This window comes from Bradyrhizobium sp. UFLA05-125 (assembly GCF_059803515.1).
The window spans coordinates 1-57,671 of the sequence record NZ_JBANBJ010000041.1 but is presented as its reverse complement, the minus strand read 5'-3'; the positions used below and the strand labels follow the sequence as shown (position 1 = coordinate 57,671).

Sequence of the window (57,671 nt, the reverse complement as noted above, 5' to 3'; positions counted from 1 at the left end):
TTGCCTCGGTTGGACGCGCGGCGATAAGCCGATACGACTGCGGCTTTCTGGTCCGGTTGACGCGTCAGCATCAGGCGCACATCGCCTTGCACCAATTCCCTCAGATCGGGGTCTGCAAGGGCATCGAAACGGGTAGCAGTGTCCAGCCGGACCGGCATCAGCTCGGCTTCGTTCGGGGCTGTGAAGTAGGCCATCCGGAGCGCTTCGACGGTCGCCGGGCCGTTCGGATCGCGTTGCGCCTCGAGCAATGCCAGGGCAAGCCAAAGTTCTGCGTCGTAGGGGACCCTTGAAAGAGCGTTCGTGAGCTGCGATCGGGCGGTATCGTTTTCACCGCTAGCGCCGGTTGCAGATTGGCCATGCTGGATGGCCTGAAAGGCCAAGTTGAGTGCCTGACTGTTCCGGACGCCGGAATCAAAGAGGGCGAGGAGGCCGGCCCAACTCGGCATCGAAGGAGAGGGCGCCATCGCTTGTTGCGGGTCGCGGGGAAATTTGGGGCGTTCAGAGACAATCATCCCGGCGAGAGGCGATGCGAGTCCATAGGCGCCGATGAACAAAGCGAGGCCAGTCAGAGCGGCGCGGATGGTGTTCGACGAGTTCATTCAATTCTCTGGCGAGCAGCCTTGGCCATGCTGCTCGCATCAAAGCGCAAGCAGGTTATCGTGCTGAATGGTCAACAGTGTCAAATTGCCCGTTGCATAGGCGCCGGTATCGATGTTGGCTCGGTTGGAGCGAATGTCCGGCTGTTGGACCGGGGTATGACCATGAACGATATATTTGCCGAAATTGTCGTCACTCAGGAGAAACTCCTCGCGGATCCATAGCATGTCGCTTTCTTCCTGCTTTGCCAGCGGCACACCCGGACGTACGCCGGCGTGGACGAAAAAAAAGTCGCCGCACACGAAGCGTGGTCGGAGTCCTTGAAAGAACTTCATTTGATGCGACGGAATGGTCTGTGCCAGTTGTTGAATCAGTTCCGCCTGCTCGGCCGGATCAGGGTTGAGCGACGGTCTCAGTCCATAGGATGTCAGCGTTTGGAGCCCGCCAAATTGCCGCCACTCATTCAGGCGGGCGGGGTCCTGCAGGACCTCGAGCAGAAACGCCTCGTGATTGCCCCTCAAGAACACAGACTCGTGCTTCAGGCCGCGTTCGATCAGGAGCTCGATCGTCCGATTGGAGTCCGGACCGCGGTCGATATAGTCGCCAAGAAAAACGTGGATCGCCCGCCGCGAGCCGATCGTGGTGAGGTCACGGTCGATCACGGTAAACATCTGCTGAAGAAGATCGGCGCATCCGTGGACGTCGCTGATCGCATAGATGCGCAGTCCGTCCGGCAGCTTCGGCTTGCGTAGCTTGGATTTTGATCGCGACGATCTTAGCATTTACCGAACTTGATGGTCCTTGCAGCGCTCTGGTGTCAACGCCCGAACAACACCGATGTAAACGAACATAGTAAACGCAATCGCAAAATCGTGCCCAGCTTTTGTCTCTATTTGACTGACCAAAAGCCGCAGAATCTCAAACCGTTACGGGTAGCTTCCTAGCCAATCAGCGTACGGGGAGCAACCAAATGCGCAAGATTTCAAACCTGGCCGTGTTGGCTGTCGTAACCGCTGTTAACTGGTTTGGCCCGGCCCAGGCGGGGCTTTTGGGGATGCCGATGGGCCTCCAATCCGCAATCCAGCGCATCAAGCTCGATACGCCTACCTTGCCGCCGATGGCATACACGCAATTTTGCCTGCACTATCGGGACGAGTGCCGCACGAGGCCGGTCTTTCGGGGCGGCTCCGTCAAGCTTACCGAGCAGCGATGGGCCGATCTCAAGGAAGTCAATCAGACCGTCAATCGTGACATCGCGCCGGAGCGAAATGAACTCGGTTTGGCCGGCGAAAAATGGCTGATCAATCCGGCGCGGGGCGATTGCAACGACTACGCGGTCAGCAAGCGGCATGAACTGCTGGCGCGAGGATGGCCGTCGCGCGCGCTGCTGTTGAGTGAGGTCGTTGTGAATTCGGGCGAGCATCACCTCATTCTCGTCGTCCGCACAACAAACGGAGATCTGGTGCTCGACAACATGACGCAGGTCATCAAGCCGTGGTCGCGCGTTCCCTATCGATGGGTTCGGATGCAGATGCCGAATTCCAAGCTTTGGGCAACCATTGCGGCCAGCCGGGTCTAAGCGCGACCGGCCTAGACACTGCTGGTTCGTCCCGTGCATTGCGCGATGCCGAGCCCGACCATGACCGCGAGAATGATTTGCACGACGGGCGTTAGAAGACCGGGGCCAACAAAGCTTGCACACAGGGCGCAAAGCACGCCGGCCGCAGCCAGTGACGCGAAGAAGGAATCTCGCCCCCGACCGACAGCGCCTCGCAAATTGAAGAAGAAGAGCTGAAGTGCAAGCGCGGCAAGAACGAGCAACGCCGGCCGTCCCCATTCAATCACGATGGAGATGGCGGCTGATGGCGGCATGACGGGTCCGCTGGTGCCGAAATCGCTGTAAACGCGCGAAATCTCCGCGAAGCTGCCGACGCCGTTTCCGACCCATGGTGGGCCCGACAAGGCTCGTTGGGCAACTGCCAACGATTCATCTGAGGATTCGGCGAGCCCGAGCAGATCCGTCGAGGCGCTAGACCGGGCTAGTCCCGCTCCGGTCGCGGCGATCAGGGTGAGCGCGAGAATCCTCGCCAGCCAGGGGCGAAGGCCCAGTCGGCGCACTACTGCTACACATAGCATCAGCGCAAAACCCAGCCCCGCCAGGCTGAGAAGCTGCCTCTGCCCAAGAGCCACGATCGCTCCAACCGAAACCGCAATGCCACAAACACCGAGAAGCATCTGCAACAGACGCGTAGCCGAAACAGGAAAGATCGTTTCGGAGTGATTGAGATGGCGCTCCACGACCATGGCGACTACGGCTCCGTTGGCCAAGGCGGCGAGCAAGGCAGTCAACGCGACCATGCCGCTTGTCGCTGCCAGCTGGTCGGCTCGTCCCAGAAAAAAGGAGAGCGCAACGAGCGTCGCAGCCGCCGTCAAGACCAGCAGGATCAGCTCGGCCCGGCGTCGATCTTTGGTAACTAGAACGGTGGCAACGATCAACGCGAAGATGGCCAGATACCAAACCAGGCTGTGCAATGTGGCGCCGGGATCGATGCTGATGTGCCCTGACAGCGAGGGCGCGTTCAATGCGATTGCCGCGCTCGACCAGATGGGGTTTGCAAGCGAGGAAACGGGAGAGGGGATGATCTGCCCGATCATCCAGATGATCGGAACAAGAATCGCCAGGGCGAACCGTTTCAGGGTTTGCCTGGCCAACGCGATTTCGGGCGAGGGCGCAAACATAGCAGCGAATGCCAGCGTGAGAGCGATCAGGGGGAAAATCGCAGACTGCACGTAGCCGTCATCGGCTATGACGGCCGCCGGAGCCGTGGCCAACAGCGCGACCAGCAAATAAGAGGCGATGGGCAAGGGAGGCTTTTTGATGCGCGAAAGGTTGCCGGCCAGAGAAGGCCCGATCTGAGCACGAGTATCGCATGTGAACTGCGCGTCGCCAAACGCTATCGGGCGGCTGGAAGGTAGCCACTCCCTTGCGCCACGATGTTAGCGAGCCAAGGGCACTGGTCCGCCGAGCGCTATCGCCGTTGATCGAGGGATGCTCTCTTGTAGAGGAGCGCCACGGAGGCTTTGCGCGCAGAGTTAGGTTGCGCAAATCGCGCGAGCAGCGTGCCCTGTGCGATAAGACCAAACGCGTAACCGAGCTGCGGTGCGAGCCCAACCAAAAGGCTATAGCCGAAGGCGGCCGCGATGCTCGTCCCGAGGCTGAGCTCGATCGCGATGGCAGCAATCATTGCGAGCAGGCAGAACGGGAACAGAATCCAGACGCGAAAGGCCCACGCGAGGACTGCACCAACAAGAAACAAGAATATGGCCGCCGGGATCATAAATGTGTCTCCGGCGACCACCCTTTCACCCAAATTCCTAAGGAACCGTCAATCGTTCCCTGCGCTGCCGTGCAGGGTTAGCGAACGGGACAGTTCGTGGTTAGCGCTTTCATTGCTGTGGCAAGACCCTTGATGGGTATGACGCCGCGGATCGGGGCGGGTTTAGCGTCGATCTCAACGGAAAGTTGGGGCGAATTCTGCCACTCATGGACCGCAAGGTCGGATGCAGACTGTGGCAGCAACAGGGCTTCGCCGGCCTGGACAACGGTTGCTTCAAATTCGCTTCGGCTGCCGGTTGCACTCAGCACCACCTTGGGACGGTCACCGCGCGACCTGCGTTCCAGAGTCACCAGAATGACTTCGACGCCTTTTTGACCGCATTGAAGGTTCAGACCGGCAAGGCTCAGGTCTGACTGTGAGGAATCTGCCACATGCATGACCGAGACAGCGTCGGTTCCTCCGGACGGATTTTTGGTGCGGACGAGCTGCCATCCCCCCTCGAGCGCAGTGATGCGGCTGGCGCTCGTGAGCTGCTCGGAGGCCTGCCGGTCGCATAGCCGTTGCTGATCCGCGCTCGCGCCCGAGATACACCCTTTGAGCGGAGGATTTGCCGGTTCGGACTGGGCGGATCCTGCGAGCAACAGCGCGAGCAACGGAGTGAAACTTAGGCTGTTCATGAGTCGCAGTAGCGCCCAAATGGAATGCCAACAAGCCTTGACTGATCGGTTGATGGTTTGGCAGTAGTTGATTCAATCATAAAGAGTTTATTCATTGCAGTACACAATATTTGTTGCAATGCAATATTTTTGATGGTTCTCTCGTTCGGCTTCGATTTACCGTCGGCGCATTGTGGAGGTGATTTTGATCCCTCGAAATCCAATTCCGGCCGTCTCCGCTGAACATGCGGCAGGAGATCAGCCGGAGTCAGACCTTCAGGTCGTCGCCAGACGGTCCGGGCTTCGCATCAAAATTCCCTACTTTGCGCTCCAGCACGTGCTGGCGTCTGTCGACGCTGCGGTGATCGTGCTCGCCAGTATATTCGGAGGAGGGCTGTACCAGATCATTGCGTACGGCGATCTCAATCACGTCGAGCCGGTTCTCGGCGCAGGACCGGTGGCGGCCTTGCTCTACGTTCTTCTCGGGCATTCGACCGGGTCTTATGACCTGCGCGAGGCGCTGGCGAAAAAGAGAAGGGATGTCGGGCGCATCTTTGCGCAATGGTCGTTGGTTGCCCTGTTGCTGGCGCTGCTTGCGTTTCTGATGAAAAGCGGAGCGTCATTCTCCCGCGGATCCGTCATCTGTTTTGGCGGTCTCGCGCTTGTGCTGCTCGTGATGTGCCGTCGGCTGGCGAAGCGGCTCGTATCCGTGATGGTTGCGGAGGGGCAGGTCCAGGGCCGGCGCGCGATCTTGTTGGGCACGCGCGAGGAACTGGCGTCGCTCGGGACAGAAGTGCTGTTGGAGCAGTATGGCCTCAGCGAGCTGGAACGCGTTATTTTCTCCAGCCAGAGCAATGGCGGATTTGCCATGACGGCCGAGGAATCGTCCTCGCTTGAGCGAGCGCTTGCGGTTGCGCGCGACTGGGGTGTTGACGAGATCGTGCTCGCGCTCCCGTGGAGCGATACCCGCAAGATCGAGCTCGTGCGCGACGGCTTGAGGATTTCGCCGCTTCCAGTCCAATTGTTGCCGGACCGACGCATTCGCTCGTTGGCGGGGAATCCGTCGTATCGCCTGCAGAACTCGCTGTCGGTTGAGATTCAGCGCGGGCCGCTGACGCGCACGGAGCAGCTAACCAAACGTGCACTCGACATCATGGGAGCTTCCATCGGTCTGATCCTGCTTGCGCCCTTGATGCTGCTGAGCGCACTCGCGATCAAGCTCGATTCACGAGGGCCCGTGCTGTTCCGCCAGCGACGGAACGGCTTTAATGTGAAGCAGTTCCCGATTTTTAAGTTCAGGACCATGACCGTGATGGAGGACGGTGCAACCGTCGTGCAGGCCCAGCGCTTCGACCCGCGGGTCACCAGGGTCGGGCGGATCCTCCGCCGCACGAGTATCGATGAAATTCCGCAGCTGGTGAACGTGCTGCGAGGAGAAATGTCTTTGGTGGGGCCGCGGCCGCACGCGCTGGCGCATGATAGCCACTTTGGCCAGCTGTTGTCGGATTATGCGTTTCGGCATCACGTCAAGCCGGGCATTACGGGGTGGGCTCAGGTTAAGGGATACCGGGGCGAGACCGCGCGCGTCGAGCAGATGAAGGGGCGCGTGGATTGCGACCTTTGGTACATCAACAATTGGAGCCTGGGGCTGGATCTCAAGATCCTTTTGCTCACCTGCCTCGAGCTTGTGCGCCGCAATAACGCCTATTAGGCGGCGTCTGCTTAACATATCATCGGTGGCTGTAGCCGTCTCGCAACAACGGCGGGTTATCATCGTCTGGATGGGGCTGACTTCGTTGACTCTGTTGGGGAAACGATCGAGTTTGCGGGGGCAGAATTGAAGGGGACACGTGTGACTCGGGGTATTTGGCTTGGGGGGGTATTGGCGGTAACTCTGCTGTCGGCAGGGTGCTCGATCATGCCGATGTCGGGTCCTGAGGATCACGTCATCAAGAGCGAACACACGGTGAACGGTCCGGAATATGGGCTGGTCAAGCTCACGCCCCAGGTCGTCGATATCGTCAGAGAATACGGCCCTGGGGCCATCGCCGGCTCGTTCCCGGACAATCGGCCGCCGCCGTCCATTAAATTTGGTATTGGCGACGTAGTCGCGGTCTCGATCTTCGAGGCGGCGGCGGGCGGTCTGTTCATTCCGGCCGAGGCCGGCGTCCGACCGGGTAACTTCGTATCGCTACCCAATCAGAACGTGGATTCGGCGGGCTTCATTACCGTTCCCTATGCCGGTGCGATCAAGGCGGACGGGCGCACGCCGAGCGAAATCCAGCAGGATATCGTTAAGGCGATCGGCAACCGCGCCATCGAACCACAGGTCGTGGTCTCGCTGATCACCCAGAATACCTCGCTCATCAGCGTCTTGGGCGAGGTCAATTCTCCCACGCGTTTGACCGCCAATGCGGCCGGCGAGCGCGTCCTGGACGTCATCTCCCGCGCGGGTGGTCCGAAGGGACAGGGCTGGGAAACCTGGGTGACGCTCGAGCGCAAAGGCAAGCGGGCGACCGTTCCGTTTGGCGCTCTCGTCTACCAGCCGAGCAACAACGTCTGGGTCCATCCGGGGGACACGATCTACGTTTACCGGGAGCCGCAGATCTTCCTCGCTTTCGGAGCGTCGGGCGCGCAGGGTCAGTTCCCGTTCGATATGTGGAAGATCAATATGGCGCAGGCGATGGCCAAAGCGGGCGGCCTGCTGGACGCCCAAGCTGAGCCGAGCGGCGTCTACGTGTACCGACGCGAGCCGCGGGAGCTCGCGGAGCGGCTGGGCGTCGATTGCTCCAAGTATGTGGGGCCCACGGTGCCGATCGTTTACAACGCGGATTTCCGCGATCCGGCCGCCTATTTCCTGGCGACCAAGTTTGACATGCGAGACAAGGACGTCTTGTTCGCGGCTAATGCGGCGACGGTTGATACGGCCAAATTCCTGCAGTTCGTTCGGGTCGTGATCGCAACCGCCAACGATACGATCGTCACGGCGAACAACGCGCAGATCCTCAAGATCACTTCGAGGCAATAGTGACGGTGATTCGGTTCTTCGCCTGAGTCTAGCTGCGGCGCTGCAAGGTCCAACCGAGGAGGTGCGCTAAATCGCAGGATCCTTGCCGCCTGCTATCGGCGGCTCGGGTGCACGACACCGAACTGATTTCCGGGGGTTAATACCGCCAAGGTCTGAACTCCCGGGGGACGACCCCCGGGATGTCGAGTGCTAGATCTTCAGCACGCAATGCCCGATCCAGCTGCAGGCGAAATTCTAGCCTAACCGATCCGAGGCCAGCCACCAAGGCATCGCGATGCCTCCATCCGGGGCCCTTGAGGATCCTAACGGCGTCCCGAATCAAGCCGGTACGCACGATTGCGATGAATTCCTTCCGGGCGCTATCTTGTAGATCTGGTGGAAGGACATCGTAGATCGCAAGCACGTAAGGGCTGCGCAAAGCAATCCAGCCCTCATATGGTGCGAGGCGGTACGACATCCGCAATTCGTTGAGATGTTCGCTAACTTGGCCGCCCTGATTGATGGCGCTCCAATACGCGATGAACCAGAGCAGACCGTCGGTTGGTACGCACCCAAGCGCCTGCCGGACCGATGTGCGGAGCGACATCAATCGTTGGTCGGTGGCACGGGTGTCGAGCGAGCTGACCGCCGTCTCGTACAGGCGTAGGCGTATGATCGCGGCAGCTCTGATCTCTCGTGGATTGCACAAATCACGATTCTCGGCGGCCGACAGCACTGCCTCGGAAACGGGATTGCGCTCAAAAGCGGCGCCCGACAGCACTGAATTGGCAATTCGGCCGAGTTGAGCTTCCTGATCCCTATTGGAAAGCAGAAAGGCAGCCCAGCTAGCGGAGGACAGGGCGATCAGGCTGACGATCAGCTTTCCAATGCCATTTCTGATGATGGCCATTGGCTTGCTTAGTCGACGTAACCGTAGCGCTTATAATATTGATTGCGGTAGTAGCCCCCGCTGTTGGAGTCATAGCGGCTCATCGCCGCCAGGTTAACCTTGTTAAGCGCCGCCCCCAGCATGTGCTCGCGGACAAGTGGGTTTTCTCTGAGGACGCGCTCGACCACGTCAACCTTCGACTTGGCCCATTCAATGACCAAAATGTAGGAATCTGCAAGACTTCCGGTTGCGCGAACGTCGATCACTGGAGCCAAGGGGCTAAGGTCGAGAATGATGCGGTCGTACTGCTCGCGAACCCGTTGGAAAAGTTTCTCCATCTGCGGCGACGCCAATAGGTCGCTCGAATTCGAGAACCGCGACGTCACTACGCAGGGGAGGAAATGAAGGTTGGTCTGGGGATCGATCCAGAGCGCGTCCTTCAAATCAGTTTTCCCGAATACGACCTCGATCAGTCCGACGTCGGCAGAACGCGCCAAGCGATACGTGAGGCTCGGATTGCGAAGATCGCCATCGATCAAAAGCGTGCGCAGACCGCTTTGCGCCATGGTTTGCGCCAAGGCTTCGCTCACCGTCGATTTTCCCTCGTTTGGAAGAGCTGACGTAATGCCAACGACCTTGTTAGGAGTCCCGAAATTGCTGAGATCGGTCGCCAGTTTGATCGACCGGAACGACTCGGCGAAACGCGAGAACGGCGAGTTGATCGAGAAGCGTCCGACACTGTCATTCACCTCGAGCGTCCGACCACCAGGCAGATTCTCGCGGTCGCCGCGTATTGCCTGTTCAGTTGCCATGTCGGGGTACGGTGCGGACACTGGTCCTCGCCTTCTGCTCTTGGCAAACGGCATCCAGTCTTTGACGAACCGGAGCGCCCCATTCGGGCGGACTTCGAATCCGAACTCGACGGAGGGAATCGAAGCGAGGCAGTTGGTCTGCAGCAGTCTTTCGACTTGGTGGACAGTCCGGAAGACGCGATCCATCATCTCAAGGAAGATCGCTACCAAGCCTGCAAGAATGCAGCCGCCAACGATCCCTGCAAGAAGTACGAGAAGTGTCTTTGGAGACGTCTTGGGCGAAGACAATTCGGACGACTGAGTAATGACCCTCGCCTCGGTGATGGGGAACGACTGCTGCTGCACCGACACCATGTAGAGTTGAAGGAAATTGTCCGACAGTGCACGAGCGCTCTGCGCGTTGCTCTCAAGGTCTCGTAGAACGATTTGCGCCTGGCTCGTGTCGTTCGATACCGCGATCGTGTCGTTCAGGCTCTTCTGACCGGCTTCCTCGCGCGCTTTCGCGATCTCGAGATCGCTCTTGTAGGCCTCGGCGGTCCGCCGTAGCTCATCGAGGATCGAACGTCGAATCTCGCGCATCTGATTGCGCAAATTTACGACGGCAAGGTGAGTCTGCCCGTAGCGATTGGCCCAGTCCGATGCGCGCGCCGCGTAATCAAGATAAGTCTGGCGCAGTTTGGTGATGACCGGGTTGGCCATCGAGTCGTTGACGGTCGCGAGATCGTTTAGAATGACCTTGGAGTCACTCTCGTCGGCATTCAGAATCGCGGTGATGCGCTGCAGCTTGGCTTCGGCCTCCGCGCGCTTGGAGCGGGCCTCGGTCAACCCGCTGTTGATTTCGGCGAGTTGCTGCTCAGTTAGCAGGCGTCCACCCGCGTCCACAATGTTGTTCTTTGCCTTGTAGTCGGCCACTGCGCGTTCGGCGGCGGAGGCTTGCGCGCGAAGTTCCTTCAGTCGATCCTGAAGCCAGACGGCGGCACGGCGCGATGCCTGATATTTCGATTCGAGGGAGTCGTTAATGTAGTTTTCTGCGATCGCGTTTGCGATGCGTGCAGCCAGCTCCGGAGATGTGGACTGGTAAGCAATCTCGATGACATAGCTGAGGCCGACGCGCTTGATAGTGATCCCGCCCTGGACCCGCCAGATTGCATTCCGCATCAGTTCGACATCAGACGGCTTCTGCTCCGGAAACAGGTCGGCAAACAGCTGCGACAGTCCACCCAGCAGCCCGTCGTCTGCGCGCATGAATTCTGGCGAATTGAGAAGATGCAAATCCTTGATTACCGCTGACGCTATCGTCTCGGATTTCAGGACTTCGACCTGGCTATCGACCATCGCGGAATCTATAGGATTGTCCGCACCTGGTTGAGCCTGGGTCTGCAGACCCTGCATCTTGCGGCTGTCGATCATAAGCACGGCAGTGCCAGTGTACCGCTTCGGTGCAGCCAGCAGATAGGTGCCGGCAAGACCAAGGCAGAGCAGCAGGGTGATAATCATCACCGGATACTGCCGGCTGATCAGGCTGATCGCCGAGGAAACGCTCTGGTTCACCGTAGGCGATTCCGCTCCGTGGATTGGTGCCGCGGGCGGAGACGAAATTCGTGTTTGAAGCATTCGGCGCGCCTACTTAAGCAGATTGGAGCTGCGGCTGTTCAAATCACAACGCACCCGGAAACCGAAAATCCAGATGGACAAATCGTGGGGAGCGAGGCCCGAGCCCAGAACGTCCTTCGTCAGCAGGAGTTCGAGACGGTGCATACGATTGTCGTAGTCGTTGTCGACGTTCCGCCAGCCGAACTTGCGCTACTCACACTCGAGCTAAAAAAATTAGTCGGGTTGTTGGATACGCTGTTTGACACGAAGGTTTGCAAAGAGGAGCTGAAGCCCGTCGTGCCGGTCGGCGTCGTCTGACCACCGGAGCCGCCAGAAGACCCCCCCGTCGCGGCACCGGATAGCGCGACGCTTCGGGTCGGGTCATTTCCGGTGATTGCAGCATACTGGGCGTTGGCGTCCGACGAGCCTGTTGCACCGAGATCGCCTTGAATTTCCAGCGAGAATGTCAAATCCGTCGTTTTGCAGACGTTCGCGGCCTTGCCAAGGCCGGTCCCAATCGCGCTCTGCAAAGCAGACGTGGAGGCCCCCTTGTTCGTGAGGTCCTTCAGAATACTGAGCACGGCGGGCAGCGCCTGAGGGTACGAGGCAACGAAGGTCTGCACGTCTGCGGCGATCTCCTCGGGGCTGCGAGCTCCATTCGGACCTTGAAGCAGGGAAGACGGATTCGTTGTAAAGCTTGCAGCCTTTTGGGCCGCGTCCGGATCGTTCACACAGGCGGCGAGCGCACTCGCTGGAACGACTAATGCAAGCACACAGAAGGCAGTCGAAAACATCAACTTGGCTGGTAATGAACGTTCTGAAGCCTTCATGAATCTCGCCTGCATTTACGGATGCTAATTGCGTGTTTTTAAATGAAAATTAGGCAAATGTACAGCAGCGCTTGGGCTGTTGATTGTCTAGGTTAACTGCCTGGATCTGCTGGAGAAAGATTGCGCCATTCCCATGCCCAAAATGGGACAGACGGCCAAGGAAAAGCCTGGGATCTGTAGCGGAAAATCAACCTGCGAATGAACGATCGCCAACAGGCCGATCCAGAAGGCCGCGGCCGGCAACGTTGCATCGCGGTTGCGACGCAGCATGCCCGAGCCCAGTACCAGAAGGACCGCTGTCCAGCCGGCGGACACGACGAGCGCGAAGGGGATGCCCATCTCGGCTGCAATCTCAAGGGTGGAATTGTGGGCTTGCTCCCAAATTCCATATGCTGGAATATCCCCGCTACGGTAGGCAGGAAAGATCCACTTGAACGTGCCAAGGCCGGAACCAAGCCACGGATAATCCTTGATTATCCCGATGGTCGACTCGTAGGTATACCAACGCCCCACGTCGAAAAAGCCTTGCACGCCGAAGCGCTGGTTTGTTCGGGGCGCGAGGAGCGAGATTGCCGCCACGACCATCAGCGCCGTCGCGATGGGAAAGCCCCAGAGCAACCGACGCCTGCGCAACTCCCGGCGGAAGCAGATTGTGAGGGCGCCGGATAGGGCAAGCAACGACAGCACGGATCCGGCGCGCGATCCGGTCAGCATGGTGGCGGTGAGCATCACAAAGCACGCCAGTAGATAGAAGATTTTCCGTGCGGAGGCGGCGTGCAGGTAAGACCTGATCAGTTCTCGCCATGGGAGCTGAGGCTCATCGGAGCGCTCCTGCCTCCGGCTTGCGACGACGAGGATCCATCCGAGCGTTGCCGCTCCGAAATAGGTTGCGGCCACGTTGGGGTTGATGAAGGTTGCGGTGACCGAACTCAGGTAATTGTACTTTTGCTGCCAGAGCAGAAAGTTTGGCCAGAGGATCAGCGCAACGATGCCCTCGATTGCATAGACCAACGCAGACCCCAAAAAGGAAATCAACAGGAGGCGGGCATTGCGACGGCTTCGGCCGAGAAGATACCCGCACAGCATCGACAGCAGGGACGCAATCTGCGATCCGGCTGAGAAGAAAGGTTGGTTTCGGGCTGTCGAAACCGAGCCGTTCAGTCGCTCTCCGAGTAGCGCGGAAGCCTGATTCCAGATCGGAGCTACCAAATGGTTGAACAGGAGCGGCGTCCGGCTCAACTGTTCGCTGACGACAAATATCCAAGCCAGCGAAATTGCGGCAAATCCAGACAGAAAGGCCAGGTCTCGCGGGGTGGTCACCGACAAGCTCGCAAGCAAGAGCACCGCAGAAAGCAATAACACCCAAATTGCGATGATGCGCGCGTCCATGGAACCGAACGGAAGTGGCGCCAGCGCGATCACCGCGCATAGGCCGAGCGTTGCCACGAAGTCGGCATAGTGGGCTGGCCTTCTTTCCACATCGACGCTGCTGTCGCTGTAGAACGGATCGGCTCTTGCACTGGTCGAATAAGGTTGTGCGCGATCCGGAAGGGACATCAATCGAAGTCCTTCAGATTCGATTCTCGCTTCCATTCTACTAGTGAGCTCTCCAGGTCATACGAAAACTCGAAGCCGCTTGCGGCTAAACGCTTGGGCAAGATGTTGGTTGAAAACCACAGCTTCCGAATACGGTCGCGATTGATTCCGGTCTTGATGCCGACTGCATGCAAGGCCTCGAACGGAAGCACCGCGAGATTCATAAACCAGATCGGAATTGTCAGCCGCGGCTGGCGATAGCCGGCGACAGTGGAAAATGCCGTGCATATTTCGCTGATCGTATACCTGTGCTCAAAGCAGAAATTGTAGATGGAGACGCCGTCATTGCGGGCCGACATGTGGATCATTGAGGAAACCAGATCCTTGACGTAGCCGCACGATTTGATTGTATCCTTCCGACCCGGATAGATGAAGGCGTTCCTTTCCATGACCCGCGAAAGACGCGTGAAGTTTCCTCGCTCGTAGAGACCATAGATCACTGCCGGACGAACGATGGTCAGCTTTCGACCCGATGCTTCGGATTGCCAGAGCAACTTTATCTTTTCAGCTGCGAGCTTCGAGCGTCCATAGGCGCTCACCGGCGCCGGCGCCGCGTCCTCGTCGAGCGCGGCCTCGTTTGGTCCGTATATCGAAATGGAACTGGTGAAGAGCATATTTTTGGAGTCGGTCGCGTTGGCGAATTTGCAGACATTCACCGCTCCCAGGACGTTCGTGTTGTAATAATCGCCCTCGGGGTGCCCTGGCGTGACATGGATCGCGGCAAGGTTAAAAATGTCGACGGGTTTTCCGTTCGCGATGCCTGGATCGATCGTCTCGCGCACGTCGTGCTGCAAATACACGACGCCCGGCACCGTGGCCCTAGGTTGGCCGATGTCGACCGAGACTATCCGGCTGTATGCCTGCGACGCAACCAAGCGCCCCGCGAGATGCGTGCCAATAAAGCCGGCGCCGCCGAAAATAATTGCTTGAGAGGACATTTCTGGTCAGGGCTCAGCGCGGCTCAGGGTATTCGCCTCCTTGCGGTAGGCTTCTTTTACGACATCGTAGTTGACGGCCCGCGTCAGATCGACGGGGTTTTGGATAATGCGGCGCTGCAAGAGTTGCTCCTGTAGAACGCGGATTCGTCTTGTATCTAGCTCACCAAATCTCGCGCCAAGCGGGCGCAAAAAGCGGCGCTGTGTGTCCAGGAGACGAGAGATGAGCGGGGGTGAGAGGGAGGGGGCGATGAACTTGGCGATAATCGGAACAGTCCGGTGGTAGTCGTCATATACGACGTTCCAGCCCTCTGCGGTTGCCATCAGATATTTCTCGAGGTTGCGCAGTTTGGTGAAGGCGCGCTCGTTTGCGACGTAAAGCGGCCCCGGAGCATGAACGCCATAGGATTCGGGACTAAGTACCTTGTAATCAATATTCCGGCGCTCCAATTCCTGGCCATCAATGTCACGGCGACCAACGAGTACGTCTGCTTTTCGATCCAGGAGGTCCTCCAGCGGAGCGCCGCTTTCGATAAGGCGAAGTCTGCTTTGGGCCAGGGAGTTCTTGCTTGCGAACTCGTAGAGAATGTTGGTGATCTCGGGGCTGGGACTGAAGCTAATCCGCTTTCCCTCCAGGTCCGATGGCCCGACCAATGCTGTGTCGGCCAGCGCAAAGAATTCCACCGGGCTGACGGCATAGGATGCCGCGAAAGCGACGATGGGAAGGCCCTCCGCGCGGCCTTTTAGGAATCCGACGGCCGAAACGATGCCGATGGCGTTCTCGTCGGCTGCAACAGCCGACAAGGTATCATCGTCGCTCGAGCCGGCGACCAGGCGAACGCGCAGGCCTTTGCCTTGGAAGAGACCGTCGGTCATCGCCAAGATCGTTCCGGCATCCGTCGGCGAAATCTGACTGCTCAGTCTCAGCGTATACTCAGCCGTGACGGCCTCGACCTTGAGCGATTCGCTTCGGATTGGCTTCTGCCAAATGAAGATGAGCGCGGCCAGTGCGCTGGCAACGAACAATCCAGCGAACAGAGGCACGCTCAATCGAACATTGCGGGCTTTTCGCCGAACTCGCTTCATCGGTGTGTCTGTGATCGTCGAATGATGCCCGTCAATGGCCTGCAACGCACAACGGAAGCAGAGGCAACCAAGGCAGAAAGGCTTTTGCAGAACTTAGTATAGCTCGCGATATTCATATCTGAAGGCGGTCGAGCCCGAGGCAACCCCGAGGATCCTTTGCACCCTTTGGTACCCCGTTAGAGGGACAGTAATGCAATCAGTGCTGCCCGCATAGCAAATTTCGACCCTGATGGATTGGCCGCAGCCATTGTTGAGGATGACGATCTGATCGATGATCTTTGGATTGACGATTTGCGGATGCGTAATCGGGTTGACCGAAATGCACGCCCGGCCGTCCGGTGTCTTGTGGGGCGGTGCAAAAGTCCCGCTCATGCCCTGAAACGGATTGGCAGCTTGCGGCGCAATACCGGTTCCGCCGTAGATGGGTGCGGTTTTTTTTCCGAAGGTCGGGCTTTGCTGCGCCCGGGCCGATCCGCTGGTCGTCGACAGGGCGGCAAGCAGTAGGCCTGTCATCAGGCTGCTCCGGGAGAGCAAATTGAGGAAAGGAGGGTTCTTCATCGGATGCCCGCTCCTGTTGCTTACGATCCCGTGTGTAAGATCTCGATGAGCCCGAAGCCCGCGACATGATAAAATGACACGAGCTGTCCATCGAATAGAACGGCGGGGGTCGGCGAGCTGACTGGCAAGATCGCGATGTCCGCGGCCGAAAACGCCGAAAGCGCCGCGTCAGTATCGGCGCATGAGTAGCATAGGTGGTAAATCATCGTGCCCGATTTCTTGATGAATTTGTCGATCGGGGACGGCCCGTCACCCGGCCAGATCACTTCGACGTCAGGCATGGTCGCATGGTGGCGCATGGCCAAGTTAACGCGCTGCAGGGGATCAAACGCGCAATTTCCCTCGATGTACCCGAGCGACGCCAGATAACGAAATGCCTCCTCCGGTGAGGCAACGGCCAAGCCCAAATGATGGAAGGCGAGGTTCGCCAGGGCAGGCGCGATCTGGTTGTCGGTGCGAGACACGGGCCTCACGCTTTCTTCTGAATGAGCTCAACGAATTCGCCGACGTTCTTCAATCCGCCGATCTCAGATGCAGAAAACTTAACGCCAAAAGATTTCGAGACGGCCAAAACAAGACGAATGTGCGACAGGCTATCCCAGCCGTCGACGTCATCGGCTGTGGTCTCCGGTGTCAGGGCGAGGTCGTCCTCATCGAACACATCGCGGAAGACAGATGTGAGCTTCGTATAGATTAGAGCTTGGTCCATAGTAATATCCTTCTCGTCAACGTTCGAGCATCGACCGTGCGACTATTCAATGATTGGACGATGCTGCCGTGGTCTGTCCGGGAGCGCGCGATGAAACGCGTGACTTGTCAGTCTTCTCCTGACAGGCAAAAGAGCTCAAGACGCCGGCCAATCTGTCTGACCAGACGTTGGCCAAGTGTCGCTTTGCATGCACCTCGTCAGAGTAATCCAAATCTCCGTCAAGATCGCTCATTGACATCGAAATGAAGTTTGACCGCTCCTTGAACTGCCCGGACAATTCCTGAAGCTTTTGCTCGTAGCCGAGCTGATACGGGCTTGCGTCGCGGTGCCATGCCGGGATCGGAAGATCGATGAGCACGACCCGCTCTCCCGAATCGAGCAACGATGCAACGGTGCTCCTGAGCAGGTTGAACTGCGTCTCGGAAATGCCGCTCTTGAACCCCATGCCCTCCTGCCAATACTCCAGAGCCTTCTTCTTATCCTGTTCCGACATTACGGCAACCTCGCGTTCAGCCTCGGTCCGTTGAGCGGACCGGCGTCCGGTCAGGAGCAGATTGACGCCGGTTCGGGCTTCGCGCGCTGCCTTCTCGACAAGAAGGAGTGGGCGAATCGCCATGACGCCAGCATCGAGCCATCTGGAAGGTAGGACCGCAACGGGACCATTGGCGCTCCGCCGGTAGAAGCCGTATCGGTACTTTTCAATATCGAGGTCGGATTCTCCGCGATTTCGATCGGGATCAGTAAATCTGATGTCGGAATCTGCAAACATCCCGTACCAGACTCCGATGACGAATGTATTGGTCGCAGGACTGGGGCTGCTCTGCGTCTCGCGTACCAGATCGATGATCTGAGCAACCTCCGATATATTCGCGCCACCCATCGCGAGATTGCTGACCTTGGCGCACGCCAGTTTCGGTTGGATGACCTTCTGGATGAAGCCGACGGCAGTGTTGGATGCTCCTACGATGAGCACCTTGCTGTCCGGAGTGTCTAGCACGCTGCGCCCGAGGAAAACGTACTTCGGCACGCTCATGAATAGTGTGCGCTCTGCCACCTGAAAGTCACGAGGCCCACCTTGCGATGGGTCCGGAAACACCAGGAAGGAGAGGCCACCAATCAGAACATAGAGAAACGCGAATGATGCAAAGGTCAGCGCGGTCTGTCGAAGGATATGTCTCAACTTAGAACGCCTTGTAGACGAAGTCGGGAGACTTATGGAGCAACGTGGTGACCGCGACGATGACCATCATCTGGGTCGCCAGCGTCAGGTTTCGGCCGACAAGGCTGTCGCGCGCGGTTGCCAGAAAGGCTGGCGCGGTCAAGCGGGGAGTGACCTGATCAACGAGCCACCAGAACAGTCCAAACGCAAGCGCAATCCCGGCAAACGCAGCCGACATTCCGGCAGGGCCGAGCCGATCAACCAAACGCGTGAAATCCGACAGTTCGGGCGTCCACAGGCACGTCAGGGCCAGCACGAAATAGCTGGTTGTGACGCCACGCGCAAAATAGATGTAGCCCAAGGTCTCGGTCAGCGTCCTGTAGCGTTTCTTCCCCAGGCGTTCCGCGCACGCGACCTGCCATAGCTTGTTGATGCTCGCGCCAGCACCCATCAGCAATCCGTAGACGACGAACACAGCCGTGGTTCCGTGCCAAACGCCCATCACGAGAAACGTGACGAAAAAAGCGAAAACGCCAAGATAGGCGGTTAGCGCGGGCGCAGGAAAGCAGGACATCAGGAGCATGACGAGCGGATTGAACAGATAGAACTTGAACCACTGCGACAGCGTCATGTGCCAGCGCTGCCAAAATTCTAGGAAGCTCCGTGCCGAGAAGGGTTTGTCGAAGTTCTCCGGCAGGGCCTGGCCAAGTAGCGCCCCGCTGCCAATGACGATGTCCATGTATCCAGAGAAATTATAGTACAAATACACGGTATAGAGCGAAGCGGCCACAGCATAGAGCATGCACAGCTTCACGAATGACGGGTCACCGGCCTGAAGTAGTTGCGGCTTCAGGAACGAGAACGCGTACTCTGCCACAGCGGCAATTATCACAAACTTCGCGTAGCCGGTGACCACTCTTGAAAAGGCCTGGAACACGGTGTCTGCGTCGAGCTTGACAATGGCGATCCCATCTGCGGCGCGAAAGTCCTGATAGCGCTGGATCGGACCGGACACAAAGCACAGAAAATTGCATGTGTAGCGGAAAAACGCGAACGGGCCGATTCGCTCGTCGAGGTCTCCCGATTGGACATCGACCATCATGTGGAGGATTCGGAATAGAATATAGGAAAGTCCGATCGTTAGGTAAGGAAAGGAGAGATGACCAAGGTTATCGAAGAATGAGAACCGCTTCAGGAAGACGTAGCAGGCCAGAACGCCGAGGACACCGAGCCCCAGCGCGAGCGATGACTTCCAGACGGAAAGAATCGAGACGCACGCATAGCCCAAGAGCAGGAAGGCGAGCAGGGGCAAAGCCTGCGTGTAGTCGGTGAGATAGCTGCCGATGAAGATGGCATTGCCAAGCCCGAGCACCAGCCTGCGATAGGAAACGGACTCGCTGATGTGATAGGCGAGAACGACTCCAGCGAGGAATGCGAAAAACAGTGGAGATGTAAGGCTCATTGACGATCAGCTCAGGTGCACTGGCTTGCAGGAAAACGATTGGCTCAAGCAGGCAGTAGCTGCGGTTGTTGGCGCTCAACTGTCATTGGCAGGTCGCCGATCTTTGCATCGGCTTTCAACTCCCATCGGCCGCTACCATCGGAGCCGGCGTCGATCCGCGTAAAACCTAGCTTTCCATAATGCTCACGGACCATCTCGTTTCGCTCGGTTGGAAGATAAACGCCTTCCAAGGTCGAGATGCCCGCGACGCGCGCACGAAACAGGATTTCTGCAAGCACCGCTTGTTCGACGCACCGTCCCAGCACCCGACAGCTCATCAGCCAGGTATCTATGGTCCAGGTGCCCGGACGGGAGGGCCGGCAGATGACGACGCAAATGATCCCATTGTCGCCGAACTTGTCGAACAGTCGCACATGCAGCGTCATTGCATCGCCGTCGTGCTCGAGTTGTTCGATCTGGGACTCGGTATAGCGGCGAGTAGTCAGATTGAACTGGTTGCTCTTGTTGATCAGTTGTGTGACGCGCGACCTGGTCGTGCGGTCGAAGGAGCCGAATACGATGCGCATCTCCAGCGACCGCAGGTAGGACTGAAGGTCCGAAGTCTGGCCCTGCAAACTCAATCGGCGGGCGTTTGCCTGATACATGTCAGCACGCGCGCGATCTTCCTCAGAAAAGCCGATCGCTTCGAAATAACCGGCCGCTGCGAGGGTGCGCGCATAGCCGGCGGGGTCGCTCTCTAGTTCGGGGACCGCCACTTCAGGAATCTCCCGGCGGATCAGGCCGCGTTCGACCGGATTGTCATCGAGGAAAACGAAGGAATCGAGACCCAACGCCAGTTCTTTTGCGATCGCACGGATGTTGGTCGCCTTGTCATCCCAATTGGCCTGGAATACGGCGATGTGATCCTCCTTTAGGAGCATATCCGGGTGTTCTTTGAAGGGACGCCGTGCGATCGCATCCGTATTCTTCGAACTCACGGCCAGAACAACGCCGCGCGCGCGCAAGGCTAGGGCAAGCTGCTGAACCGACAAAAACGCCTCACCCGTCGCGTCGCCTTGCGCGATCTGGATTCCCTCGAGTCCATCATCGCCGATGACTCCCCCCCAAACCGTGTTGTCGAGGTCGAGCACGAGACACCGGCGACTCTTGCCGCGCATGGCGCCAATGATTCGGCAAACGTGCTCCGCGTAGAGCGGAACGTAGTCATCGGAAAATGGTAATTTTGCCAGATTCCACTGCGCGGGCGAATGCCAGTCTGCGAGACCTGCTGTTTCCGCAATGCCGGCGACGTCAAGGAGCAGGTCGGTTGATAGGAGGACCGCCTCGCAGACCTTCTGGTTGAAGCGATCAACGAGGTTTCTGGCCGTTCCGCTCAGTGCGCGGTCGAACGAGCCGAACAGTCCCTCGGGAGGAGCCGCAAGAGTTTGCAGAATGCACACCGCGCCGCTGTTGCGCGCGATGGCTGCACGAATAGTGTCGAGAAGACCGGCGGCCGCATCCACGGTCTGAGAGGCAGCCTGTTCGTTGCCCGGGCTCGGCTGAAGCGCAAGTCCCCGGTGATCGAGCGCAACTAGGACCGCATCCGGTCGGGATCTGTTGAGAGCCGAATCCGGCTGCAGGGCGTCTTGCAGGAATTGATCATAAGCGCCGGTGATGCATTCGAGGGCAAAGCCGTGGCGTGCAGCCGTGGCGATCAGGACCGGAACCATCAGATCCAGGGTGCCGTTTCCGATCAAGCCAAGCCGAAATGGTACGAGAGGCTTTAGCGAGAGTCCCTGCTCACGAGTGGCTACGATGGCTCTCGCCAGCCGAGAAAGCTGGCGCTCATCCAGAGCGTGCGTTGCCAAAAGCCGGATCTGCCGGCCGAGCTCCGTCCCGGCCTGCGCCAGCTCCTTGCAGCGGGTGGAGAAGTCCTCAGGCGGCATTGGAAGCCAGGCCAGTTCTCGATACAATTCTACAGACAAAGTCGGCTCCAGCTCGTTTTGGCAGCGATTTCCGCAACGTTGCCGTACCTATGGGCGAAAATCCAGCCGATAATGTATGCAAGTTGTTCGAATATAATTCGACAGTTTCATGGCGCCGTCTTCGCCATGTGCTGATGTTGAAATTGAGGCTATACGGAAGATACGGCCGTGGCCGACAAATCCGAACTGAAAGCTCGGATTAACGTTACATATGCGAGGCTCAGTTGGCGCGCGAGTTAACCCTTTCTGTCGTCATTCCGAACTACAACTATGCGAAATACGTGGGAACGGCGATCCAAAGTGCGCTCGACGTTCGTTGGCCGCACGTGGAAGTGATCGTCGTCGACGATGGATCAACCGACAATTCGCTCGAGATCATTTCCGAGTTTGCGGGCAGGATCGTTGTGGTCACACAAGCGAATGCCGGTCAAATGCAGTCATGCGTGAACGGCTTCCGCCGAGCGACCGGGGATGTGATCATCTTCTTGGATTCGGACGATGCCCTGCACCCCAATGTCATGAGAGAAATTGCCGCAGTATGGTCCGACAAAGCGAGCAAGTTCCAGTTCCAAATGCGAACCATTGATTCAGATGGAAATCCAACTGGAAGCATTCTGCCACAATTCTTCGTGACTCCCACGCCGGGGCAGATCCGCGAGTGGGCAACAACAGCCGGCGTCTATCCAACGCCGCCAGGCTCCGGGAACGCCTATTCGCGTTCGGTAGTCGAGCGCGTATTTGATTTCAAGTCCGATTTTGTTGACAGGGCGCCCGACAGTTACCTCGTCACGGCCGCACCCGCCTTCGGCGATGTCATCACGATTCCTAGGGCGCTTGTCGACTACCGCGTCCACGGTGAAAACCACGGTGCGTTCCTAACGCTGGACGATAGTCGCTTCGCCAGAGAAGTTGACGTCACGCGAAGACGGTTCAAGTTTTTCACAGAAGTTGCAGGAAGCGTCGGCCTTCCTGTCGAACCCGAGGCGCTGAGCAGAAACATGCTGTATCTCTGTCTGCGCGCCGCCTCCTATGCGCTGCGGCCGGACAGTCATCCAATTGCAAAAGATGGGGCGGGGCACATCGTTGCCGACAGTTTCCGGGCTCTTGGCTATCCGCAAGGGTTTTCATACGCCCAGCGTACCTCCTTGTTCTTCTGGACCATTTGCGTGTTGTTTGGGCCGGGCAGTCTTTCGCGCTCTCTTGTGAGTTGGCGTTATGCGCCAACCAGCCGTCCTAGGCTGATGAAAACCGCCCTCAGTCTGCTGAGGGTAGTGCGTTAGGTATTGCGAGGTAAGTCTAGGGACCCGAGGTGCGCGGAGGGGCGCTTTGCGCCTTTGGGATCAACGTCAGTAGCCAGATCAACAGTGCGTATCCGGGTTTGAGCAGGAACGAGAACCCTATCCAGCTCACCACAAGGAAGTGGCAGGCCTCCACCCTCAGTGAACTCGAGTACAGGCGAACGATCACCAGGGTCAGGAAGAGGAAGAGCCCGAGCAGGCCATATTCGTAGGTGACCTTGGCCCAGGTCGGATCGGCTACCTCATAGGTAAATCTGGCGACCGCGAGGTCGCGGAAGTAGCTACCCGCCCCGTTGCCCAGCCAAGTCGTTAGGACGCTGTTACCGAAGCTGAATTGCAGCATCTCCCATGGCGCAACGAACCTTGCGTATGCGCTTGTATTCGGTTTTCCGAATTCAGAAAAGCGGCCGAGCCAGAGATTGAGGAAGGGGTCGTCAAGACTGTAGAGCACGAAAATCAAGAGAATGAAGGCGCTGGCGTAGGCGACAAAAGCGGGGGTCCGGCTCCACGTCCGCGGCAACAGCAAGCCGGCAATCACGGCGATCAGTCCCGAGCCGGAGAGCGAGCTAAGCAGGCCCGCGGCAAGCAAAGCAAGGTAGTGCAGCCGCCTTCGAGAGTGAAATTCGATCAGTAGCGCGAGACCTGTAACCAAAGATAAATCGGCCGACTCGCGGAGGAAAAAGCCGTTGGCCTTTATCAGTCCTCCACCTTCACGATAGAAGGTGTAGGATCCGGCGCCCCGTATTTCCTTGGGCAGAACGTAGTAGATGTTGGTCACGATGTCGAGCTTGGTCACGTTGGCCACTACGAGCTGCACCACGGCAACTGCTGCGATAACGCATGCGGCAAGGACATAGGTCTTCAGCACATATTCCACCACCGGAAGAAGGCCGGGGCGGTTCACCAGACGAAACAAAAATGGCGCGTATAGGACGCACAGAAGCAGAAACGAACTCCACGAGGTTGTTGACGTCGCGAACGGTACGCGAAGCGCAGCCAATGCAATGGCGTTGACAAAAATAAACAGGGAAGGAACGCTGACGGCCGCAAACCCGGACACGAGAAGATAGCACGTGATCAGGGCATAGCAGATGAGATCGGAGGCAAGCGGAAATTCTCCGATATTGTATGCGATCTGACCCAGGAACAGGACGGAGACCACTGAGGACCAGACCAAAAGCCGTCCGGTTGAGTTCAGCTCGAGGTCCGCTGGGACGCGTGTGCTCGGGCTTGTTGCCGCGTCCATTGTATTGGCTGTCGTTGCGCTCATTCAGCGTCCGATGATTGTCACGTGGGGCAGACCCTTGCGAGCGATCCATGATGCCGCTCGCTGCACGAGATCGTCACAATACGACGGCTTCTCGGTTACCGAAAGACCGCTTCGAGACGCCGAGTTCCTGCCTCAAGGCCGAAACGGGCGTACAAAAGGTCGAACAATGTAGCCTGACGTTGGTTGAGGGCGGCAAGATCGTCAATATTGCTGGCTACGACGTCCGACAGGTCGCCCAGGTCGTCAGCAAGAAACATCGCTGATTGTTCATCTGCCGAGGTTCCGGCCAGCGCATGGCGCAGACCAAAGATCGGCAGGCGCTCAAACGCGTAGTCGAGGACCTTGAGCTTGAATCCTCCGCCCAGTAAGTCGGGCACCAATCCACCGCGCGAAGAAGCGACAAATGGCGAGAGGTCGTCGACACGGCCGTGAAACGATAAATGTGGACTGAAGCGGTTGAAGCGGTCGCGAAAGTGCTGCGGTACGGCGCCGACAACGTTGAGCAGGATTCCGTTACGCTGGAGACCCGGCAACAGGCTCTCCACGACCAGCTCGAGGTTCCTTTGCTTGGCTACCCATTCGAACGACCCCACCAGGAGCAGCGCGCGGGGGGTTGCGGGGTGTATCTGGCGGGGCCGACTAACATGTCCAAGATAAACCGGAGGAATAACCTGGACGCTCTTTGAGAAGCGCCTGAAGTAAGATGCATCCTCCTCCGAGATGCACGCGACAACGTCCGCTGCTTGCAGAATCCTGTTTTCCAGCTTGCGATACTTTTTGGCATCCAGTCGCATGAGGATTTGCCGCAGCGGGTTGCTGACGCTGCCCGCGATCCGTGGGCGGATATGACCTTCAGCATTATGCGCGACATAGCAGATCGAAGCATGCTTGCGCTTCTGCAGGACGTTTGGAAGCATACCGGAGGAATAGGCATGGTCGATCACGATCCAATCCCAGTCCTGGTCCAGTAACTTTCCCAAAGATACGCGCAGTTCGGGGGTGCTCAGATTGAAAGCATCTCGCGGTAACGGCGAGAGCAGGCTCTTCACACCAGACGAGTGCGCCGGCGACGCATCCACGCAACACATATTGGGCAATCTCAGGATATGGGACCCGACCGGCTCGTCCGTCCTGCGAGTTCCGACAAGGGTGATGGCCGTCTCGTTGGTTTGAGCCAACGCTTTCAGGAGCCCTGCTGAGTAAAGCGCGTCGCCGCTGAACAGCGGTGTCGGCAGGCGGCCGCAAACCCAAAGAAATCTCTTCATTCGCTTCACCTAACTCGCATCGTCGCGCCTCGAACCGCTTGCGCGGAACGCGCTGCCGATCCCCTGCATTCTCTCCGGCTAGAATTCGAGCGGGCGTTGTTCGAACGCCGCGCGGATGATCCTGTCCTGCTGGCGGAGACGCAGGTTCGCTAGGAGACGCCGTACTGCCTCTTTTGATTTCCATACAAACCAGACGACCCTGTCGAAGGCCGAAGGCCGCTTATCGGACTCTGCCTGCTTTTTGATGGAAGAGCCCGTCGTCAACTCGATACACGGAAACGGAAACAGCGCATAGTTGGACAGCTCGTTATGCCAGAATCGGTCCATCTCCCAATCGATGGGTTGCCTGATGGCAGACATGGATTTGATGAGCGACCGGGCTTTATTGGTAGAGATCAGGTAAGCCTGAGTTCCCATCGGAGCCTTCTCAAACCGGATCAATTCTCGTTGTCCCAGCCAGGTCACGTTTCTCAACCGAGGCATGTGCCGCGCATACAATCGGAGGAAGCCGATCTGACCAATCCTGCATAGAGCCATCAGCGCCCGATAGTCGAATCCGGGATCGAGAGCGACGTCATCCTCAATCACCAGCGTCCAAGTCTCCTCGCGCGAGGATGCGATCTGGTCGAGCACTGCGATGTGACTGGCGGCGCAGCCAATTTCTGATCGCGAAAGTGCACGGCCCCAAAAGCGAAGGGACTGAGCCTCGTCATATTGTGGCAGATTTGTCGGAGGTTCGCGGAGGGCGTCGAAATATCGCCATGGAAGGCCGAGAGCGTCCAGATTCGCGCTCACGCGTTCCCTGCGCGGGGAATCGGGAAAGCTGATGACGGTTACGGTGAGGTCGGAATTCATGGAAACGCGCATCGATCTGAAGCATCTTTCTGACGCAGTCCGAGCTTATGGCATGTCGTGCGGATTTCTCCAATCGTGCCGAAGGTGCTTCACGTGAACGAGGTTACGGTAATCAAAGAGCTGCCCGCTTGTTCTGCTTGTGGGGCGCTGCCAATGTGCGGTGCCCGGCAGTCCGCGGCCGTCGATCAGATGTGAATTCAGTGAGCGATCCAAAGATGTTTACCAAGGTGTCGAAACCCTTCTTGGCAGTTCTGATAACGATTTCGGCTTGCTTGCTTACAAAACCGGGGTGGTCGGCCGGATGGGAGCTGGTGTTCTCCGATGAATTCAATGGCGACAAGCTCGACCGGACGAAGTGGGCTACGCGCTATCTCTATAACAACGAAACGATGGATCATTTCAACGACGAAAATCAGCGCTATCGTGACAATCACGTTGTTTCCGGAGGTATGCTTGGTTTGATCGCCAAGAAAATGGAGGGTGCAAACCTCTTCGAGTCGGCAATGATCAGAAGCCATAGAACCTTCTACTATGGTTACTATGAGGCGAGGGTGTACCTGCCCAACGCTAAAGGCGTGTTTCCGGCCTTCTGGCTTGAAGCCGACTACGACATCGATGGCAAGAACTGGCATCCGCCGGAAGCCGATATCTTCGAGTTCGTCATCAACGGGGTTGAGGACAAGGCCAACTCCTTGCATTCTAACGTGGTGGCTCCCTTTAGCGAAACGCAGTACGTCTACGCCGACAGGAGTTTCCTGCTCAAATTTCAGAATATGTACGCGGGCGAGGATCTCAATCTTGGCTGGCACACGGCGGGCTACGTGTGGGCTCCCGATAAGGTCTCATTCTTCTGGGACGGCAAGCTGATCTACACGCGAAACTACCAGTGGCTGCGCAAGGACGGCCGGCTGGGACCACCCGCGCATGTCGATCTCAATTTCGCGGTCGGCGGCAGCAAATGGGCGGGGCGGCACGGCATTGACGAGGCCGCGTTTCCGCAGGCCTTCAAGATCGACTACGTCCGCGTCTGCCAGTTCACCAGTTCAGACAAGGGGGCTCGCCAATGTGGCCCCAGTGAGGTAACGCCCGATCCCAAGGAATTTGGCTATTCGACGACGATCAACGATATGCCGAAGCCGACATTCTTGACTGTCAGCAAGGTGGGCGGCAAGCAGGTCAGCGCCGGGGTCGCATCGTTTGGCGCAGCCGATCCCGTGACAGTGGAAGTTCCGATCAAGCTGCCGGACGACTATGCCGCGAACAGGACGCTACAAGCTTGGGTCGTTGATGAGACGACCGGCGCCACCCTGACAACCGCCAGCGCGAAGCTGGAGCCTGCGGCGCTGAAGAAGCGATCTGACGGCGCTAGCATCGTGGATCTCTCGTTGCCCGTCATCCCGCGCGCTGGATCCTATGTTCTGGTCGCAAAGCTTGTGTCTGAGGTCAGCGGCGACAAGGGCGCACGATATGTCGCGCCCAGCCCAGTGGAGTGCAGCACTAAGGTAGTTCAGCCGGCCAAGGCGCTGTCCTGCCGACTGGTCTCATTTAGAGTGCAGGGGCGATGATGCACGGCTTTAACAACCGGTGATATTCCCGATCACAGTCTCGCTCGGCAGGCCTGCCCATTCTGACGAACGATGTATGCGGGGGCGCCGACCACCACGGAGTTCGGCGGCACGCTCTTGGTCACGACGGCGCCTGCCCCAATGACGGCATTGTCGCCCACTGTCAGGTCGCCGATCACCTTGGCTCCGGCCCGGATGCTTACATTGTCTCCGATGATTGGCGCGCAGTCAGGGCCGTGGAAGCCAACCGTCACCTGCTGATTGATGAAGCAATTCCGGCCGATTGACTTGGCGTGAACAATGGTTGCGAACCCATGCTGGAAGTACAATCCCGGCCCGATGTCAGGCGTGTTGATGTAAAGCGCCGGCGCACCGCCGCCCGTAAGCCAGCGAAGTGCCTTGGCGGCAGGCATCCTGTAATACAGGAGGCTCCTGAATTCCTCGGAAGTCATTAGGGCGCAAAAGGCGCCAGCCCCACGCCGTTTGATCCCCCGCAGTTCACGCCATCGCGCGATGTCGACATCGAGGATCGAGCGCGCCGATGAAACCCGGGAGAGCAGGTAGACAGGCATCCAGCGAGCTACTTTTAGAAGGAGAAGGCTGGATCGGATGGTGTTCTTTGTCATTAGCGCGAAGCTCTCGTGAACGGCTTGCCAACCCGCGCCCAGTAGCCCAACCGATTCCGGCAAGAGCGGTTCCTCGACCATTGATTTTTGAGCCGTTGCTGATCGAACCTCACGCGTATAGATAGGATCGACTTTCCCTTGGAAGCCGCGGGCTACAGAGCACTTTTGTCGATGTCGCAACAGACCAAGTCAGTTTCAGTCGTTATCCCGGTCTACAATTGCCCGGATCGGATCGAAGGCGCTGTCCGCAGCGCTCTCGATCAGCATCCGAAGCCGATTGAAATTATCGTGGTTGACGATGCGTCCACCGATCCGATCGACGCTGCCGCGGTGACTGCCATCGATCCCTGCGTGCGCATTATTCGTCATGAGGTCAATCGGGGAGGAGGCGTCGCACGCAACACAGGAATTGATGCCGCGCAGGGCGACTTGGTGGCTCTGCTCGACGCCGACGATCGCTGGCTGCCGGGTAAGCTGGAGAAGCAACTGTCGCAGTTACGGGATCAGCCCGAGAACGTGTTTGCGTGCGGCAACATCTCGATCGATCGCGGTGAGCGGGAACAAAAGCTGTACAACTGGCGTCCGCCACACGAGGGGGAGGACATCAGTAGATATTTTCTGGTCCACTTCTGCACCTTCCAGACCTCCACTCTCGTCGTTCCGGCAAAGCTCGCAAAGGCCGTTCGCTTCGATGACAGGCTGAGGCGGCACCAGGACTGGGACTTCATCTTCCGGCTGATCAAGAGCGGCGCGCGCTTCGCGTACTGTCACGAACCGCTGGTCACTTACTGGGATGGCGCCCAGGCTGGACGTGTCTCCCAGCAGAAGTCGATACAACCTGCGCTGGTTTGGCTGGACGTTGCCAAGGGATTGATGGCGCCCGATGCGGCGACGGCGTTCTATTTCCGAACCACGTTTCGACGCCATTTTGCCGAGCAGCCGCTGAAAGCATTTCTGATGGCACTGAAGATGGGGCTTGGCGACCGCCGGTCCGTGGCTTGGATGTTGAAGCGGATACCCGGGCTAAGGATCGCTCCGTAATCGTTCGTCCTACCGGTATTTTCCGCGCTGAATTTCCAAGCTATCGAGCAAAAATAAGACGCGTGAGTTGGAAGAAGGTCCTATCCCTCGTCAGCAAGCAAAGTCCCAGAAACGTGCTGGCTCCAATTGCAAAACCGCAAGCGAGTCTCACGGAATGTGGAAAGCTGTGCAATGGGCCGTAATCAAGACCGTACACGATGATCCCCATTATCAGGGCCATTGCTGAACTGCTCGCCACATGCCTTAGAACCTGCTGCATTGGCAGGTCAATGAAACTGCCAGCGAGCCGCAGATTTTGCCATGCCGAAAACAGCGTCCACAACGCGTATGCATATGCTACGCCTTTGATTCCAAACTGAATCCCGATTGCCACCGTCGCCAAAAAGGCAACGCCGAGTATGATGCTGAGCTGGAACTGTTCCTTAGTTTTGCCTAGGGCGGTAAAAATCCATCCGACCGGGAACACGATTGACTGCAATATCGCAACAAGGCTCAAGATCTGCAAAATCGGAACAACTTCGTTCCATTGGGGCCCCAATAGAAAGAGCACCAGAGGTTCGCACAGCGCGGCAACCCCCGTCATAAGCGGAAACATAACAAGAGCAATGGCCTGGATTGCGGCGAGGTAGGAACTCCTGAATCGAGGAAGATCATTTTGAAGTTGAGCCAGCGCCGGAAACATTACTTGACCGAGCACCGCTCCGATGTTGTTGAGTGGCAACAACATCAAGCTGTAGGCTCGGGTGTAAATACCGAGATCGTGCGCGCCAATAATCTTGCCTATGACGAGCTTATCCCCGTTTCGCAGCCAGTAATTGATGGATGTGTGACCCAATAGGTATAATCCGTAACGTCCAAGTGTCTTAGCCGCCCGACCATCGAAGCTGAAACGGGGGCTCCAGCCAGATTGAAGCCAGAGCAAAAGGGTGGTGGCGGCAGGGGCGAGCAGGCCTTGCCATGCCAAAGCCCACACACCGTAGCCTTGCCAGGCAAGGAGAACGGCTACGGCACCAGAAGCAACAGCTGATGCAATGTTGACCATGGCGAGTTGTTTGAAGCGCAGCTGCTTTGAGAGCAAGGCTGAGTGCGTCTGCCCCAGCGCTTGGACTACAAAGATAAACGATATGAACTGCGACAGCGGCTCAAGCACCGCCATTCCATAGAAACGACTTATATAACCTCCAGCGAAGAAGAAGACTGCGGTGAGAAGCGCACCCACTCCAAGCTGAAGCCAAAAGACAGTCGAAAAGTGGAGATCATCGGCCTTTTGATCATAGATCAAGGCAGAGCTCAAACCTGCGTCGCTAAGCGCAAGAGCAAATCCGGTAACGACAAAAAGCATTCCGACAACACCAAAGTCACTCGGACTCAGTAGTCGCGCCAGCGCGAGTTGAAATGCGAACTGAAACGCTTGAGTAATAATCCGCGATGCCAGACTCCAAGACAATCCACGAGCAATGCGTCCACTCAGATTCATTTTGGTCCCGTACTTGGGGCTAAGCTTCGATCGTGATCGTTTCGTGGGCGCAATCGATGACCACCCGCTTCCCGTTCAGCAGGGTGATGGTATCTTTACCTTCGGAAGCCATTCCTGATCTTGCTGCTCGTGTGATCACTGGATCATACCCAAGCAAAGCGGCGGTTGGTGGCAGCTTCCTTTTGATCTGAAAATAGCCCGTCATCCACTCTTGGGGAACGGTCTGTTTGTCACGCCTCCCAAGTCTCGCGATAATCACCTCGCATAGTAGAACTGGCCTTGTGTTTGCGGCCGTCTCTGCGATTAGGTACTTCCAATACGGGCCGCGAAGACAATAGCTGAGCCCTTCATCGACCAACCTATCGCAAGTATCGATCAACTCGTCATCTTGTGGTAGGCCTGACTGGGTCGCCTCCGAGACAAATCGGCTGAGGTCATACAGGTTTACGAGGTGATACTCGAAGCCAGTCCCGGGCAGAGACAAGTCGCGTTCGGTGTATCCGTCCGGGAACACGAAAGATGGCAGCAGCGATCGGATTCGTTTCCTTACCGGGAAGTATTTCCCGCGGATAACTGATCTGACGGCGCGATTTAGAAACTTGTCCGAAGCGTAGGTTCGAAATAGAATGTCTCTTGCAAGCGAATCCAACCAAGCGAATCCTCTCCACGCGAGGCTTGACGGACACGCCAGCACCTCTTTCAGCGCGGAAATGCCGTCTTGGAGGACAGATGCAAATGTGTCCCGATCTGCCAGACTCATTTCCACGCGCCGTAACACGTGCATGACCGTCACGAGCGTGTCAACGTGCGTGTTCAAAACCATGCAGTTTCGCGCAGATGAGCCGTACGCATGATTCTTTCTAGGGTGAAGCGGATGCGGTTCGGGCTGTTGCAGCTCGAAGGAGTCGTGCAGGAACCACATTCCGCGGTTCAGTCTTTCTGAGAACTCCAAGTGGCGTTTCAGGGCGTTGACAACAAGGGATGAGTCGACGCCGAGTCTGTCAATGTGCGCTTCCGCCAACAGGCGGATGGCTGCCGCAGTGAAGCGCATGTGGATCTCATTCGGCGATCTGGTCCATGCAGGATGACTCCAAAATCCGCCGCACTCTGCCATCCGCCTTATGGTCGCCTGAACGAGAAACCTACGTTGCCCCTCATATGCGGCCCCGTCCTTCTCAAGCGACTTGAGGGCGAGATAGAGACTGTAGGCATCCATCTCCATCGGAGTATTGTTGCGTCTATCAATGCAAATGCCTGACCTGACGAACAGTCCAATTTCGTTTGGAAGCAGCGCGCTGAGAAACGAGCCAACAATCGAGACTCGCGTGGCGTTCGTCGATTGGGCGTCTTCACTGTCGTCTCTAGCGATAGTGGAGGCGTTATTCTGCAAGGCTGTTTCTCATTGTCGTCTGGTTAGTTCCGGTGGGTTTTGCACTTGCTTTTGGGAGTTGCGATGACGTCGTCGCGTATTGTAACCAACTTGGTTCACGGACCGACTCGGCAAAACTAGGCGTTCTCGTAAAAGTAGAAATTCGCCCAGGAGGTGTGGTCCGGATTTGCGGTATCTTCCGGAAATGGGTTGTCCACTTTCAGAATGAGCTTCCAGGCTGGCGCGTTCTTCTCCATCCAATCGCTAAAGACGCGATGACGGACATGCGTGGCCGGCGCCATCTTGGCGACATTGCTGCTATAGATGCAAATGTATTTCTCCGCCGCAGCCAAGACGCTTGTCATGTATTTCTCATAAATCGCGTCTTCGACGAGGTGATAGATGACATCGAGCGACATTGAGAGCTCTGCGCGAGCTGCTTTGGCCTCGCAGCCAGACGCCAGCAGGAATTGTTTTGAGGGATCGTTTCTAAACTTCGTTCGGCAGAGTTCAACGGCACTGGCTGATACATCGATCCCGATGTAAGCCGGATATCGCGCGAGTTCCAACTGGGCTCCATCGCCCGAGCCGAGTTCGACGATCGTTCGGATGCCACGATCTTCGATGAACCTGTTGATTGTCTCTGCCTTGAAGTGAGCAAGTCGGCCGTACGAGCCGGCTCCGGAATTTCCGCCGCGGGCGTATCGCGCTTCCCAGTATTGGGAAGACGAGAAATCGCGGGGCACCACCGCCCGGTAGATATGCTTTGCAATCGGTCCCAAGACGGGTACCCGACCGATCGTTTCGCGCAGCGCTTGGAAGTTGGATGTCACTTTACGTCCTTTGGTTCATAGGGGTGCCGGAACTGACCGCATCGTACAGGAACTCGAGCCGTCTCGTACAGCGATTCAGATCGAACTCGGTCGCGACATAGTCGGGACCTTGGTCTGCCATTTGCATTAGGATTTCGTCGTTCTTTAACGCCATAGTCAAGATTCGAGCCAACGCCGCAACGTCACGTTCAGCGAACGAAAACCCTGTCGTCCCCTCGCGTATGCCTTCCGTTGCACCTCCGAGCGCCGACGTGACTACGGGGACGCCCGACGCCTGGGCTTCGAGGAGCACGAGGCCGAAGCCTTCGGCATCACCATTGCGTGCCGTAATGCTGGGCAGGCATAGCACGCGCGAGCCGTCCAGTTCGCGTTTGACGTCCGCGCTCGATCTCGCACCGAGGAATGTCACCCGGGTGCTTTGCTGTGCAGCCAATTGTTCCAGATCCTGCCGCAGCGGCCCGTCGCCGATCACAGTCAGATACGCTGCCGGCACTTCGCGTTGTACCAGGGACATCGCTTCAATGAGGTAACGGCAGCCTTTTTTCTCGACCAGGCGGCCAACGAAGAGCACCCGTGGTGTCCGTTGGGCTATGGGAAGGTGACCTCGCCGGAACGTCCCCGTGTCTATGCCGATGTAGCTGACTGCGACCTTCTCGGCGGGAATACCGAACTCGACGGCGCGCTGCCGCAACGCTTCGGACACAGCAATAAAGCTAACCTGTGGACGTCGAGCCAAGCGCAGCAAGCGTCGCGGATAGAAACGCATCCGCAAGCCTCCGTGTCCTGCCTCCCACCACTCCCCATGCGTATTGATATCGTACCCGTGAAGCGTCACAAGCATCGGCAGATTGAGGGCGCGCGCGATCGGCCATGCATCGAGGGCGTCGATCCCGAAATGCGCATGAACCAGCAGCGGATTCTCCGCCTTTAGCTCGTTCAGGACCTTGGACGGAACGACACCAAGGGCCCGCTGGCACTTCCACAATAGCCTGGTCGCAAGCGTTGGGCGCTGTGGGCCGGCGATGCGGACATCGAGATCTTCGAGAGGCAATTGATGCAGAAGGCGGCGCCCGACCAGCACGGGCCGCCATTGCCGCAGGGCCAACACCTGATCTTTGATGAAGGTCTCGGAAATGGGCAAGAGCTCATTGCGATAAACCAAGACGGTCCTTTTGGAGGAAGACATGTCGGGTCAACCCTCCGGCCAAGCCGGAGACGACGGGTCTGCGATGTCAAGCAGCTGACCGAAGACAACAGGTCTGACCATCAATGTCGGGTTCCTCGAAAGCGCTGTGCGTTGCGACGCTACGGCTGACCACAGCCTTGTCAGACCGCACGGACCGCCCACTGCAACTGCGCAAAATGCCCAACTATTTCATACTCGCCACGAGACACTGCTTCAAGGATGGCTTGGGTAATGCCGTGATGTCTATGGTCTGTGTCGTCGTGCCAATCGTCACCTGTAAGAATTGCGCCAGGTTTCAGCTTTGGCCTTATCAGTTTCAGTTCCTGCACAGTCCCCTCGTAAGAGTGGGTGGAGTCAAGATAGATCCAATCAAAGCACCTGTCCGGCATGCTCAGGAGGAAGTTCGTAGAGTATTCAACGAGAACATCCGTCTTGGCTTCGTGGGCATGCGAAGTTATTCGGTCCATGGCGGTCGCGTGCGCGATCTTGGTCGAAAGCCGCCCATGGTCTGTGTAGCGGCCCCAGTTGGGGTAAGTTGGACCGAAGGCTTTCCACCAGGGATCGACAAAATAGGCGTGACGCGGCCTCGCAATATCGAGCAGGACTGCAGAAAATAAGCCAGTGAAGACGCCGATCTCGGCGCCGACGCCACCCTTCGGAAGCATTTCAGCCAGGAACTGCCGACTCGAAATCCGATGATTGTTGAGTAACTCGGCTCGAAGCAATGATCTATTGAAGTGCAAAGAGCCCGCTCCGAGGACATCTCGTGCATTTTTGACACCTGTCGTCAGCCACATGATCACACCCTCTTGTTGCATAATGATTTCGAGAGACGAAATCTTCTAAGAGGCTTGTTGCAAGCCGGCAGATGTTCAAAAACGCCAGACGTCAGAGAATTTGACGTCAGATTAGTTCTCGATTGGGGCCTCCTCGTGAACTAAAGCGGCTGAGTTCAGGCGCACTGTTTGGGGGGCAGGGGACCGGTCGGCAGTGCGAAGCAGGAATAATCCTTTCCAGTCAGCCGTGTGCCCAAACTCGATGTACCGGTAGCTCAACGCGCTCAGCGCCAGTATCAGCACAGTAAACGGCGCCAGCAGCCGCATCGTGTCGGCCAGCATCGACGTCGCGGGCGGAATCATCTCGTTCATCACGATCCCGTGCCAAGCGTAGATGCTGTAGCACATGCAGCCCAGTAGCTGCAGTGCCCAGTTTTCGAGCAGCGGCCGGAGCAGCCTGCCGGCGTAGAGACAGCCGTATAGGACTGTTGCAAATGCGATTGAAAATAGCACGCTGCCTAGAATCCGGCCTGCAAGCCAGGGTGCGTTATGCATCAGATAAAGCGCTAGCCCGCCTAGCAGGACGCCCAACAGCAACGTTAGCAGGCCGGGTGAGGAATGGCCGCCGGGATGTTCGAGCTGTCTCACGTAGAGGTGGCAGACGAGCATCCCCAGCACGAATTCATAACAGGTACCGAAAATGCCGCTGACAAACGGACGGAACGTGCCGGCATGGGGGATAACAATTGAACTACCAACGAATATGAATATCGAACTCGCCGCTACCGTCGCGACCGCGACCTTCTCGATACCCCACCGACGGATCGCCAGGATCAGAACCGGAAACAGAAGGCTGAACCAGATTTCCACGCCAACCGACCACAGCACGATGTTGGACGGTGGCATAAAACCGTAAGGTGAGAACACAAACAGCGTCGAGAGAAGACCGCCGGCCTCGAGGAGCCAACCGCGCGAGCCGATAGCCGTCTGCGCATGCAGCGCCAGTGACACCAGAACGACGATGTAATACAGCGGCAACAACCGCCGAGCACGATGCAGGTAAAATGACCAGAAATCGGCGACCGTCTCGACTTTGCGGCGCTTAAGGCGATAGGGCAGGTAGAGGACGAAGCCTGACAGCACAAAGAAGATGTGCACGCCGAGCCAGGCATCGGCAATAAAGGCTGAGAAAAGACTGTCTGCGGCGAGCTGACCGGCATGTAGCGGCTTGGAGCCAGCATAGGGGATGAACAGATGGTGCAGCACCACCAGCAGAATGGCGACGCCGCGCAAGCCATTTACGACTCCAATTTTGGTGCCGGTGCCGACTGACTGCTGCATCACGAGGTCACTCCCACTCGGAACCGCGAGCAGCACGCTGGCTGAATCAACTTCCGCTCTTGCGGTCCCCCCACTATATCTGCTCGTGGCCGACTTCGACCGTAGAGCGCCCAACTGCTGCGCTCCACGCTCGTGAGACTAGCACGAATTGCCTACATCCTAGGCCGCCGCAGCTCTGGTGCTGTTCCTGTGAACCTGCCGCTCGATCCATTCGTAGGTCTTCTCCAGGCCGGAGTGCAGTGTGGCAGAGGGCTTCCAGCCAAGCTTTTGCCCGATCAGCCGGTTGTCCGAATTGCGACCGCGCACGCCAAGCGGACCTGGGATGTGCTTCTTGTGGATCTTCTTGCCGGCGATATCGGCCACGATGTCGACGAGTTGGTTGATAGTGACCATTTCCTCGGAGCCGACGTTGACCGGGCCTTCGAAATCGGATCGGGTTAGGCGGATCGTGCCTTCGAGGCATTCGTCGATGTAGAGGAACGAGCGTGTCTGGGTGCCGTCGCCCCAGATCTCGACCTCACCACCATTGGTGGTTTGCGCAACCTTCCGGCAGACCGCGGCCGGGGCCTTCTCCTTGCCGCCATTCCAGGTGCCTTCGGGTCCGAAGATATTGTGATATCGGGCCACCCGATTACGCATGCCGTAGTTGCGATTGTAGGCGAGGTAGAGCCGCTCCGAGAACAGCTTCTCCCAGCCATATTCACTGTCCGGGTTTGCCGGATAGGCGGAATCCTCGGCGCAGTTTGGATTGTTAGGATCCGTCTGGTTATGCTCGGGATACATGCAGGCCGACGAAGAGTAGAACATGCCGCGCACGTTCCGCTTCTGGCACGCGTCGAGCATATTGAGATTGATTGTCGCTGAATTGTGCATCACGTCGGCGTCGTGCTCGCCGGTGAAGATGTAACCTGCACCGCCCATGTCTGCGGCGAGCTGATAGACCTCGTCGAACCGACGGTCCGCGATCTGACGGCAGAACTCTTGATCACGCAGATCGCCGATGGCGAAATCGTCAGCCTCGGTTTCGGCAAATGGCGGGAATTTGAGGTCGACACCGCGGACCCAGAAGCCTTCGCGCTTCAGGCGTTTGACGAGGTGTCCACCGATAAACCCACCTGCGCCGCAAACCAAGGCAGTCTTAGTCATGAAGTTCCCTTTCTCGCATTCTTCGCGCGGATAGCATATCGAAACACGGTTTCAAAACGGTCTGCGACCCGAGCGATGTCGTAATTGTCCAAAGCAAAATTCCGACCACTTTCGGCGGCTCCGACACGCAAAGCATCGTTCTCCATCAATTGAACCGCTGAGCGCAGGAAGCCGGCCTTGTCGGTCGGGTCGACCACGAGGCCTGCTCCATTCTCGCGCACCACCTGGGAAGCGAGATTTTCGGGGGGCGCTGCCAGCAATACTGGGCGTTGAGCGCAGAAATATGACTGAACCTTGGAAGGAACGGAAAACATACCGGCGTCAGGCTCGATCGTGGCGACTGTCACGTCGGACGTAGCGAGCACTTTGGGCAAATCGGCGAACGGTTGCAGTGGCAGCAAAATCAGATTGTCCATCGATTGCTCCCGCTTTGCGCGCTCGAGGTCAGAGACGCCAACGCCCTGGCTGACGACGACAACATTCGCGCGCCCGTTGACCTCCCTGGCCAAATCGATGAGCAACTGAGGATTATGCTTCAGCGCGAGTGTGCCAGAGTAAAGGAAATTGAAAGTGTCGGCGAGCCCGTGACGTCGCGACCAGTCATTGTCCTTATGTAGCGGTGAAATCTCACCCAGCGTGCCCCAGTTCTCGATTGTGAAGATCTTGTCACCGGAATTGACCCATTTCTTGGCAACTTCGGCAAACGAATCGGTGATCACCACGATGGCATCGGAACTCGCAAACTGCTCGCGCTCGAGGAACGTGTAGTAGGCGCCAATCGCTGCGCCAACGGCACCCATCTTTTTCTTCAGCAGCTTCGAAACGGCGATACTGTAGAAGTCCTGAACCCAGAACACGAAAGCGGCGCTGCATATGCCGGATGCCTTCACAATCGACTTCTGTGCCTCTGTCGGGGTGTTTCCTGAGATCACGAGGTTTGGCTTCAATGCTGAAACCAGATCTGCAACCGCTTTTCCATAAGCCACGTCGTCGAAGCGCCTACGTACGAATGATGCCTTGTCGTACGCACGCGGCAAACTCACGCCCTTGAAGGCCAGGCCGGCTGGATCAGAGGTTGAGCGCTCGAGTCGTCCTTTGGGACCACGATCGCCGTAAAAATAGGCATGTGTAACCTGGTGCCCTCGAGAGGCGAGTTCACGGCTCAGGTCAACCTGAAATGGATGACCGGCATAATCGTGAATCAGAATCTTCAAAGGGGTCCCGTCAGGCACAACACTTAAATCATTGCTCGATATGCGGAGATTCATTGGCCCATCACATGCTGCTTGTCCACCTGAGGTTCCCTTAACCGTTAATAGCGGCAGAAATTTTGAACAACCCGCGCGACCGAAATAGATTTTTCCGGCCGGCCGGGACGAAGGGGCGCAATGGAATGCTCAGCACCCAGTCCCATCTACGCCAAGCGCATCGCGTGTTCCAGCCGGCATTTCGCGCTTGATCTTCAGTCTTGCCTGGAACTAACGTCATGGAAACTTCTTACTTGCATTCAATATTGAGAAGCTTCCGTAGTCCGGATGCTGCTGATCTGCCAAATATTTTTCGACACGGGGGCATAATGCTGTTCAGGATCTTGCTTGGTGCGTTCGCTACGTGGTTGGCGGCGCTGGCTTCTGCGCTGGCTGATCCGATGACGATTGAGTTCTCTTGGCAGGGCGCACGAGGTTGCGTCACGTTGTTTCCCAATCCAGAAATCCGTCTCCGCAATGTACCGCCCGAGGCCAAGCTGCTCCTCCTCACGCTAGCGGAAGGGACCAGAGAGTTAGGTGGGCAGGAAGTCTCGATGCCGGCAAACGGCATTTTGCCGTCAGGCAGTGTCCACACGTTCGCACCTTGCGGTCCGGCTGTATATCAGTGGACCGCCGTAGCCAGATCTGCCACGGGCAAGACGCTTGCGGAGGCCCACCGAGCCCGCTTCTTTCCGACCGATGAATCTGCGCCGGATACGCCCTCGCAGAGTGGCAACAAATAGCACGCACACCGCAGATTTGCTGACAGCCGGGAAAACGTAGCTTGGCGTCGGCGTGTCTCTCTAGCTTTCTGATTGGCCGCGGCGGGGCTTGTCTTCCGCATAGGAACAGGAAAGGAATTTGGCAGCCGTTCGGCGAGAGTCCTTGTTCAGCCCTCTCAGCACACGTCGGGTCAGACCGGCCAACAGCCAGATCAAAGACGCGACGCCGGTTTCCAATCGTCCGCGCGACAAGCTCATCAGAAGCTCCAGCGCATGGCGAATTTGGCCCTGCTCGATCGCCCGTAAGGCCAGTGAGCACGCTAGTATCGCCTTGCCGCGCGCAAACTGCCCCGCTAGCTCCGGACGGACCGCAGTAAATTCAGTCTCCACCAGCCCATGTGATCGCATCATCTGCCGAAAATCATCAGACATAGAGCCGGTCGAGATTCGATATCCGATGAGATATTCAGGCACCATTGCGATTTCGTGTCGTTCTGCAATGTGTAGGTAGAGCTTCCAGTCTTCGCAGCCTTGACCTCCACGAGAACGAAGCGACTGGTCGAAACCGCCCGCCGCGAGTACCACCTCTCGTTTGATGAGCGCGTTGCTGCCGCTAATCACGACATTGCCCAAGCACATTTGTTCAAGGATGTTGCCTTCCAGCCGACTGGGCGGGGCGGAGCCAGTGACGTTGCCGTAATCATCGATCCAGCAACACCATGCGTAGACGAGAGCGGTATTGGGGCCGCTTGCTTCAAATCGTTCGACCTGCCGTGTGAGCTTTGTCGGGCACCAGAGATCGTCAGCGTCAAGCGTCGCGATAAAGTCGCCCTTTGCCTCGGCGATTCCATGGTTGCGCGCCGACGCTACGCCGCCGTTCTGCTTGAAGACATAGCGAACCCGTGAGTCGCGGCCCATCAGCGCGTGGGCGATCGTCCTGGTGCTGTCCGTGGAACCGTCGTCGACGATGATGATTTCGATGTTGCGGTAAGTCTGGTTTAATGCGCTTAGGACGGTCTCGCGAATAGTCTTTGCAGCGTTGAACGCCGGCACGACTATCGAAATAAGGCCGTCACTCAAGAGATTTGAGGAACGCACGACACCATCTTAATGCTTAATTGCAATCGAACTGTACTGACGAAAACAAACCGATAAAACTTTACCCGTAAGCAGGCTGCATTGCACGAGCCGACGAACAATACGGTAAATTGTCATCTGTTGCAAAGGGTTAGTCGGTGTTGCATCGAACGCGGCGAATAATGGTAACAGGCGGCGCCGGATTTTTGGGCTCGCATTTGTGCGATAAACTGATTTCCGCTGGGCACGAAGTTCTTTGTGTCGACAATTTCTATACCGGCGCAAAGGCAAATTTGCGTCAATTGTTGGCATCGCCGCGGTTCGAACTGTTGCGGCACGATGTTACGTTTCCACTCTATGTCGAGGTCGATCAGATCTACAATCTGGCGTGTCCGGCAAGCCCCGTACATTATCAATACGATCCGGTCCAAACGACCAAGACGAGCGTGCACGGGTCAATCAACATGTTGGGATTGGCAAAGAGAGTTAAGGCGAAAATCCTGCAGGCCTCAACCTCGGAAGTCTACGGAGATCCTGAGGTGCATCCGCAGGACGAGACATATTGGGGAAGGGTGAATCCCACTGGACCGCGCTCCTGCTACGACGAAGGCAAGCGTTGTGCCGAGACGCTGTTTTTCGACTACAGGCGGCAACACAACCTCTCGATCAAGGTCGCGCGTATCTTCAACACTTACGGGCCGCGGATGCAGCCCAACGACGGTCGGGTTGTTTCGAATTTCATTATGCAGGCTCTTACCGGCCAGCCAATTTCGATTTATGGCGATGGCAAGCAGACGCGCTCCTTCTGCTATGTCGACGACCTGATTGATGGCCTCGTGCGCCTGATGGATACAGGCGATGAGATCACTGGGCCGATCAATCTCGGAAATCCAGTCGAGTTCACAATGGTGGAATTGGCCGAGACCGTCATCGAGCTGACTGGGTCAAAGTCCTTGATCGAGTTCAAGCCTCTTCCAGCCGACGATCCAAGACAGCGACAGCCCGACATCAGCCGGGCGCGCGATACGCTTGGCTGGTCGCCGTCTGTTCAGCTGCGCGACGGTCTTGACAAGACGATCGCCTATTTCGACGACTTACTGCATTCGCAACGCGATGGTGCCGCATGACAGGAACCGTTCTTGTTACAGGCGGTGCCGGTTATGTCGGGTCGCATTGCTGCAAGACGTTCGCCAATGCAGGATGGACGGTTATCACTCTCGACAATCTTTCACGCGGATGGCGAGAAGCCGTGCGGTGGGGGCCGCTGATCGAATGCGACATCCGGGATGCTGCACGGGTACGCTGCGCACTGCAGACGTATAAACCAGACTTGGTTGCGCATTTTGCGGCACTTGCCTACGTGGGCGAATCCGTAGCTGATCCTGCGCTGTACTACGCGAACAACACGGCCGGTACGCTCACTCTGCTCGAGGCAATGCGCGCAATTGGATGTCTTCGTCTGCTGTTTTCCAGCACCTGCGCAAGTTACGGCATTCCGGACAAGCCGCCAATCGACGAGACGCACCCACAGAGGCCGATCAATCCTTACGGCTGGTCAAAGATGATTGTCGAGCGCATGTTAGAGGACTATGGCAAAGCCTACGGTCTCGCATCCGTTTCTTTGCGGTACTTCAATGCCGCAGGATGTGACCCCGACGGCGAGATCGGCGAACACCACGAGCCCGAGACGCATGCGATCCCGCTCATGATCGAAGCCGTGCGCAACCCGGATCGGCCCTTTACGGTGTTCGGAACTGACTTCCCGACACCTGATGGGAGTGCGATCAGGGACTACGTCCATGTGAGCGACCTGGCTCGTGCGCACTTGCTCGCAGGCGAGATGCTTCTTTCCCGGGCGGGAACTCATGTATTTAATCTGGGCACTGGGGTTGGGACGAGCGTGCTCGAACTGGTCGAGGCGGTGCGGCGCGCGGCAGGACACGACCCTGTGGTTCGACTTGGTAGCCGGCGTGAGGGAGATCCGCCAATGCTGGTCGCGTCCTACCTCAAGGCTGAGCGGGAACTTGGTTGGACGCCGCAACACTCGCAGATTGATTTCATCGTTGAGACCGCGCTGGAATGGCGGGCTCGTCGAGCCCGCGCATGATGGGAACGGACGAGCCTGTCTCGGTGATTGTTCCTGCGTTCAACGCAGAGCGAACAATCGACGAGACGTTGCTGAGTGTCAGATCACAGACGCATGAGAATCTCGAGATTATCGTTGTAGATGACGGATCCACAGATCGTACCTATGATCGTGCACGGGAACATGCACTTGCGGACGGTCGCGTCAGGGTGGTGCGACAGCCGAATCAGGGAGTCGCGGCTGCTAGAAATCGCGGAATCGCGGAAGCTCGCGCAGAGATAATTGCGCCGATTGATGCCGATGACCTGTGGCGATCGACGAAGCTATCGCGGCAGCTCCAAGTCCTGACGGAGTCTGGTCAGCAAGTGAAGCTTGTGTATGCGTGGAGCGCGAATATCGACGAGTGCGGGAAGGTCGTTGGCCTAGACAGGCGACCCAGCTTCTCGGGCGATGTTCTCTCAGTGCTCTGTTACGGAAACTTCGTGGGCAATGGCAGCACGGCTCTCATGCGCAAATGCGTCCTGGAGCGGTTGGGTGGCTACGATCCATCATTGAGAGCCCGCCAAGCGCAGGGCTGCGAGGATTGGAGCCTTTTTCTTCGAATTGCGAGGGCTGGACATTTTGCCGTCGTGCCGGACTATCTGACGGGCTATCGCCAAGTGCCGAACGCGATGTCGCGGAATGTTGACCAAATGTTGAAGTCGGATGCGCTAGTGCGCGCCGAAGGTCTTCTATTGTATCCTGAATACGAGGAGGAAATTCGATCTGGCCGGCTCTCGTACATCGAATGGATGTTTCAGCGCGAGCTTGAGGCCGGCAACTGGATGAGCTGCGTGACGCTATTGCGGCGCGTCTTTGCAAAGGACGATACGGGGCCTGCATCATTGTGGCGATCGACAAAATCCGCGCTGCGCATTGCTGCTGGTTCCATTCTCGCCAATCCATTGTTGTCGAAGAGGGCCGAGTATCCGGAGTTGATGGCATTTGTCGCTGGGCACGACCGGCGGGAAACCTCTCATGGTGTTGCAAATTATTAGGCTGGTTTCATGATTAGGAGAAAGTTTCGATCGTTCATAGGGCGGTTGAACAAGCTGGATATCGTTCAATTCGGTCTCCGGGGAATGCTCCTGCCTTCCAAGATCAAGCATCTTCATGGTCCGCTCGAGATCCGCGGCGGTCCTGACGACGTGATCGTCATTAGTGTGATGCGGAACAGTGAAGCGTGGCTGACTTCATTCCTTACTCACCATCGCAACATAGGGGTAAGGCACTTCGCGATTATCGACAACGGATCGACGGATGGTTCGGTAGAGGTCTTGTCGCGGCAGTCGGACGTGACGTTGCTTCAGACCTACGCGCCGTACCATGCTTACGAGAATACCATGAAGCGATATCTGGCGGAGCGCTTTTGTCGCGGTCACTGGTGCCTCTGTGTCGATGCAGACGAGCAGTTCGACTTTCCGGGATCGTCCCAGATGGCGCTGGCGTCGCTTATTCAATACTTGCGGACCCGAGGTTTCAACGCCGTCATAACCCAGATGCTGGATATGTTCAGTGACCGCCCTATTTCGGAAGCGCGCATCGACAGAGAAGGCGATCTTCGGGCACAGTATCCGTTCTACGACCTGACGGACATCGTCAAGACGCCGTATGTATTCGGCAAAGTCTCCAATGCAGCGATCAAGACGCACCATGGAGGCATAAGGAAGGCTGTTTTTGGAACCAATAATGGGCTTTCGAAGGTATCGCTCTTTTTCATGGACGGAGAAATCAAGCCGTTCATCGCCTGGCACCATGCGCTGCATGCGCGCTTAGCGGATATTTCATGCGTTCTCCTACATTTTCCATTTGTAGACTCGTTCGGTTCGAAAATTGCTGAAGCGGTGACGAGCGGAAGGTATGGCTATTTGACGACGGATGAATACGCATCATATTTGGATGGCTTTCACCGGCGACCGCGGTTAACCCTCAAGATGGAATCGGCGCGGCGATTGCAAGTGGTCGATGAGCTGCTGGACAATGGCTTTCTAGTCGACTCGGGGGACTATCGTCGCTGGTTGGCTGATTGTGCTAGTCGAGAGAAGGCAACAGCGGGCGATGAGTCGGCCTAGCAAGCGATTTTAGCGCACGATCCCTCAGGACTGAGCATCGATGTCATGATCTCTGTTGGCTGGTCTGGTTCTTTTCAACGGAAAGCAACATTTGGCGACTCGCCGCCAATTCTCGCAGCGGGCCACTCTCGACCAGGGTTCCACGATCAATCACAACGCCATCGTCGCAGAATGCAAGCGTCGAGGCGTGATGGCTCACGACCAAGGTCGTTGGTTTCCATCCGCTGTCACGAATGAGCGAAAGGATCGCGGCTTCAGAGAGGCCATCGATAGCATTTGTCGCTTCGTCGAGGATCAGGACGTCGGGCCTACGCAGGAATGCCCGCGCGAGGCCGACGCGCTGGCGCTGTCCTCCCGACAAGCCCAGGCCGCGTGTGCCGACGCGCGTATTGTAGCCATCGGGCAGGCTGTCGATGAATTCGTGAATATCGGCCAGTCGCGCCGCTTCCGCGATCGCGGTTAGATCAGCTCCCGGTTCGCCGTAATCGATGTTTTCGCGGATCGTGCCATCTATCAGATCGACATCCTGTCCAGCCAGGCCAAGGCGGGCCCGCCAGCTCCCAGGGTCTAGATTGCTCAGGGGGCCGGCATCGACCAGAATGCGTCCTTCGTCGGGTTCGATGAGGCGGCAAAGGAGGGCTACGATGGTGCTCTTGCCAGAGCCGGATCGACCGATCAACGCGGTCGTTCGGCCCTGATTCAAGGTAAAGCTCAAGCGATGGATTGCTGGCGCGTTGCCGCCTAAACCATAGCTGAAGCTAACGTTGTCGAACGTGATCGGTCCCGACAGACGTGAAAACAAGTTCGCGCCACGGGGAGGGGCGGGTTTGCCTGCCGGGGTGAGCAACCACTCAACTTCCCTGACGGACGCTTCCGTGGCGGCGAGCGCTATGTTTGCGCCGCTCAGGCCTCGTATCAGCGGTTGAAAGCGATAGAGAACGATCATGAACGCGAAGAGGATCGGAAACGGCGTGCCAGCCAAATGGGCGCCGATCAACAGCCCAACGAACAGAATAGCCAGCGCTACTTCGAGGATCGACCAGGCGATCGCGGAAATTCGCTCGATCTGAAATAGCGAATGGCGCACCTCTTCTGAGGCGGCTACAAAATTTCGGTGCTCTCGTTCCTCCTGATTAAAGATGTGAATGGCACGGATCGCGTCGATCGTGCGCACCATCCGCTCTGCGAGGCGCACGTTTGACGAGGACACTTCATCACTCATCAACTGAACGCGTCGTACGAAGTTAACCTGGATCGTGCGGATCACGATCGCTCCGACGGCGACGATTACTGTCAGCCTCCAGTTAATCAGCAAGAGCAGTGCTGCAAAAACAAGGGCTGATACCGCATCCACAAGGATCCTGAAGCGTGTGCGCATCGCATCCGATACGCGCCAGGCTTCAGTCGACAGAATATTCAGGAGCCGGGCGCGATCTTCGCCGAGGAAAAATGGAAATCCGACGGTGAATAGTTGCAGCGACAATGCTGCCCGGATGTCATTTCCGGCGCGGCCATCGATCCAAGCAATGAACATGGTGTTGATTGCCTGGATGAGGCTCTTCAGGATCACAAAGCCGAGAATGGTGATCCCGAAAAGGGCGAGCCGGATGTTGGGATCGGTCGTGCCGGCCAATCGGGTGATCGACGCCCAGAGGCCCGAAGGCTCGGATGGCTGCGTCGAGAGCAGTGTTCCCATCAGCGGAATGAGCACCCCGATACCCAGGCCCTCGAGTGTGGTCGCCAGAAAGCTCAACAGTGCGACCACTGGGACGGCCCAAGCATAGCGCCGCGAAATTTCCCAAAGCGGGCTGCCCGTCACTCCTGGCCAGAAGGCACGCAGGATGCGATCGATCAAGTTAACCGTCCAAGCACGGTGGCGTTGGCGGCGGGCCGTCTTATCGGTATGATATCCATAGTATTTTTCATCTTCGGTATCCGTGCAACAGTACCGATTCCAACGCTTCATGGAAATAGGTGAGGACGCATTTTTGCGATATGGCCAGATTAACCAAGGCATTTGAATGACCCGAGGACTACGAGAAATCGCACGCAGTCTTGTACGGTCCGGCACCAATCCCGTCGCTTACCGGATTGCCGTCGTTGTCAACGTTTACAATCAGGCGCGCTTTCTGAGCGGAGCCCTGGAAAGCGTGCTGGCGCAAACCCATCCAGCCGACGAAATCATTGTCGTCGATGATGGATCGAACGATGAGCCCGACGCGCTTGTAGAGCGCTTTGATCGCGCTCGACTTGTCCGGCAGTCGAACCAGGGCCTTGCCGCAGCTCGTAACACAGGTCTCAAGGCTGCGACCGCGGAGTTGATCATCTTCCTCGATGCCGACGATAGGCTGTTACCCGGGGCATTGGCGGCCGGCGTAGCTGCGCTACAAGCTAATCCCGAATGCGCATTTGCTTTTGGGGGGCATCGACGCATCGACGTAGATGGGAAGCCTATCGGCCAGGACATCTGGCCGCCGGCATCGCTGGATTACCATGACCTGCTTCACGGCAATCAGATTGGAATGCACGCCACAGTCACGTACTTTCGGGATCGTCTGTTGGAATGCGGCGGCTTCGATGTCAGCTTGCCTCGGGTCGAAGATTACGACGTGTATCTGAGGCTCGCGCAACGCTATCCCATTGCGGTTTGTAAGCAGATCGTTGCTGAGTATCGTCAACACGGCACCAACATGTCGAACGATATAAGCCGAATGTTGGCGTGGGTGATAAAGGTGCACGAGCGGCAGTGGCCGGTGGCCTCGACGGTTCCGAGGCTTGCACAAGCCTGGCGCAAGGGACAACAGAGTTGGCGGACCTACTACAGGTCGAGGACGGAGAGCGGCCATGAGTCGGTAAGGGCCGTTGCATCGCCAGACCTCGGTAAGGTCGATATTGCTGGTCTGGCGCGAACCTCTCCCGTCAGCGACGAATTCGGATTTGATCGGGGAACGCCGATTGATCGAATATACATCGAGGATTTCCTCCGCCGAAATCGCCCCTCGATCAAGGGGCGTGTTCTAGAGATTGGCGACGATACATACTCTAGGCGCTTCGGCGCTGAACGCATTACCAAGCAAGACGTCTTGTTCGTCGCGGCGGGAAATCCGTCGGCAACCATTATTGGGGATCTTTCGCAGAAACGCGTCCTGCCGCGTAGTGCATTTGATTGCCTGTTGATCACCCAAACACTGCATCTCATTTACGATATGCCTGCAGCCGTGCGTGAGATGCATCGCGCGCTTCGGCCAGGCGGTGTTGCTCTGGTTACGGTGCCGGGTATTACACGGATCGATCGCGGGAGATGGAGCAAGGAGTGGTACTGGTCGCTGACCGAGGCGTCGGCGCGCCGCTTGTTTGGCGAAGTCTTCGGACAGAAAAATGTGGATGTTGATAGCGATGGCAATGTCTACGCTGCGACACTTTTTCTCCAAGGGCTTGCAGCAGAGGAGGTAGACGCCGACAAACTCGCCGAGTTTGATCCCTGTTTTCCGGTAACGATCAACATCAGGGCCGAGAAAGCCCCGGGACTGCGGCAATTGCCCCGTCGGACGTGGAGACGGCTGCGCTCCCATGGCTGATCCGACAGTATCTGCCATCATCATCGTCTACAATGGCGCGGAGTTCTTGCGTGACGCCATTGAGAGTATCGTCGGCCAGACGCTGCGGGACTGGGAACTCATCGTCGTCGACGATGGATCTACCGACGAGAGTGCCTCGATTGCCGAGGAATACATCGCGGCGAGGCCCAAGCAAGTCAGGCTTGTCCGGCACGCGGATGGCCGAAATCACGGTATGAGCGCCGCCAGGAATCTTGGGATTGCTCAGGCGCAGGGAAAGTATGTCGGATTCCTCGATGCCGATGACGAATGGCTTCCAAATAAGCTTTTCGACCAGGTTGCGCTATTGGAGGCTGACGCTGCGCTGGGCATGGTCTATGGACGAACGACAATATGGTATTCTTGGCAGTCCCTGCCATCGGATCGCGATTTTCACTACGAGCTCGGCGTTGTGCCCGGTCGTTCTTATGGGCCTCCGCGTCTGTTCGAGAGTTTGCTCTTGAACGTCTACCAAACTCCGACGACCTGCAATGCGTTGTTTCCGCGGCGCATTGCCTTGGAGGTTGGCGGTTTCGACGATGCCTTCAAAGGAATGTTTGAAGACCAGGTTTTCTTTGCCAAAGTGATGATGACTGCTCCGGTGTTCGTGTCCGACGAGGTCTGGGCGAAATATCGTCAGCATTCAAAGAGCGCGTCGATCAAATCTCAGAACGCGGGAGCGGATGAGGCGGCTCGCCTAAGGTTCCTCCGTTGGACCATGCAGTATCTCGCTCGCCGCCGAGGCGTGAGCGTCCGCACGTGGCTGAAGGTTTGTCGTGCGTTGCTGGTCGCTTGGCGGGACGTCGTGAAGGCTCGCAAGCGCGCAACGAACCTGATTGGAGCTTGAGCCGTGACGCCTGTTGTATCGATCGTCACGCCGTTCCTCAACGCCGAAGCGCACGTTGGCGAAGCGATCGCCAGCGTTCGTGACCAGACATTCTTTGAATGGGAGCTCCTGTTGATCGACGATGGATCGACGGATCGAAGCCTGGCCATGGCTCAGGCTGCCGCGGACGTCGACGATCGAATTCGGCTTATCATACTTGACGCGAAATCGAACCATGGCGCAGCCGCTGCGAGAAATGCCGGCATTGCCGCCGCGAGGGGGGAGTTCATCGCGTTCCTCGATGCCGACGATCTCTTCGATCCAGACAAACTGGCCGAAGAAGTACTGCTGATGCGGGCCAACCCGGCGGCCATGATGCTTTATGGGCCGACCCGCTGGTGGCACCCTGGGGAAGAGCAGCGAGATTGGGTGGAAGACATGTCTGCCCAGGCCAATCGGCTGCACCGGCCACCCACCCTGCTAAGGGACGTGCTGCTCTTGCAAAAGGGGGAGGTTCCATGCACCTGCAGCGTCCTGATACGCCGCAGCGCCATTGCGGCCGTGGGAGGGTTTCATGAGGAGTTCAGGCTTTACGAAGACCAGACTCTTTGGGTGAGGCTGTTCCTGCACTATCCCGTTCTGGTTTCGAACATTGCGAGAGCCGTTTATCGCCAGCATCCCTCGTCAACGTCCGCGGTCGCATCCAGCTCCGGTCTCTATGATCGATTTGAGCCGCACACTGCTCGAAAGGCGTTTCTCGAATGGATTGTTGGATACCTATCCGAAAGCGGAGTTCGTTATTCGGATGTCGAAAGAGTTCTCCGCAGGAGCCTCGCGGCCTATCCCGAGCATAGGAGCGAGCTCCGTGTTTCGGATCGAGTATTCGAGATTTCGGATAGGATTGGCGGACTTCTATCGCGTTCCATGCGGTCGGGGTTGCATCGTGTGAAGGGTAGATTTCGGAACGTTCTCCGCCAGTAGAGATATAGGCATGTTCTCGGTTCGCAAACGTGTCATCCGTGCTGTCCGCCTGCTTCGTCCAAAGCCGGTCATCCTGATGTATCATCGGGTCGCCGAACCCAAGATTGATCCGTGGGGATTGGCCGTCGGTGCCGCGCACTTCGATGAGCAAATGGCACTGCTGCGAGCTTCGCGCACCGTGATGCCGCTCGCCGAGCTGGTGGACCGCTATAAACGCAATGTGCTTCAGCGTGATGCCGTGGCCGTAACATTCGACGACGGGTATGTTGATAATCTCGTCAACGCCAAGCCAATACTTAACCGGTACGGTCTTCCCGCGACACTATTCCTCGCTACTGGGACCGTTGGCTCTCGCATGGAGTACTGGTGGGATGAGCTTGCACGGCTGATCCTGCTCAACTCGGATGGGATCGAGGCGACAGTCCAGATCGGCGCCGAGGAGGTGAATCTTCGGATTCCCCCGGGTATGGATGTCGATGCGCCTAGCTGGAGAACGTGGACTGGGCCGAAGACGCAGCGACAGACAACCTATCTGGAGGTTTGGGGAAGGCTTCGTCTGCGTCTCAATGCCGAAATCCTGGCAACGATGGCGATATTGCGCTCGCAGATTGGTTCGGAACCCGCGTCGGAACAGGATTTCCCAATGTCATCCGCTCAGATCGCTGAGCTTGTGGCTGATGGTTCGGTCGAACTTGGCGGCCATACGGTCAGTCATCCAGTGCTTCCACCGCTGACGGTTGACGAGCAAAGGCGGGAGATGGCGGAGGGCAAGGCGGTTTGCGATGCGCTGAGTGGTCGCCGCGTCGCGGGGTTTGCCTATCCGTATGGAGAATTCGACGAAAAGTCGGCCCGGCTGGCACGAGAGTGCGGTTTTGAGTGGGCCTGCTCGACGGAAGCGAAGGGCCTCGGTCGCCGGGTGACTGATTTATTCCAGTTTCCGCGAATTCAAGTGATGGATTGGAATGGCGAGACCTTCGCGCAGGCTCTTCGCGAGGTCTTGTGATCGCAAAAGACGTGTCTTCTTGAAAGGAAGCGTTGCAGATGCCCGTCCTAGTTACTGGTGGTGCCGGCTATGTTGGCAGTCAAACGGTACTGGAACTGATCGACGCTGGCGAGACGGTGATTGTCCTTGACGACCTCTCAACCGGCTTTGAAGCGGCGGTGCCGCCGAACGTTAGGCTCGTGGTCAGTGACGTCGGCAACGCAGCCGTCGTAGCTAGCACCATCGCCGAGCACGGGGTCGACGCGATCATTCATTTTGCCGCCTCGGTCCAGGTCCCCGGCTCCGTCACTAACCCTCTTGGTTACTATCTGAACAATACCTGCAAGACGCGGAGCCTGATTGAAGCCGCGGTCGGGGGTGACGTCCCCTACTTTATCTTTTCGTCGACGGCAGCGGTCTACGGCTTCGATGGATTTCGGCCGGTTCGGGAGAGCGACACGCTGCGTCCTGAGTCTCCCTATGGGCGGTCCAAACTTATGTCGGAGTGGATGCTGGCAGATGCTTCGTGGGCACATGCCATGAAGTACACGGTGCTAAGATACTTCAACGTGGCAGGCGCAGATCCGCAGAGACGGCTTGGGCAGGCGACGAGAGGAACCAGTCATCTGATAAAGGTCGCGAGCGAAGCGGCCCTCGGCAAGAGAGATTTTGTAGAGATTTTTGGAACCGACTATCCAACTCCGGATGGGAGCTGTATTCGTGACTACATTCACGTTAGGGACCTCGCCGTTGCTCATCGGCTTGCCCTAGCGCGGCTGAGGAACGGTGCTGCAAACCTGACGGTCAATTGCGGCTATGGTGGCGGCTATTCGGTATTCGAGGTTCTACGGACTGTAGAGCAAGTCGCTGGAACGAAGCTCGACATCCGCAAGGCAGCGCGGCGATTCGGAGATCCCATTGCGGTCGTCGCAGACCCGACTCTGGCAATTTCCGAATTGGGATGGAAGCCTAAATTTGACAGTCTCGATGCGATCATTAAGAGCACGCTTGAGTGGGAGAAGGTGCGACCTTATTGAACCGGTGGTCGAGGCGTTGAGAAACCTGAAGCGAGAATAAAGGACATGATCTAAGCATGTTTCGTTCATTGCGCCGTTCCCCGGCGATATTGGCAATCGTGTTCGCGGTGGGGGCGTCTCTTCGGCTGCCCGACATAACTAGCCCGCTGTGGGACAGCTTCAGTTGGCGGGAAGCTAGCACCGCGATGATGTCTGACAATTTCTTAGAGCGAAGCTGGAATATTTTGTACCCGGAGGTCAATTGGACCGGACCAAGTCTAAGCTACCAAGGTCGCGAATTCCAGGTCGTAAGTTATCTCGCGGCCGTTTTGAACAAGCTGGTCGGCTGGCAGGACTGGCATGGTCGTCTGATAGCGGTCATCTTTGGTTTCTGGACTCTACTAGCCTTTTATCTGCTGTCTGCTGAGGCCTTGGGACGTCATAGGGCCTGGGGTCCTGCAGCCGTGCTTGCCGCGACGCCGGGGCTAGCATTCATTGATCGTTCTTTTCTGCCTGAGCCGGCAATGCTTGCATTGACCACGACGGGGCTCTGGCTGCTGCTGCTCCATTTGAGGACGAGGCGATTCATCTTTCTTTCGTCCGCAGTATTGTGCACTTCATTGGGTATCCTGGCGAAACTGCCCGGCATTTCCATTATTGCCGTCATGATTTGGATCTGTTGGCGGCACCTCCGGACAAATTTCGATCCGACCGGTAAGTCGGTGAAACATCTCTTGATTGCGCTCGCCGTAACTTTGCTTCCGTGCGTTCTCTACTATCGCTGGGCAGTTTACCTAGGCAATTCTCATCCGCCCTATCATGTAGCGGGTCATGGCTATTTCTTTCAGGACCCGGTCGGCTTTTTCAAAAACACATTTTATCTTTTGCAGTTTGTGCGTCATCTAAAATGGTTGATTGGCTATCCAATCCTGCTGCTGGTCGGAATTGGAGGCTTTGCTATGTTGCCCAGCAACGAGAACAAGACTCCCTTCGATAACTTGTTCCGAGTATGGCTTGCAGCGGTGGGGGCAGTTTATCTTTTTGCGGCACAAGAACTCACTGTCAATCCCTGGAATCTGGCAACGCTGTGCCTCCCACTAGCGGGGCTGGCCGGAGAAGGGTGGAATAGGGTTGTGCAACACAGCCCAGACGGGCGAGGCCTTCTCTTCAGTGCATTCGTCGCGGCCCTTCTGTGGTGGTCGAGCGGATCAATCGTTAAGTCTCTTAGAGCGCCAGTTTCGTATTCCAGCTGGCAATTGGGCGAGCGTCTTCGACAGCTCAGCAATGCTGGAGAACTCGTTGTGACAGCAGCAGCTGAAATCGGCGATCCGGTCGCGATTTACTACAGTCGTCGAAGGGGATGGGTGTTTCCACCCGGCGGACTGTGCCCGCCGGGGGGCCCCGTACTGGATGACGATTGGGGAATGCTCGAAGATGATGCGGCTGCTGTGCAGAGAATGCAGGCTCTACAGGCTTCCGGCGCGGCATGGGTGGGGATAGCGCGGGGGGCGAAAGACCACGCTGGGCGGCCACTCGTAGTGCGAAATGCGAATCTCCTCGACTACTTGCGTAGGGTTGCAGAATATAGCGAAGAGACAGACGATTGGCTGATCTATAAGCTCCCTTCTCATCGTGGCGAGCCGACTGAAATCACCGACGAAAGTTCCCAGAAGTGTCTTCGTCATTGAACGGATACGCCGCCCAGAGAGTGAGACGGCGCCGTTGCGCTGCGAAGGTTGCTTGATTGGGACGATAATTGTTCGTCACGTCCTGGCTCCCCCCCCCCGTAAATATACGTGGCTTCGGAAAGCGGATGCTCTGTGCACGGCGTACTTTAGGCCCGCCTTAAGCGATCACAGAGGGATCGTCCCATATCTCAAATTGTCCACATACGGCTAAGTCGGCGTTGAGGCCCGTCTTCGATGGTCGTCGTGCAACGAGAGCACGCGACCATCATGACTTATGCCTTAGCGATCAACGGAACGTCCGGCGCCGATATCTTGTTTGGCGGCACCGGGAACGACCTGTTAACCGGGGGCGCCGGCAGCGACCTTTTCGTCCTTTCGAAGGGTTATGGCTCCGACACCATTAGCGACTTTCAGGGCGGCACCAGTGGGGACGTGCTGCGCGTGCAGAACTACGGGTTTACAACTTTTGCAAGCTTCATGTCCGCTGCAAAGCAGACAGGCGCGGACGTTGTCGTCACGCTCTCGTCGAGCGAGACGCTCACGTTGCAGAACGTTGCGCTCTCGTCTCTCACGGCGGCAAACGTCGTCCTCGACAATCCGCTGCCGGTCAGCGCATCGCCGAATACGGCGTGGACTACGGTCGGAGCCGGGGGGACGCTTACGGGCGCCGCGACGAACGACTCGCTGCAGGCGATGGGGGATGGCGTTACACTGGTCGGCGGTGCGGGCGACGACTCGTACTTCATGTACAATCACGAAACAAAGGTGGTCGAACTGGCCGGTCAGGGCATCGACACCATCTACGACGGCATGGTCGACGGCTACAGTCTCGTCAATGCGCCGAATGTCGAGAATCTGACGCTTGGGGGAAGCTACAACGCGCCCGCGACCGGCAACGATCTCGACAATATCATCGTCGGCAACGCCGGCAACAACATGATCGATGGCGGCAAGGGCAATGATGTCCTCACCGGCGGAGCCGGCAGCGACACCTTTGTCATCCGGACCGGAAACGGCAACGACATCATCACGGATTTTCAAACCGGTGCCGGTGGGGACATTCTCCAGATCAACGGCACGACCTTCAAGACGCTCGCCGACGTCACGGCGGCGATGCAACAGGTCGGCACGGATGTCGTTCTGTCGCTCGGCAACGGCGAGAAGATAACGCTTGAAAATACACAGGTTCAGAAATTCACGACGGCCAACATCAATATCGTCACGGCGCCCACGGGATTGATTCAGACCTTTGGCGATGATTTCAATTCGCTCTCCGCGGGCCAGGATCCGCATCTGACCTGGAAGACAAACTACGCCTGGAGCGGAACAGCAAGTTACACGCTTTCCGGCGAGCAGGAAGTCTATGTCGACCCCAGCTTCACCGGCCTGCCTGGAAGCAAGGCGTCGAGCCCGCTGGGCCTCAATCCGTTCTCCATACAGGACGGCCATCTCGTTATTACGGCGGCGCCCATTCCATCGAACGATGCTGCTTATGTCGGCAATCATCAATTCTCATCGGGCGTGATCACGACCGAGAATAGCTTCGTTCAGACCTACGGCTACTTCGAGATGAAGGCGACGTTGCCTGATACCAAGGGCGCCTGGCCTGCCTTCTGGATGCTACCGATCAATACGCATGGTCTCGGCACGGAACTCGATGCGCTTGAAGCGCTGGGCAAGGACCCCGACCAATCCCATTATGGCTTCGTTTCTTCGAGTACGTCGAATCAAGGCTATTGGGCAAATACCCCCGATCTTGCGGCCGGTGATCACACCTTTGGTGTGGAGTGGACCCCCTATACGCTGACCTATTTTGTCGATGGGGTCGAAGTCGGACAGGTCGCGACCCCGTCCGACATGAACACCGCGATGTACATGATCGCCAACCTGGCGATGGGTGGAAGCTGGGCCGGGAACGCGGATTCCAGCGCGACGGCGCAGATGAGCATTGACTACATCAAGGCCTATCAGCTGCCGGAATACACGCTTGCGAACTACACGCTTCTGACCAGCGGCGCTCCGACGACGACCATTGCGGGCACCGCAGATGCGGATACCTTGACCGGAACGTCAGGCAACGACCTGCTCGGCGGCGCCGGCGGGGCCGATACGATGACCGGCGGCCTCGGCGACGATACCTATATTGTCACGGATCCCGGCGCCAAGGTCGTCGAGAGCTACGGCGGCGGCGTCGATACGGTCATGTCGTCGGTGTCGTACACGCTGCCGGACTATGTCGAAAACCTGACGCTGACAGGGTCGGCCGCGATCAACGGCACTGGCAATTCCGAGGCCAATATCATCCTCGGCAACGATGCCGCCAACATCATCACCGGCGGACTCGGCAATGACATCCTGACTGGCGGCGGGGGCGCCGACACGTTCGTAATCAACTCTGGCGACGGTTCGGACATCATCACCGACTTCACGCCGGGATCAGCTGCGGGACATGATATCGTCCAACTGAACGGCTTTGCGTTCACGTCCTTCAACGACATCAAGGCGGCGATGACACAGGTCGGAAACGACGTGTATCTCGCGCTGACCAGCCAGGACACGCTGGTTTTTCGCAACACGACGATCTCGGCCTTCACCAGCGACGACTTCCAGCTGCCGTCGACTTTGCCGGTGGGGGGCACCATTACGTCCTGGATCAGCGGCTCGACCGGCAGCCATATCGTCTACGGCACTGCCGCAAATGATCAGATCACGGCGGTGAACGCCGATGACACCCTAGTGGGATGGACCGGCGACGATACTTACGTCATCGGCAATCCAAGCCAGAAGATCATCGAAAATCCTGGCGGCGGCATCGACAGTGTTCAAGCCTGGTCATCCTACACGCTGCCTGCCAATGTCGAAAACCTTACCCTGATGACGGGAGGACTTACCGGCGTCGGCAACGATCTGGCGAACCGGATGGTTGGCTCCAGTGGGAATGACATTCTCAACGGTGCCGGTGGCGACGATTGGCTGTTCGGCGGTGCCGGCAATGACACGTTCATCTATGGCATCGGAAGTGGCCACGACACGATAGCCGACTTCCACGTGTTCACGAGTGCGACAGCAGAGCACGACAAGCTGATGCTGAAGGGTTACGACGCCGGTGCTTATCTGACAAATGTCGGGGACGAGTGGACCGTTCACTATGCGGGTGGAACCGACAGCTTCCGGATCGCCGGGGTGACGCAGCTGTCATCGTCCGACTATGCGTTCGTCTCCGCCACTGGCGCATCCATGACCATGGCGGGGCTGACAGGACCGACAATGTCTCTCGCGGGCTCGACCTCGTCGACCGCCGCCGGACTTACGAATGCAAACCAGCTGACCCTGACCGGAACGGCACAAGCCGGAGTAACGATCAAGATATTCGATCAGACAGCGCAGATCGGGATCGCGACGGCTGATGGTAACGGCGTCTGGAGCTTTTCGACGGCGGCCCTGGCGGACGGAGGCCATTCGTTCACGGCGGTTGCCACAGACGGCACTGGCGATGTCAGCGGCGTTTCAACTTCTGTTACGATCACCATCGACGCAACTGCACCAAACGCGCCGAGCATTGCAAGCTTCTCGCCGGACAGCAACATCCCGGGCGACGGCATCACGAATGCCAATCAACTGACGCTGAGTGGCACAGCGGAGGCAGGCAGCAAGGTCCTGGTGTCCGACGGCGCAACGCAGATCGGCACCGCCACGGTTGATGCCAACGGCATCTGGTCGTTTGCGACCGGCACATTAGCCGACGGGACCCATGCCTTTACGGGCAAGGCGGTGGACGCGGCCGGCAATGTCAGCACGGTGTCCAGCGCGTTGAACGTTACGGTCGATACGGTTGCGCCCAACAAGCCGGTTCTCGTCTCGGACACGCTCATCGCGTCCAACAAGGTTGTCGTATCGGGGACGGCGGAGGCCGGCAGTACGATCAAGCTGTACGAGGGGGCGACGCTTCTCGGAACAGCGATCACCGCGTCCAATGGAACGTGGAGCGTCACCACCGGATCGCTTGCCGCAGGGGCGCACGCTTTTACCGCGACGTCGACAGATGCGGCCGGAAATACGAGCAGTCTTTCGGCCGCATTTGATCCCGTTGTTGGGACGTT

At 57.6% G+C, this 57,671-nt stretch carries 48 protein-coding genes (1 of these 48 running past the window's edge); 17 read left to right on the top strand and 31 right to left on the bottom strand.

The window, feature by feature from the left end; translation table 11 throughout:
* Window positions 1-599: the 5' portion of a hypothetical protein gene (locus tag SO156_RS28930; protein WP_498537144.1), read on the bottom strand. Its footprint begins 64 nt before the window's first position; only the first 599 of its 663 coding nucleotides appear in the window; the start codon lies at window positions 597-599; the stop codon falls past the left edge of the window.
* A 39-nt stretch (window positions 600-638) separates the two neighbouring features.
* Window positions 639-1,379, bottom strand: a complete 741-nt coding sequence (locus tag SO156_RS28925) for a metallophosphoesterase family protein (protein ID WP_498537143.1) — start codon at window positions 1,377-1,379, stop codon at window positions 639-641.
* Between the two features lie 188 nt (window positions 1,380-1,567).
* Between SO156_RS28925 and SO156_RS28920 the strand changes: the two genes are divergently transcribed.
* The gene (locus SO156_RS28920; protein WP_498537142.1) at window positions 1,568-2,176 is read left to right on the top strand and encodes a transglutaminase-like cysteine peptidase; all 609 of its coding nucleotides are present in this window, start codon (window positions 1,568-1,570) and stop codon (window positions 2,174-2,176) included.
* Between the two features lie 11 nt (window positions 2,177-2,187).
* On the opposite strand, the gene SO156_RS28915 is transcribed toward SO156_RS28920, so the two are convergent.
* From SO156_RS28915 to SO156_RS28905, 3 genes are all read right to left on the bottom strand, one after another.
* A complete protein-coding gene (locus SO156_RS28915; RefSeq protein WP_498537141.1) occupies window positions 2,188-3,444 on the bottom strand; it encodes a hypothetical protein in 1,257 nt (418 codons plus the stop codon).
* 182 nt (window positions 3,445-3,626) lie between these two features.
* A complete protein-coding gene (locus SO156_RS28910; protein WP_498537140.1) occupies window positions 3,627-3,935 on the bottom strand; it encodes a hypothetical protein in 309 nt (102 codons plus the stop codon).
* A gap of 77 nt (window positions 3,936-4,012) precedes the next feature.
* Window positions 4,013-4,612 (bottom strand): hypothetical protein, encoded by a 600-nt coding sequence (locus SO156_RS28905; RefSeq protein WP_498537139.1) that lies wholly within the window; start codon window positions 4,610-4,612, stop codon window positions 4,013-4,015.
* A 340-nt stretch (window positions 4,613-4,952) separates the two neighbouring features.
* Here SO156_RS28905 and SO156_RS28900 point away from each other — a divergent pair, with 340 nt between their 5' ends.
* Both SO156_RS28900 and SO156_RS28895 read left to right on the top strand, forming a co-directional pair.
* On the top strand, window positions 4,953-6,302 hold the full coding sequence (locus SO156_RS28900; protein WP_498537138.1) for an undecaprenyl-phosphate glucose phosphotransferase: 1,350 nt from the start codon (window positions 4,953-4,955) through the stop codon (window positions 6,300-6,302).
* Between the two features lie 126 nt (window positions 6,303-6,428).
* A complete protein-coding gene (locus tag SO156_RS28895; protein ID WP_498537137.1) occupies window positions 6,429-7,619 on the top strand; it encodes a polysaccharide biosynthesis/export family protein in 1,191 nt (396 codons plus the stop codon).
* A 136-nt stretch (window positions 7,620-7,755) separates the two neighbouring features.
* Here the strand turns inward: SO156_RS28895 and SO156_RS28890 are convergent, their stop codons facing one another.
* The 12 genes from SO156_RS28890 to SO156_RS28835 form a co-directional block, all read right to left on the bottom strand.
* Complete coding sequence (locus tag SO156_RS28890) at window positions 7,756-8,508, bottom strand: hypothetical protein (protein ID WP_498537136.1); 753 nt, start codon at window positions 8,506-8,508, stop codon at window positions 7,756-7,758.
* 8 nt (window positions 8,509-8,516) lie between these two features.
* Window positions 8,517-10,850: a polysaccharide biosynthesis tyrosine autokinase gene (locus tag SO156_RS28885; protein ID WP_498537135.1), complete on the bottom strand. Its 2,334-nt coding sequence runs from the start codon at window positions 10,848-10,850 to the stop codon at window positions 8,517-8,519.
* 182 nt (window positions 10,851-11,032) lie between these two features.
* Entirely contained in the window at window positions 11,033-11,722 is a 690-nt protein-coding gene (locus SO156_RS28880) for a hypothetical protein (protein WP_498537134.1), read from the bottom strand.
* A gap of 87 nt (window positions 11,723-11,809) precedes the next feature.
* The gene (locus tag SO156_RS28875; protein ID WP_498537133.1) at window positions 11,810-13,315 is read right to left on the bottom strand and encodes an O-antigen ligase family protein; all 1,506 of its coding nucleotides are present in this window, start codon (window positions 13,313-13,315) and stop codon (window positions 11,810-11,812) included.
* Window positions 13,279-14,256 (bottom strand): NAD-dependent epimerase/dehydratase family protein, encoded by a 978-nt coding sequence (locus SO156_RS28870; protein WP_498537132.1) that lies wholly within the window; start codon window positions 14,254-14,256, stop codon window positions 13,279-13,281. Before SO156_RS28870 ends, SO156_RS28875 begins: the two co-directional genes overlap by 37 nt.
* A 6-nt stretch (window positions 14,257-14,262) precedes the next feature.
* Complete coding sequence (locus SO156_RS28865) at window positions 14,263-15,339, bottom strand: ABC transporter substrate-binding protein (protein ID WP_498537131.1); 1,077 nt, start codon at window positions 15,337-15,339, stop codon at window positions 14,263-14,265.
* A 93-nt stretch (window positions 15,340-15,432) separates the two neighbouring features.
* A complete protein-coding gene (locus SO156_RS28860) occupies window positions 15,433-15,852 on the bottom strand; it encodes a hypothetical protein (protein WP_498537130.1) in 420 nt (139 codons plus the stop codon).
* Window positions 15,853-15,917: 65 nt separating this feature from the next.
* Entirely contained in the window at window positions 15,918-16,361 is a 444-nt protein-coding gene (locus SO156_RS28855; RefSeq protein WP_498537129.1) for a VOC family protein, read from the bottom strand.
* A gap of 5 nt (window positions 16,362-16,366) precedes the next feature.
* Entirely contained in the window at window positions 16,367-16,606 is a 240-nt protein-coding gene (locus SO156_RS28850; protein WP_498537128.1) for an acyl carrier protein, read from the bottom strand.
* Between the two features lie 46 nt (window positions 16,607-16,652).
* On the bottom strand, window positions 16,653-17,639 hold the full coding sequence (locus SO156_RS28845; RefSeq protein ID WP_498537127.1) for a hypothetical protein: 987 nt from the start codon (window positions 17,637-17,639) through the stop codon (window positions 16,653-16,655).
* A gap of 148 nt (window positions 17,640-17,787) precedes the next feature.
* Complete coding sequence (locus tag SO156_RS28840; protein ID WP_498537126.1) at window positions 17,788-19,137, bottom strand: MBOAT family O-acyltransferase; 1,350 nt, start codon at window positions 19,135-19,137, stop codon at window positions 17,788-17,790.
* Window positions 19,138-19,271: 134 nt separating this feature from the next.
* Entirely contained in the window at window positions 19,272-21,191 is a 1,920-nt protein-coding gene (locus SO156_RS28835; RefSeq protein ID WP_498537125.1) for an HAD-IIIC family phosphatase, read from the bottom strand.
* 224 nt (window positions 21,192-21,415) lie between these two features.
* Here SO156_RS28835 and SO156_RS28830 point away from each other — a divergent pair, with 224 nt between their 5' ends.
* Window positions 21,416-22,471: a glycosyltransferase family 2 protein gene (locus SO156_RS28830; RefSeq protein ID WP_498537124.1), complete on the top strand. Its 1,056-nt coding sequence runs from the start codon at window positions 21,416-21,418 to the stop codon at window positions 22,469-22,471.
* A 16-nt stretch (window positions 22,472-22,487) separates the two neighbouring features.
* Here the strand turns inward: SO156_RS28830 and SO156_RS28825 are convergent, their stop codons facing one another.
* From SO156_RS28825 to SO156_RS28815, 3 genes are all read right to left on the bottom strand, one after another.
* On the bottom strand, window positions 22,488-23,759 hold the full coding sequence (locus tag SO156_RS28825) for a hypothetical protein (RefSeq protein WP_498537123.1): 1,272 nt from the start codon (window positions 23,757-23,759) through the stop codon (window positions 22,488-22,490).
* 95 nt (window positions 23,760-23,854) lie between these two features.
* Window positions 23,855-25,024 carry a glycosyltransferase gene (locus tag SO156_RS28820; RefSeq protein WP_498537122.1) on the bottom strand — a complete coding sequence of 390 codons (1,170 nt, stop codon included), beginning with the start codon at window positions 25,022-25,024 and terminating at the stop codon, window positions 23,855-23,857.
* Window positions 25,025-25,102: 78 nt separating this feature from the next.
* Window positions 25,103-25,879 (bottom strand): glycosyltransferase family 25 protein, encoded by a 777-nt coding sequence (locus SO156_RS28815; RefSeq protein ID WP_498537121.1) that lies wholly within the window; start codon window positions 25,877-25,879, stop codon window positions 25,103-25,105.
* 215 nt (window positions 25,880-26,094) lie between these two features.
* On the opposite strand from SO156_RS28815, the gene SO156_RS28810 reads away from it, so the two are divergent.
* Window positions 26,095-27,444: a glycoside hydrolase family 16 protein gene (locus tag SO156_RS28810; protein ID WP_498537120.1), complete on the top strand. Its 1,350-nt coding sequence runs from the start codon at window positions 26,095-26,097 to the stop codon at window positions 27,442-27,444.
* A 32-nt stretch (window positions 27,445-27,476) separates the two neighbouring features.
* Here the strand turns inward: SO156_RS28810 and SO156_RS28805 are convergent, their stop codons facing one another.
* Complete coding sequence (locus SO156_RS28805; protein WP_498537119.1) at window positions 27,477-28,070, bottom strand: serine acetyltransferase; 594 nt, start codon at window positions 28,068-28,070, stop codon at window positions 27,477-27,479.
* 171 nt (window positions 28,071-28,241) lie between these two features.
* Here SO156_RS28805 and SO156_RS28800 point away from each other — a divergent pair, with 171 nt between their 5' ends.
* The gene (locus tag SO156_RS28800; RefSeq protein ID WP_498537118.1) at window positions 28,242-29,111 is read left to right on the top strand and encodes a glycosyltransferase family 2 protein; all 870 of its coding nucleotides are present in this window, start codon (window positions 28,242-28,244) and stop codon (window positions 29,109-29,111) included.
* 40 nt (window positions 29,112-29,151) lie between these two features.
* Here the strand turns inward: SO156_RS28800 and SO156_RS28795 are convergent, their stop codons facing one another.
* From SO156_RS28795 to SO156_RS28755, 9 genes are all read right to left on the bottom strand, one after another.
* Window positions 29,152-30,588, bottom strand: a complete 1,437-nt coding sequence (locus SO156_RS28795) for an MOP flippase family protein (protein WP_498537117.1) — start codon at window positions 30,586-30,588, stop codon at window positions 29,152-29,154.
* Between the two features lie 19 nt (window positions 30,589-30,607).
* Complete coding sequence (locus SO156_RS28790; protein ID WP_498537116.1) at window positions 30,608-31,978, bottom strand: hypothetical protein; 1,371 nt, start codon at window positions 31,976-31,978, stop codon at window positions 30,608-30,610.
* Window positions 31,979-32,094: 116 nt separating this feature from the next.
* On the bottom strand, window positions 32,095-32,790 hold the full coding sequence (locus SO156_RS28785; RefSeq protein ID WP_498537115.1) for a class I SAM-dependent methyltransferase: 696 nt from the start codon (window positions 32,788-32,790) through the stop codon (window positions 32,095-32,097).
* A 1-nt stretch (window position 32,791) separates the two neighbouring features.
* Window positions 32,792-33,976, bottom strand: coding sequence for a glycosyltransferase (locus SO156_RS28780; RefSeq protein WP_498537114.1), 1,185 nt, complete (start codon window positions 33,974-33,976; stop codon window positions 32,792-32,794).
* Between the two features lie 140 nt (window positions 33,977-34,116).
* Window positions 34,117-34,773, bottom strand: a complete 657-nt coding sequence (locus SO156_RS28775; protein ID WP_498537113.1) for a class I SAM-dependent methyltransferase — start codon at window positions 34,771-34,773, stop codon at window positions 34,117-34,119.
* A 111-nt stretch (window positions 34,774-34,884) separates the two neighbouring features.
* Window positions 34,885-36,093, bottom strand: a complete 1,209-nt coding sequence (locus SO156_RS28770) for an acyltransferase family protein (protein ID WP_498537112.1) — start codon at window positions 36,091-36,093, stop codon at window positions 34,885-34,887.
* A gap of 159 nt (window positions 36,094-36,252) precedes the next feature.
* Window positions 36,253-37,239 (bottom strand): NAD-dependent epimerase/dehydratase family protein, encoded by a 987-nt coding sequence (locus SO156_RS28765; RefSeq protein ID WP_498537111.1) that lies wholly within the window; start codon window positions 37,237-37,239, stop codon window positions 36,253-36,255.
* On the bottom strand, window positions 37,236-38,507 hold the full coding sequence (locus SO156_RS28760) for a glycosyltransferase family 4 protein (protein ID WP_498537110.1): 1,272 nt from the start codon (window positions 38,505-38,507) through the stop codon (window positions 37,236-37,238). The genes SO156_RS28765 and SO156_RS28760 overlap by 4 nt, the downstream gene beginning before the upstream one ends.
* Window positions 38,508-39,289: 782 nt before the next feature.
* On the bottom strand, window positions 39,290-40,306 hold the full coding sequence (locus tag SO156_RS28755; protein WP_498537109.1) for a glycosyltransferase family 2 protein: 1,017 nt from the start codon (window positions 40,304-40,306) through the stop codon (window positions 39,290-39,292).
* 161 nt (window positions 40,307-40,467) lie between these two features.
* On the opposite strand from SO156_RS28755, the gene SO156_RS28750 reads away from it, so the two are divergent.
* Genes SO156_RS28750 through SO156_RS28735 form a run of 4 tightly spaced genes read left to right on the top strand, consistent with a single transcriptional unit; the run spans window position 40,468 to window position 44,482 of the window.
* Entirely contained in the window at window positions 40,468-41,412 is a 945-nt protein-coding gene (locus tag SO156_RS28750) for a UDP-glucuronic acid decarboxylase family protein (protein WP_498537108.1), read from the top strand.
* Entirely contained in the window at window positions 41,409-42,392 is a 984-nt protein-coding gene (gene galE, locus SO156_RS28745; RefSeq protein ID WP_498537107.1) for a UDP-glucose 4-epimerase GalE, read from the top strand. The genes SO156_RS28750 and galE (SO156_RS28745) overlap by 4 nt, the downstream gene beginning before the upstream one ends.
* A complete protein-coding gene (locus SO156_RS28740; RefSeq protein ID WP_498537106.1) occupies window positions 42,389-43,408 on the top strand; it encodes a glycosyltransferase family 2 protein in 1,020 nt (339 codons plus the stop codon). Before galE (SO156_RS28745) ends, SO156_RS28740 begins: the two co-directional genes overlap by 4 nt.
* Before the next feature lie 45 nt (window positions 43,409-43,453).
* The gene (locus tag SO156_RS28735; RefSeq protein WP_498537105.1) at window positions 43,454-44,482 is read left to right on the top strand and encodes a glycosyltransferase family 2 protein; all 1,029 of its coding nucleotides are present in this window, start codon (window positions 43,454-43,456) and stop codon (window positions 44,480-44,482) included.
* Between the two features lie 43 nt (window positions 44,483-44,525).
* On the opposite strand, the gene SO156_RS28730 is transcribed toward SO156_RS28735, so the two are convergent.
* Window positions 44,526-46,337, bottom strand: coding sequence for an ABC transporter ATP-binding protein (locus SO156_RS28730; RefSeq protein ID WP_498537104.1), 1,812 nt, complete (start codon window positions 46,335-46,337; stop codon window positions 44,526-44,528).
* A 166-nt stretch (window positions 46,338-46,503) separates the two neighbouring features.
* Here SO156_RS28730 and SO156_RS28725 point away from each other — a divergent pair, with 166 nt between their 5' ends.
* From SO156_RS28725 to SO156_RS28695, 7 genes are all read left to right on the top strand, one after another.
* Window positions 46,504-48,060 (top strand): glycosyltransferase, encoded by a 1,557-nt coding sequence (locus tag SO156_RS28725; RefSeq protein ID WP_498537103.1) that lies wholly within the window; start codon window positions 46,504-46,506, stop codon window positions 48,058-48,060.
* On the top strand, window positions 48,053-48,925 hold the full coding sequence (locus tag SO156_RS28720; RefSeq protein ID WP_498537102.1) for a glycosyltransferase family 2 protein: 873 nt from the start codon (window positions 48,053-48,055) through the stop codon (window positions 48,923-48,925). The genes SO156_RS28725 and SO156_RS28720 overlap by 8 nt, the downstream gene beginning before the upstream one ends.
* Window positions 48,926-48,928: 3 nt before the next feature.
* Window positions 48,929-49,885 (top strand): glycosyltransferase family 2 protein, encoded by a 957-nt coding sequence (locus SO156_RS28715; RefSeq protein WP_498537101.1) that lies wholly within the window; start codon window positions 48,929-48,931, stop codon window positions 49,883-49,885.
* A gap of 10 nt (window positions 49,886-49,895) precedes the next feature.
* A complete protein-coding gene (locus SO156_RS28710; RefSeq protein WP_498537100.1) occupies window positions 49,896-50,888 on the top strand; it encodes a polysaccharide deacetylase family protein in 993 nt (330 codons plus the stop codon).
* A 38-nt stretch (window positions 50,889-50,926) separates the two neighbouring features.
* Window positions 50,927-51,904: a UDP-glucose 4-epimerase GalE gene (gene galE, locus SO156_RS28705; RefSeq protein ID WP_498537099.1), complete on the top strand. Its 978-nt coding sequence runs from the start codon at window positions 50,927-50,929 to the stop codon at window positions 51,902-51,904.
* Between the two features lie 56 nt (window positions 51,905-51,960).
* Complete coding sequence (locus tag SO156_RS28700; protein WP_498537098.1) at window positions 51,961-53,571, top strand: ArnT family glycosyltransferase; 1,611 nt, start codon at window positions 51,961-51,963, stop codon at window positions 53,569-53,571.
* A gap of 267 nt (window positions 53,572-53,838) precedes the next feature.
* Window positions 53,839-57,671 (top strand): Ig-like domain-containing protein (locus tag SO156_RS28695; protein ID WP_498537097.1); only part of this gene is annotated, 3,833 nt, incomplete at its 3' end.

Excerpts from the sequence above, each read along its gene's own strand:
- SO156_RS28925 (WP_498537143.1), bottom strand. The coding sequence starts at position 1,379 with ATGCTAAGATCGTCGCGATCAAAATCCAAGCTACGCAAGCCGAAGCTG.
- SO156_RS28920 (WP_498537142.1), top strand. The coding sequence starts at position 1,568 with ATGCGCAAGATTTCAAACCTGGCCGTGTTGGCTGTCGTAACCGCTGTT.
- SO156_RS28910 (WP_498537140.1), bottom strand. The coding sequence starts at position 3,935 with ATGATCCCGGCGGCCATATTCTTGTTTCTTGTTGGTGCAGTCCTCGCG.
- SO156_RS28905 (WP_498537139.1), bottom strand. The coding sequence starts at position 4,612 with ATGAACAGCCTAAGTTTCACTCCGTTGCTCGCGCTGTTGCTCGCAGGA.
- SO156_RS28890 (WP_498537136.1), bottom strand. The coding sequence starts at position 8,508 with ATGGCCATCATCAGAAATGGCATTGGAAAGCTGATCGTCAGCCTGATC.
- SO156_RS28880 (WP_498537134.1), bottom strand. The coding sequence starts at position 11,722 with ATGAAGGCTTCAGAACGTTCATTACCAGCCAAGTTGATGTTTTCGACT.
- SO156_RS28875 (WP_498537133.1), bottom strand. The coding sequence starts at position 13,315 with ATGGAAGCGAGAATCGAATCTGAAGGACTTCGATTGATGTCCCTTCCG.
- SO156_RS28870 (WP_498537132.1), bottom strand. The coding sequence starts at position 14,256 with ATGTCCTCTCAAGCAATTATTTTCGGCGGCGCCGGCTTTATTGGCACG.
- SO156_RS28865 (WP_498537131.1), bottom strand. The coding sequence starts at position 15,339 with ATGAAGCGAGTTCGGCGAAAAGCCCGCAATGTTCGATTGAGCGTGCCT.
- SO156_RS28860 (WP_498537130.1), bottom strand. The coding sequence starts at position 15,852 with ATGACAGGCCTACTGCTTGCCGCCCTGTCGACGACCAGCGGATCGGCC.
- SO156_RS28850 (WP_498537128.1), bottom strand. The coding sequence starts at position 16,606 with ATGGACCAAGCTCTAATCTATACGAAGCTCACATCTGTCTTCCGCGAT.
- SO156_RS28845 (WP_498537127.1), bottom strand. The coding sequence starts at position 17,639 with ATGAGCGTGCCGAAGTACGTTTTCCTCGGGCGCAGCGTGCTAGACACT.
- SO156_RS28825 (WP_498537123.1), bottom strand. The coding sequence starts at position 23,759 with ATGAGCGCAACGACAGCCAATACAATGGACGCGGCAACAAGCCCGAGC.
- SO156_RS28820 (WP_498537122.1), bottom strand. The coding sequence starts at position 25,024 with ATGAAGAGATTTCTTTGGGTTTGCGGCCGCCTGCCGACACCGCTGTTC.
- SO156_RS28815 (WP_498537121.1), bottom strand. The coding sequence starts at position 25,879 with ATGAATTCCGACCTCACCGTAACCGTCATCAGCTTTCCCGATTCCCCG.
- SO156_RS28810 (WP_498537120.1), top strand. The coding sequence starts at position 26,095 with ATGTTTACCAAGGTGTCGAAACCCTTCTTGGCAGTTCTGATAACGATT.
- SO156_RS28805 (WP_498537119.1), bottom strand. The coding sequence starts at position 28,070 with ATGACAAAGAACACCATCCGATCCAGCCTTCTCCTTCTAAAAGTAGCT.
- SO156_RS28800 (WP_498537118.1), top strand. The coding sequence starts at position 28,242 with ATGTCGCAACAGACCAAGTCAGTTTCAGTCGTTATCCCGGTCTACAAT.
- SO156_RS28795 (WP_498537117.1), bottom strand. The coding sequence starts at position 30,588 with ATGAATCTGAGTGGACGCATTGCTCGTGGATTGTCTTGGAGTCTGGCA.
- SO156_RS28780 (WP_498537114.1), bottom strand. The coding sequence starts at position 33,976 with ATGTCTTCCTCCAAAAGGACCGTCTTGGTTTATCGCAATGAGCTCTTG.
- SO156_RS28775 (WP_498537113.1), bottom strand. The coding sequence starts at position 34,773 with ATGTGGCTGACGACAGGTGTCAAAAATGCACGAGATGTCCTCGGAGCG.
- SO156_RS28770 (WP_498537112.1), bottom strand. The coding sequence starts at position 36,093 with ATGCAGCAGTCAGTCGGCACCGGCACCAAAATTGGAGTCGTAAATGGC.
- SO156_RS28765 (WP_498537111.1), bottom strand. The coding sequence starts at position 37,239 with ATGACTAAGACTGCCTTGGTTTGCGGCGCAGGTGGGTTTATCGGTGGA.
- SO156_RS28760 (WP_498537110.1), bottom strand. The coding sequence starts at position 38,507 with ATGAATCTCCGCATATCGAGCAATGATTTAAGTGTTGTGCCTGACGGG.
- SO156_RS28750 (WP_498537108.1), top strand. The coding sequence starts at position 40,468 with ATGGTAACAGGCGGCGCCGGATTTTTGGGCTCGCATTTGTGCGATAAA.
- galE (WP_498537107.1), top strand. The coding sequence starts at position 41,409 with ATGACAGGAACCGTTCTTGTTACAGGCGGTGCCGGTTATGTCGGGTCG.
- SO156_RS28740 (WP_498537106.1), top strand. The coding sequence starts at position 42,389 with ATGATGGGAACGGACGAGCCTGTCTCGGTGATTGTTCCTGCGTTCAAC.
- SO156_RS28725 (WP_498537103.1), top strand. The coding sequence starts at position 46,504 with ATGACCCGAGGACTACGAGAAATCGCACGCAGTCTTGTACGGTCCGGC.
- SO156_RS28720 (WP_498537102.1), top strand. The coding sequence starts at position 48,053 with ATGGCTGATCCGACAGTATCTGCCATCATCATCGTCTACAATGGCGCG.
- SO156_RS28710 (WP_498537100.1), top strand. The coding sequence starts at position 49,896 with ATGTTCTCGGTTCGCAAACGTGTCATCCGTGCTGTCCGCCTGCTTCGT.
- galE (WP_498537099.1), top strand. The coding sequence starts at position 50,927 with ATGCCCGTCCTAGTTACTGGTGGTGCCGGCTATGTTGGCAGTCAAACG.
- SO156_RS28700 (WP_498537098.1), top strand. The coding sequence starts at position 51,961 with ATGTTTCGTTCATTGCGCCGTTCCCCGGCGATATTGGCAATCGTGTTC.